This is a genomic window from Streptomyces sp. NPDC092296, from assembly GCF_044755465.1.
Classification (GTDB): domain Bacteria; phylum Actinomycetota; class Actinomycetes; order Streptomycetales; family Streptomycetaceae; genus Peterkaempfera.
In genome coordinates, this window is the sequence record NZ_JBIVRB010000002.1 from 37,094 (window position 1) to 94,764 (window position 57,671).

38 protein-coding genes and 2 pseudogenes (1 of these 40 cut by a window edge) are annotated in these 57,671 nt (G+C 75.5%); 24 read left to right on the plus strand and 16 right to left on the minus strand.

The annotated features are described in order from the left end of the window. The 9 genes from ACIQGZ_RS07995 to ACIQGZ_RS08035 form a co-directional block, all read right to left on the minus strand. A partial coding sequence (locus ACIQGZ_RS07995; RefSeq protein WP_402600047.1) for a beta-ketoacyl synthase N-terminal-like domain-containing protein occupies nt 1–2,918 on the minus strand: 2,918 nt, incomplete at its 3' end. A gap of 69 nt (nt 2,919–2,987) precedes the next feature. After that, nucleotides 2,988–8,873: an SDR family NAD(P)-dependent oxidoreductase gene (locus ACIQGZ_RS08000; protein WP_402600048.1), complete on the minus strand. Its 5,886-nt coding sequence runs from the start codon at nt 8,871–8,873 to the stop codon at nt 2,988–2,990. Between the two features lie 30 nt (nt 8,874–8,903). Continuing rightward, the gene (locus ACIQGZ_RS08005; protein WP_402600049.1) at nt 8,904–10,463 is read right to left on the minus strand and encodes a PfaD family polyunsaturated fatty acid/polyketide biosynthesis protein; all 1,560 of its coding nucleotides are present in this window, start codon (nt 10,461–10,463) and stop codon (nt 8,904–8,906) included. Between the two features lie 45 nt (nt 10,464–10,508). Continuing rightward, nucleotides 10,509–11,519: an NAD-dependent epimerase/dehydratase family protein gene (locus ACIQGZ_RS08010; protein WP_402600050.1), complete on the minus strand. Its 1,011-nt coding sequence runs from the start codon at nt 11,517–11,519 to the stop codon at nt 10,509–10,511. Continuing rightward, complete coding sequence (locus ACIQGZ_RS08015) at nt 11,516–13,171, minus strand: fatty acid CoA ligase family protein (protein ID WP_402600051.1); 1,656 nt, start codon at nt 13,169–13,171, stop codon at nt 11,516–11,518. Before ACIQGZ_RS08015 ends, ACIQGZ_RS08010 begins: the two co-directional genes overlap by 4 nt. 5 nt (nt 13,172–13,176) lie before the next feature. Further along, complete coding sequence (locus ACIQGZ_RS08020) at nt 13,177–14,199, minus strand: 3-oxoacyl-ACP synthase III family protein (RefSeq protein WP_402600052.1); 1,023 nt, start codon at nt 14,197–14,199, stop codon at nt 13,177–13,179. Further along, nucleotides 14,196–14,474 carry an acyl carrier protein gene (locus ACIQGZ_RS08025; protein ID WP_402600053.1) on the minus strand — a complete coding sequence of 93 codons (279 nt, stop codon included), beginning with the start codon at nt 14,472–14,474 and terminating at the stop codon, nt 14,196–14,198. Before ACIQGZ_RS08025 ends, ACIQGZ_RS08020 begins: the two co-directional genes overlap by 4 nt. Then, nucleotides 14,471–16,882, minus strand: coding sequence for a hypothetical protein (locus tag ACIQGZ_RS08030; RefSeq protein ID WP_402600054.1), 2,412 nt, complete (start codon nt 16,880–16,882; stop codon nt 14,471–14,473). Before ACIQGZ_RS08030 ends, ACIQGZ_RS08025 begins: the two co-directional genes overlap by 4 nt. Continuing rightward, nucleotides 16,876–17,847 carry an alpha/beta fold hydrolase gene (locus ACIQGZ_RS08035; RefSeq protein ID WP_402600055.1) on the minus strand — a complete coding sequence of 324 codons (972 nt, stop codon included), beginning with the start codon at nt 17,845–17,847 and terminating at the stop codon, nt 16,876–16,878. The genes ACIQGZ_RS08030 and ACIQGZ_RS08035 overlap by 7 nt, the downstream gene beginning before the upstream one ends. 293 nt (nt 17,848–18,140) lie before the next feature. Between ACIQGZ_RS08035 and ACIQGZ_RS08040 the strand changes: the two genes are divergently transcribed. The 5 genes from ACIQGZ_RS08040 to ACIQGZ_RS08060 all read left to right on the plus strand — a co-directional run bounded on the left by ACIQGZ_RS08040 (nt 18,141) and on the right by ACIQGZ_RS08060 (nt 25,363). Continuing rightward, a complete protein-coding gene (locus ACIQGZ_RS08040; protein ID WP_402600056.1) occupies nt 18,141–20,018 on the plus strand; it encodes a methylmalonyl-CoA mutase family protein in 1,878 nt (625 codons plus the stop codon). Next, nucleotides 20,018–22,303 carry a methylmalonyl-CoA mutase gene (scpA, locus tag ACIQGZ_RS08045; RefSeq protein ID WP_402600057.1) on the plus strand — a complete coding sequence of 762 codons (2,286 nt, stop codon included), beginning with the start codon at nt 20,018–20,020 and terminating at the stop codon, nt 22,301–22,303. The genes ACIQGZ_RS08040 and scpA overlap by 1 nt, the downstream gene beginning before the upstream one ends. Before the next feature lie 4 nt (nt 22,304–22,307). Further along, nucleotides 22,308–23,306, plus strand: a complete 999-nt coding sequence (meaB, locus tag ACIQGZ_RS08050; RefSeq protein ID WP_402600058.1) for a methylmalonyl Co-A mutase-associated GTPase MeaB — start codon at nt 22,308–22,310, stop codon at nt 23,304–23,306. Between the two features lie 190 nt (nt 23,307–23,496). Continuing rightward, complete coding sequence (locus ACIQGZ_RS08055) at nt 23,497–23,820, plus strand: hypothetical protein (protein ID WP_402600059.1); 324 nt, start codon at nt 23,497–23,499, stop codon at nt 23,818–23,820. A 229-nt stretch (nt 23,821–24,049) separates the two neighbouring features. Continuing rightward, entirely contained in the window at nt 24,050–25,363 is a 1,314-nt protein-coding gene (locus ACIQGZ_RS08060) for a PP2C family protein-serine/threonine phosphatase (protein ID WP_402600060.1), read from the plus strand. A gap of 30 nt (nt 25,364–25,393) precedes the next feature. On the opposite strand, the gene ACIQGZ_RS08065 is transcribed toward ACIQGZ_RS08060, so the two are convergent. Further along, complete coding sequence (locus ACIQGZ_RS08065; RefSeq protein ID WP_402600061.1) at nt 25,394–25,816, minus strand: YchJ family protein; 423 nt, start codon at nt 25,814–25,816, stop codon at nt 25,394–25,396. A 330-nt stretch (nt 25,817–26,146) separates the two neighbouring features. Between ACIQGZ_RS08065 and ACIQGZ_RS08070 the strand changes: the two genes are divergently transcribed. The 4 genes from ACIQGZ_RS08070 to ACIQGZ_RS08085 are packed head-to-tail and all read left to right on the plus strand — an operon-like array spanning nt 26,147 to nt 29,278. Then, nucleotides 26,147–27,193: an acyl-CoA dehydrogenase gene (locus ACIQGZ_RS08070; RefSeq protein WP_402600062.1), complete on the plus strand. Its 1,047-nt coding sequence runs from the start codon at nt 26,147–26,149 to the stop codon at nt 27,191–27,193. Beyond that, nucleotides 27,190–27,957, plus strand: a complete 768-nt coding sequence (locus ACIQGZ_RS08075; protein ID WP_402600063.1) for a PIG-L deacetylase family protein — start codon at nt 27,190–27,192, stop codon at nt 27,955–27,957. Before ACIQGZ_RS08070 ends, ACIQGZ_RS08075 begins: the two co-directional genes overlap by 4 nt. Continuing rightward, nucleotides 27,954–28,580, plus strand: a complete 627-nt coding sequence (locus ACIQGZ_RS08080) for a class I SAM-dependent methyltransferase (protein WP_402600064.1) — start codon at nt 27,954–27,956, stop codon at nt 28,578–28,580. Before ACIQGZ_RS08075 ends, ACIQGZ_RS08080 begins: the two co-directional genes overlap by 4 nt. After that, entirely contained in the window at nt 28,577–29,278 is a 702-nt protein-coding gene (locus ACIQGZ_RS08085; RefSeq protein ID WP_402600065.1) for a glycosyltransferase, read from the plus strand. Before ACIQGZ_RS08080 ends, ACIQGZ_RS08085 begins: the two co-directional genes overlap by 4 nt. Before the next feature lie 109 nt (nt 29,279–29,387). Here ACIQGZ_RS08085 and ACIQGZ_RS08090 read toward each other — a convergent pair whose 3' ends face one another. Together ACIQGZ_RS08090 and ACIQGZ_RS08095 are read right to left on the minus strand one after the other, a co-directional pair. Then, a complete protein-coding gene (locus ACIQGZ_RS08090; RefSeq protein ID WP_402600066.1) occupies nt 29,388–29,972 on the minus strand; it encodes a GNAT family N-acetyltransferase in 585 nt (194 codons plus the stop codon). Between the two features lie 153 nt (nt 29,973–30,125). Then, nucleotides 30,126–31,016 (minus strand): Rieske 2Fe-2S domain-containing protein, encoded by an 891-nt coding sequence (locus ACIQGZ_RS08095; protein WP_402600067.1) that lies wholly within the window; start codon nt 31,014–31,016, stop codon nt 30,126–30,128. An 890-nt stretch (nt 31,017–31,906) separates the two neighbouring features. Here ACIQGZ_RS08095 and ACIQGZ_RS08100 point away from each other — a divergent pair. Together ACIQGZ_RS08100 and ACIQGZ_RS08105 are read left to right on the plus strand one after the other, a co-directional pair. Then, nucleotides 31,907–33,343 carry a ricin-type beta-trefoil lectin domain protein gene (locus ACIQGZ_RS08100; RefSeq protein ID WP_402600068.1) on the plus strand — a complete coding sequence of 479 codons (1,437 nt, stop codon included), beginning with the start codon at nt 31,907–31,909 and terminating at the stop codon, nt 33,341–33,343. A gap of 243 nt (nt 33,344–33,586) precedes the next feature. Beyond that, the gene (locus tag ACIQGZ_RS08105) at nt 33,587–35,743 is read left to right on the plus strand and encodes an RICIN domain-containing protein (protein WP_402600718.1); all 2,157 of its coding nucleotides are present in this window, start codon (nt 33,587–33,589) and stop codon (nt 35,741–35,743) included. Between the two features lie 79 nt (nt 35,744–35,822). On the opposite strand, the gene ACIQGZ_RS08110 is transcribed toward ACIQGZ_RS08105, so the two are convergent. Together ACIQGZ_RS08110 and ACIQGZ_RS08115 are read right to left on the minus strand one after the other, a co-directional pair. Continuing rightward, complete coding sequence (locus ACIQGZ_RS08110) at nt 35,823–37,610, minus strand: ABC transporter ATP-binding protein (protein WP_402600069.1); 1,788 nt, start codon at nt 37,608–37,610, stop codon at nt 35,823–35,825. Further along, nucleotides 37,607–39,442, minus strand: coding sequence for an ABC transporter transmembrane domain-containing protein (locus tag ACIQGZ_RS08115; protein WP_402600070.1), 1,836 nt, complete (start codon nt 39,440–39,442; stop codon nt 37,607–37,609). Before ACIQGZ_RS08115 ends, ACIQGZ_RS08110 begins: the two co-directional genes overlap by 4 nt. 169 nt (nt 39,443–39,611) lie before the next feature. On the opposite strand from ACIQGZ_RS08115, the gene ACIQGZ_RS08120 reads away from it, so the two are divergent. Then, nucleotides 39,612–40,382 (plus strand): AraC family transcriptional regulator, encoded by a 771-nt coding sequence (locus ACIQGZ_RS08120; RefSeq protein ID WP_402600071.1) that lies wholly within the window; start codon nt 39,612–39,614, stop codon nt 40,380–40,382. 143 nt (nt 40,383–40,525) lie between these two features. On the opposite strand, the gene ACIQGZ_RS08125 is transcribed toward ACIQGZ_RS08120, so the two are convergent. Continuing rightward, the gene (locus ACIQGZ_RS08125) at nt 40,526–41,560 is read right to left on the minus strand and encodes an ABC transporter substrate-binding protein (protein WP_402600072.1); all 1,035 of its coding nucleotides are present in this window, start codon (nt 41,558–41,560) and stop codon (nt 40,526–40,528) included. A 431-nt stretch (nt 41,561–41,991) separates the two neighbouring features. Between ACIQGZ_RS08125 and ACIQGZ_RS08130 the strand changes: the two genes are divergently transcribed. The 4 genes from ACIQGZ_RS08130 to ACIQGZ_RS08145 are packed head-to-tail and all read left to right on the plus strand — an operon-like array spanning nt 41,992 to nt 46,151. Then, entirely contained in the window at nt 41,992–43,095 is a 1,104-nt protein-coding gene (locus tag ACIQGZ_RS08130; RefSeq protein ID WP_402600073.1) for a FecCD family ABC transporter permease, read from the plus strand. After that, nucleotides 43,092–44,165 (plus strand): FecCD family ABC transporter permease, encoded by a 1,074-nt coding sequence (locus ACIQGZ_RS08135; protein WP_402600074.1) that lies wholly within the window; start codon nt 43,092–43,094, stop codon nt 44,163–44,165. The genes ACIQGZ_RS08130 and ACIQGZ_RS08135 overlap by 4 nt, the downstream gene beginning before the upstream one ends. An 8-nt stretch (nt 44,166–44,173) precedes the next feature. Beyond that, on the plus strand, nt 44,174–45,061 hold the full coding sequence (locus ACIQGZ_RS08140; protein WP_402600075.1) for an ABC transporter ATP-binding protein: 888 nt from the start codon (nt 44,174–44,176) through the stop codon (nt 45,059–45,061). 40 nt (nt 45,062–45,101) lie between these two features. Then, nucleotides 45,102–46,151: an ABC transporter substrate-binding protein gene (locus ACIQGZ_RS08145; protein WP_402600076.1), complete on the plus strand. Its 1,050-nt coding sequence runs from the start codon at nt 45,102–45,104 to the stop codon at nt 46,149–46,151. 23 nt (nt 46,152–46,174) lie between these two features. Here ACIQGZ_RS08145 and ACIQGZ_RS08150 read toward each other — a convergent pair whose 3' ends face one another. Beyond that, entirely contained in the window at nt 46,175–47,272 is a 1,098-nt protein-coding gene (locus ACIQGZ_RS08150) for a calcium:proton antiporter (protein ID WP_402600077.1), read from the minus strand. A gap of 207 nt (nt 47,273–47,479) precedes the next feature. On the opposite strand from ACIQGZ_RS08150, the gene ACIQGZ_RS08155 reads away from it, so the two are divergent. The 8 genes and pseudogenes from ACIQGZ_RS08155 to ACIQGZ_RS08190 form a co-directional block, all read left to right on the plus strand. After that, complete coding sequence (locus tag ACIQGZ_RS08155) at nt 47,480–48,565, plus strand: LLM class flavin-dependent oxidoreductase (protein WP_402600719.1); 1,086 nt, start codon at nt 47,480–47,482, stop codon at nt 48,563–48,565. A 21-nt stretch (nt 48,566–48,586) separates the two neighbouring features. After that, nucleotides 48,587–49,207, plus strand: coding sequence for an FMN reductase (locus ACIQGZ_RS08160; protein WP_402600078.1), 621 nt, complete (start codon nt 48,587–48,589; stop codon nt 49,205–49,207). Between the two features lie 187 nt (nt 49,208–49,394). Continuing rightward, complete coding sequence (locus tag ACIQGZ_RS08165; RefSeq protein WP_402600079.1) at nt 49,395–51,812, plus strand: FUSC family protein; 2,418 nt, start codon at nt 49,395–49,397, stop codon at nt 51,810–51,812. Between the two features lie 170 nt (nt 51,813–51,982). Further along, nucleotides 51,983–52,459: pseudogene (locus tag ACIQGZ_RS08170) on the plus strand (discoidin domain-containing protein); the annotation flags it as partial. 75 nt (nt 52,460–52,534) lie between these two features. Then, nucleotides 52,535–53,782: pseudogene (locus ACIQGZ_RS08175) on the plus strand (beta-1,3-glucanase family protein); the annotation flags it as partial. 167 nt (nt 53,783–53,949) lie between these two features. Next, on the plus strand, nt 53,950–55,032 hold the full coding sequence (locus ACIQGZ_RS08180) for a Rieske 2Fe-2S domain-containing protein (RefSeq protein ID WP_402600080.1): 1,083 nt from the start codon (nt 53,950–53,952) through the stop codon (nt 55,030–55,032). Between the two features lie 720 nt (nt 55,033–55,752). Then, nucleotides 55,753–56,553, plus strand: coding sequence for an adenosylcobinamide amidohydrolase (locus ACIQGZ_RS08185; protein ID WP_402600081.1), 801 nt, complete (start codon nt 55,753–55,755; stop codon nt 56,551–56,553). A 47-nt stretch (nt 56,554–56,600) separates the two neighbouring features. Continuing rightward, nucleotides 56,601–57,671: the 5' portion of a DUF4032 domain-containing protein gene (locus ACIQGZ_RS08190; RefSeq protein ID WP_402600082.1), read on the plus strand. Its footprint extends 180 nt past the window's final position; only the first 1,071 of its 1,251 coding nucleotides appear in the window; the start codon lies at nt 56,601–56,603; the stop codon falls past the right edge of the window.

Genomic DNA, 57,671 nt, shown 5'->3' on the forward strand with positions numbered 1-57,671 from the left:
GGGTTGTCCGCGTCGCTTGTGGCTGCGTCGTCCTTGATGACCGGCTTTAGTGGTGCTGGGTTTGGGTTGAGCGGTGCGGTTGGGGCGAAGTGCGGGTTGTGCGTGTCGGCGGTGGCGGCGCTGTCTCCGACGGTCAGCTTCGGCGGGGCGGGGTCCGGGTCGAGGTGCGGGTTGTCCGCGTCGCTTGTGGCTGCGTCGTCCTTGATGACCGGCTTTAGTGGTGCTGGGTTTGGGTTGAGCGGTGCGGTTGGGGCGAAGTGCGGGGCGTGTCTGTCGGTGGCGGGTGTGCTGTCTCCGGCGGGCGGCCCTGGTGGGGCGGGGGCCGGGTCGAGTAGTGGGTCCGGGTCGGAGTGTGGGTTGTGCGTGTCGGCGGTGGCTGTGCTGTCGCTGACGACCGGCCCCGGCGGGGCCGGGGCGAGCAGTGCGATCACCGGGTCGCCGTCGCGGCGGGCGTCCGCCAGCCGTTTGAGGACCAGCACCACGGCGGCGTCGCCGGGCGCCCCGGGGGCGTCCAGCTCGGCCAGCGCGCTGCGGTGCACCGGCTCGTCGGCCAGGTCGACGGCCCCCACCAGGGCCGCGTCCACCTCGCCGGTACGCAGCGCGCGGGCCGCCAGCTCCAGGGCGACCAGGCCGGACGCCTGCTCCGCGCAGATCACCAGGCCGGGGCCGCCCAGGTCGAGCTGGGTGCTGATCCGGTGGGCCACCAGACTGGGCATCGTCCCGGTCACCCCCGCGGCGGCCAGCGGTACGGCGAAGGCGTCCCGGGCGGCCGCGACCGTCTCGGCGTCGGCGGTGTCGCCCAGCCAGCTCGCGTCGCAGCGCCACCGGGCGCCGTAGCGGGCGGCCTGCGGGTCGTTGCCCGCGCCGATCAGTACGGCGGTGCGCTCGCGGGGCAGTACGACTTCGGCGGCGGCCTCCACTGCGGCGGCCAGCGCCAGCAACTGCCGGGGCTGCGCGGCCGCCAGGTCGGCCGGGGGGAAGCACAGCCCCTCGGCCGGCAGCTCCACCACCGCCGCCCCGGCCACCGGCGGCTCACCGGTCAGCAGCGGCTCACCGGTCAGCAGCGCCCGCCGCAGGCTCTCGGCTCCGTCACCGCCGCCGACCCGGGCACCGATGGACACGATCGCCACCGCTTGTCCGCCATGGCCCGCCTGGCCGCTGTCGCTGTCCGCTTGGCCGTTGCTGCTCGTCTGGCTGCCGCTGGCCGTCTGGCCGTCACCGCTCGCTTGTCCGTCGCCGCCCGCCTCGCCGTCGCCGCCCGCCTCGCCGTCGCCGTCCGCCTGGCTGTCACCACTCGCCTGGCTGTCACCACTCGCTTCGCCGTCGCTGCTCGGCTGGCCGATGCCGTCCACGTGGCTGTCGCTGCCCGCGTGGCCGATGCCGTTTACCTGGCCGCTGCCGCTGCCCGCCTCGCCGTCACTACCTGCTTGGGCGTCGCTGCCCGTCTGGCCGCTGTCGCCGCCCGCCTCGCCGCCATCCCCCACCCGGTCGGGGCGCGACGAATCGGCGTCGCCCGTGGATCGGGGTCCGGCCCGGTCGGGCTCGGTGGCGCCGGATGCCGGGGACATGGGCCGGGTGTCGGCGCCCGTCGCGGCGGTGCCGGGCCGGGGGGTGAGGGCGGCCGGGGTCGGGTGGGCCGGGGCGTCGGTGGGGGTGGGCCAGGCGTCGAGGAGGAGGTGGGCGTTGGCGCCGCCGAAGCCGAAGGCGTCGACGGCGGCCCGGCGCGGGCCGGGCCAGTCCTCGGCCTGGTCCAGCAGCCGCAGCGGTGTGCCGCGCAGTTCCGGGATCGGCTCGGCGGCCTCCGGCGCCGCCGGCCGCACCCCGGCCCGCATTGCCCCGAGCACCTTGAGCAGCCCGGCCATCCCGGCGGCGGCCAGCGGATGCCCGAGCTGCGACTTGACCGACCCCACCGGCACCCCGGGGCTGCCCGCGAACACCTCGGCCAGCGCCCTGGCCTCCACCGCGTCGCCCACCGGGGTGCCGGTGGCGTGCGCCTCGATCAGCGAGACCGTGTCCGGGTCGATGCCCGCCAGCGCGTACGCCCCCCGTACCGCCCGCTGCTGCCCGCGCCGGTCCGGCACCAGCAGCCCGGCACCGCGCCCGTCGCTGGACAGCCCCACCGCCCGGATCACCCCGAGCACCGGTATCCCGCCGGCCAGCGCGTCGGCCAGCCGCGTCAGCGCCACGAACCCGGCGCCCTCGGCCGGGACCAGCCCGTCCGCCTCCCGGTGGAACGGGCGGCTGCGGCCGGAGCGGCTGACCGCCGCCAGGGCGTGGAAGCCCCGGTGCAGGAACAGGTTGTCGGCCCGGTTGACGGCCCCGGCCACCATCAGCCGGGCCGAGCCGTCGTGCAGCCGGTCGCAGGCGGACTTGACCGCGTACAGGCCCGAGGCGCAGGCCGCGTCCAGCGCGAACCCGCCCTTGCCGAGGCCCAGCGCCCGCGCCGCGAGGTGGGCGGGCAGCGCGGCGCCGAACCAGTTGCGGGCGTCCGGCCGGGGCCGCCCCGCGCCCAGCCAGACCTGTTCGGCGTACCGGGCGGCGGACTCATTGGGGTAGCAGAGGTTGCCCAGCACCAGCCCGGCGTCCGGCAGCGGCCCCGGCTGCTGGTGCCCGGCCTCGCGCAGCGCCTGCCGTACGCCGTACAGCACCCAGTGGAACAGCGGGTCCAGCCCGGCGATCCGCGCGGCGTCGACCGCGAAGCCCGCCGGGTCGAACACCCCCTCGAAGCCCTGCACATAGCCGCCCACCGTGGACGGGAGCGGTTCGCCCGCCGGCCGCCGGGGCAGTCGCCAGCGGTCCCCGGGCACGGCCGACAGGCTGGACCGGCCCGCCACCACATTGGCCCAGAGCCGGTCGGGGTCCAGCGCGCCGGGCAGCACACAGCCCCGGCCGACGATGGCGATGGGTTCGAACCGCATGGTGGCGCTCCGTTCGTCGACGGTGTGGCGGGTCGGACCGGTGGCGGGTCCGGCCGGTACGGGCGGCGGTCACCCCGGGCGGCGTACCATCTCGATGCCGGTCAGCCGGAGCCGTACGGCGCCGCCCCGCTCGGTCACCACGGCGTCGCAGCGGGCGCTGTCACCGCTCACCCGGCCGCCCAGCACCACGCAGCCGGCCGGGCCGGTCAGCGGCCCCGCGCCGAACAGCCGGCACTCCTCGACCGCCATCGGCAGCGTCGCGCCGCCGAGCGTCCGCAGCCCCCACAGCAGGGCCAGCTGGAGGGCGCCGTCCAGCGCCGCCGGGTCGCCGCGCCAGTGCCCGCCCGGCCAGCCCAGCTCACGCAGGCCGACCAGCTCACCGGTCGCCCCGGCCGGGCCGACGGCCGTCAGCGAGCGCACGGCCTGGAAGCGCGGGCCGTGGAACTGGATGTCGCCGTCGTACAGCGGCAGCCCCTCCGGCGGCAGCAGCCCGCCCGGCTCGGCCAGGACCGGCAGGTCGGGCGCCGCCGCATCGGGCAGCAGCGCCCGGTAGTGCACCACCCCGCCGTCGCCCAGCAGCTCCAGCGTCAGCCCGCCGCCGCCGGGGGCGACCCGGCCGCGCACCCCCAGCAGCTGCCCGCCGGCCAGGTCGGGCAGCGTGACCTTGCGCAGCACCCGCAGCTCGCGCAGGACCAGCGGATCGTCCTCGGGCCGCCGCACCGCCGCCACCCGGGCGAACCACTCGGCGGCCAGCGCCAGCGGCAGCACCGGCACCCCGTGGAGCGCATGGTCGGCCAGGTACGGATGGCAGGCGGCGGTGACCCGCAGCTGCGCCCCGGCCGGGGCCCGGTCGGCGCCCCCCAACGGGCCCGGCCCGCCGTCCATCGCGAGGCAGACCCGGGCCTCCCCGGCCGCCGCGCCGCCCAGCTCGGCGGTGAAGGCCGCCGCCCCGGCCGCGACCGGGACCAGCTCCACCCCCGCGCCGGTCAGCAGCCCGGCCAGCGACGGCGTGACCATCCCGCCCTGCCAGGGCCCCCAGGCCAGGGACCGCACCAGGCAGCCGGGCCGCCGGACCCGCTCCACCGAGGCCACCTGGGCGAGCACCTCGTTGGCCGTCGCGTAGTCGCTCTGGCCGGGGTTGCCGAACAGCCCGGCCACCGACGAGAACAGGCAGATCAGCTGGAGCGGGTCGTCGGCGGTCGCGTCCAGCAGCGCCCGCAGCCCGCCGACCTTGGTGTCCAGCACCCGGTCCGCCTGCTCGTCGGTCTTCTCGGCGAGCAGGCCGTCGGCCAGTACGCCCGCGCCGTGCACCAGCCCGGTGACCGGACCCCAGTCGGCCCGCACCGCGTCCAGCGCCGCCCGCAGCGCCGCGCCGTCGCGGACGTCCACCGGCAGGTACCGCACCGGTGAGCCGGCCCGCTCGACCGCCGCCAGGGTCTGCCGGATCTCGCGCACCGCGAGGATGCGGCGGGCCCGCGCGGTCAGCGCCGCCGGTGTCCCGGCCGCGCCGGGCCGCCCGGCCAGCGCGCGGGTCAGCGACGGCTCGTCGGTGCGGTCCGCCAGCCCCGGGGGCTCCGGCTCCAGCGGGGTGCGGCCCAGCAGCACCAGCCGGGGCCGGTGCTCGCGCGCCAGGGCGCACAGCGCGGCGGCGGTCACCCCGCGCGCCCCGCCGGTCGCCACGATCACCGACTGCGGGCCGACCCGGGCGGGGGCGGCTGCGGTCACCGGCAGCTCGGCGGGCACCGTCCGCAGGGTGCGCCGGGTGCCGTCGGCGGCCAGCGCGACATCCAGCTCCCCGCCGCCGTGCAGCAGCTCCTGGACCAGGGCCGCCGCGACGGCCTGCGGCTCCCGGCCGCCGCGCTCGCAGTCGACCGCCTTGACCGCCGCGTCCGGCCACTCCCGGGCGGCGGTCCTGGCCAGCGCGGCGAGGCCGCCGAGCCAGGCCCGGTCGCCCTGCCGGCCGCCGAGGCCGAAGTCGCCGCCGGTGTCCTGCACGGTGACGAACAGCCCGCCCCGGACGGCCGGCCGCCGGGCCGCCGCAGCCGCCCGCCGGAACGCCTCCCGCTGCACCGCCACCGCCCGGTCGGCGCTGTCGACCGCCGCCAGCCCGTCCAGCAGCACCACCCCGGTCGCGTCATCGGGCACGCGCTGCACCACGGTGGCGGAGCAGCCGTGCGAGCGCAGCAGTCCGGCGACGCACTCCGCGATCCCCGTACCGTCGTCGGTCACCGCGATCGGACCGTCGTACAGCCCGGCCATCGCCAGCCCGCTGGGCGGCGCGGGGACGGCCCGCACCTCCGCGCGGACCAGCCTGCCGGGAACGGATGGTGACGGAACATCAGGTGGCACCGGCTCGGTACCGGTCGGGGCGGCGCCGGACCGGTCGCGGACCCGGTCGACCACCTCGCGCAGCGTACGGGCGGTGCCCAGCTCGGTGACGGCGGTCTGCGGCAGGTCGCCCAGGTCGCCGGAGAACGCGGAGAGGATCTCCACCCGCTTGATCGAGTCGATACCGAGGTCCGCCGCCAGCTCCATGTCCAGATTGAGGATGTCCACCGGGTAGCCGGTCCGCTCCGCCACCACGGCGAGGATGCGCTGCTCCAGGTCGACCGGCGCGGCCACCGGCGGCCCGGCCACCGCGACGGGCGCCACCGGCGCGGCGGGCGCGGGCGCGGGCAGGGCGGGCGCGGGGGCGGGGGCGGCGACGCCGGGCGCCGGAGCCATCACCACGGCCGGGGCGGGCGCCGCTGCGGCCGGCCGGGGCACGGGCGGCGCTTGCAGCGGCGTCGGCAGCGGCACCGGCAGCGGCGCCGGTATCGCGCCCGGCGGCTGCGCCGGGGCCGGTACGGCCGGGCTGCCCAGCAGCGCGGCCAGCGACGTCTCCGACATCCGCAGATAGGCGAGGTGGCTCTCGGTCACCTGCCGCTGGTAGTCGGCGTACGCCTCGGCCGTCTGCCGCTGGTAGTCGGCATGCGCCTGGGCGGTCTGCCGCTGGGTCTCCTCGATGAGCGCCACCAGCCCCGGGTCCACCGCCACCGGCCCGGCCGAAGCCGCCCGGAGGGCATCCCCGGCCGGTACGGCAGCGGGCGCGGCCGGAGCCGGATTCGGCGCGGGCAGCGCCGCCGCGCCACCCGGCGGGGGATAGGGCCGGCCGTAGTTGCCACCGTCGATCTGCACCGTCATCCGCCCCGGCTCCTTCCTGGTCCGCTTCGCTTCGGGGGCGTACTCCTCCCAGAGCACGCCGTAGTCGAGTTCCGCACCGGCGACGGCCAGCGCCGCCAGCGCCTCGTGCAGCCCGGTGACGCCGTCCTGCCCGGCCCGCTCGCAGCCCACCGCCAGGTGCTCCCGGCCGTCGAGGACCCGCCCCACCAGGCCGGTGAGCGTGCTGCCCGCCCCCACCTCGACGAAGGTTCGCACCCCCGCCGCGTACATCGCCTCCACCTCCGCCTGGAACAGCACCGGCGCCGCCAGGTGCCCGCTGATCCGCCGCCGCACCTCCGCCGGGTCGGCCGGATAGCGGTCGGCGGCGGCGTTCCCGTACACCGGGAGCGCGGGCGGCCCCACCGGCAGCTCCCGGACGAAGTCCGCCAGCGGCTCGGTGGCCGCCGCCACCAGCGGACTGTGGAACGCCGCGGCCGTCTCCAGCCGCCGGGTGGCGATGCCCGCGCCGGCGAACCGCTCGGCCGCCGCCTCCACCGCCTCCACCAGGCCGGACAGCACCACCTGCTCCGGCGCGTTGAGGTTGGCCGGCCACACGCCGGGCAGATCCGCGAGCACCGAGGCGACCCGCTCGGCGGTGGCGGAGACGGCCAGCATCGCGCCCGGCGCCCGCCGCGCCGCGTCCCGCATCAGCTCGCCCCGGCGCCGCGCCAGGCCCAGCAGCGCATCGGCGTCCAGCGCCCCGGCGGCATGCAGGGCGACCAGCTCACCGAAGCTGTGCCCGGCGACGCAGTCGGGCCGCAGCCCCAGCCGCTCCAGCACCGCGAGCAGCGCCAGGCTGTGCACCGCCAGCGCGGGCTGTGCCCAGGCCGTCGCGGTCAGCTCGGCCTGCTGCGCCGCCCGCTCGGCGTCGCCGAAGGCGGGCGGCGGGAAGACCACCCGGTGCAGCGGGCGGCCGTCGAACTCCCGGGTGCCCAGGCGGTCCCAGACCCGCTGCGCGACCGGCAGCCCCATGGCCAGATCCGCGCCCATGCCGGTGAACTGCGCGCCCTGGCCGGGGAAGAGGAACGCGATCCGGCCGGGCGCCGCCGCCCCCGCCGCGTACCGGACGCCCGGCGCGGCGAACGGCTGCTCCGGCCGCCGCCCGACCACGGCGGCGGCCCGGCCGACCCGGTCCAGCAGCTCGGCGGTGTCGGCGGCGACCACCGCCAGCCGCGCCGCGCCCGCCGCCCGGAACCGCTGCTGGCTCTCCCGGGCGAGCGCGGCCAGCGGCTGCTCCGGGTCGGCGGCGCGGGCCGCCGCCAGCAGCTCCTGTGGGGAGTCGGCGGCGAAGAGCACCAGCTCGCTCGGCATGCAGCGGACCCGCGCGGGCCGCTCGCCCCAGCCGGCCGGGTCCGGTCGGTACTCCTCCACCGCCACATGGAAGTTGGAGCCGCCGAAGCCGAAGCTGGAGACCGAGGCGCGCCTCGGCCGGTCCGCCGGGTGCACCCACGGCCGGGCCCGGGTGTTGAGGTAGAACGGGCTGTGCGCGATGTCCAGCCCCGGTTCGGGACGCGCCACCTTGATCGTCGGCGGCAGCACCCGGTGATGCAGCGCCAGCACCGCCTTCAGCAGCCCGGCCGCGCCCGCCGCGCACTTGGTGTGCCCGATCTGCGACTTGACCGACCCCAGCGCGCAGTACTGCTCACGCGGGTCGTCCGGGTCGGCGAAGACCTCGCGCAGCGCCGCGAACTCCGCCGCGTCCCCCGCCCTGGTCCCGGTGCCGTGCGCCTCGACCAGCTCCACCGTCTGCGGGCGGTAGCCGGCCTCCCGGTACGCCCGGCGCAGCGCCCGCGCCTGCCCCGCCGCCACCGGTGCGTACACGGCGGTGCCGCCGCCGTCCGAGGAGCTGCCGACGCCCCGGATCACCGCGTACACCCGGTCGCCGTCCCGCTCCGCGTCGGCCAGCCGCTTCAGCGCGAACATCACCAGCCCCTCACCGAGCATGGTGCCGTCCGCGTCGGCCGAGAACGGCCGGCAGTCGCCGGTCCTGGACAGGGCCGGGGTCTTGGAGAAGCAGAGGAACATGCCGATGTCGTTGGCCGCGTCGACCCCGCCGGTGAGCATCAGGTCCGCCCGGCCGAGGGTCAGCTCACCGATCGCGGCGGACAGCGCCGCGAAGGAGCTGGCGCAGGCCGCGTCGGTGGTGTGGTTGAGCCCGTGCAGGTCGAAGCGGTTGGCGATCCGCCCGGCCACCACATTGGTCAGCAGCCCGGGGAAGGTGGCCTCGCCCCACTCCGGGGACTGCGCGGTGATCCGGTCGCAGACCGCCTGCGCCGTCGGCTCCGGTATGCCGCTCTCCCGCAGCGCCCGCAGATACTGCGGCCGGTTCAGCCTGCCGTTCATCTGCGGCAGCAGCGGCAGCGCCGACGCGCCGAGGACCACGCCGATCCGGTCGCGGTCCGGAGCGGCCGCGCCCGCGCCGGCCGCCGCACCGAGGACCTGTTCGGCCACCAGCAGGGCCAGCAGCTGCGTGGTGTCGGTCGCGGACAGGCTGCTGGGCAGCACCCCGTAGGCCATCGGGTCGAAGTCGACGGGGGACAGGAAGGCGCCGCGCCGGGCGTAGGTCTTGTCGGGCGCCGCCGGATCGGGGTCGTAGTGGTCCTCGACCAGCCAGTGGTGCGCCGGCACGTCGGTGATCAGGTCGCGCCCCCGTACCACCGCCCGCCAGAAGCCCGGCACGTCGGCCGCGCCCGGCAGCAGCGCACCGAGGGCGACCACGGCGATCGGCACCGGGCGCAACTGTCGGTCGAACATGGGTCCTCCTCAGGTCGGCGGGCGGCTCGGTCAGCACAGCGGCCGGGGCCGGAAGGCGAAGGCCGCCGCCGGGACCGGTACGCCGTAGGTGCGCAGCTGGTGGGCCCGGGTCAGCACCGCGGCGCCCTCCAGCAGGTTGAGCGCGATCTGCACCACCGACCGCTCACCGGTCCGGGCCAGGAAGCTCCCCGCCGCCCACCGGTTGAACGCGCCCATCGCCGGGCCGCACCACAGCTGGTAGTCGGTCCGGCGCGCGGTCTCCCCGCTGATCGCCCAGCGGCTGGAACAGCCCAGGTACCAGCGGAAGACCAGCGCCATCCGGTGCTTGGCGTCGCGCTCGGCCCGGACCAGCTGCGCCGGGTCGCGCCGCTCCCAGAACCGCCGGGTCTCCGCCCACACCTCCGCGACCGGGCGGCCCAGCACCTCCCGCTCGATCCGGGCCAGCGCCGCCGCCGGGATGGCCTCCAGCGAGTCATGGTCCCGGTACGCCTCGTACAGCCGGCCGGCGCGGGCGGCGAACAGCGTGCCGCGCCGCAGCACCTGGAGCCGTACGCCCAGCTCGAACATGTCGGCGGCGGGCGCCATGGCGACATCGGAGACGTCCGCCGCCGCCAGCAGCTCGCGGGCGTCCGGGGAGACGCCGGACTCCTCCGCGATCTGGTTGACCGAGCCGGTGAGGACGTACGACGCGCCGAGCGCGAAGGCGGCGGCGACCGCGCCCGGGGTGCCGAGGCCGCCCGCCGCGCCGATTCTCACCGGCTCCGGGTGGCCGTACCGCTCGGCCAGCCGGTCGCGCAGCGCCAGCACGGCGGGCAGCAGCGCCGCCAGCGGGCGGTTGTCGGTGTGGCCGCCGCTGTCGGCCTCCACCGTGATGTCCTGCGCCACCGGGACGCAGCCGGCCAGCTCGGCCTCCCCGGCGGTGAGCTGCCCGCGCTCCACCAGGGCGCGCAGCAGCGGCTCGGGCGCGGGGGACAGGAACTCCGCGGCCACCTCCGGGCGGGACACCTTGGCCAGCAGCCCGGTCCGGCGGACGATCCGGCCGTCCGGGGCGCGGTGCAGCCCGGCGGCGGCGCAGCGGACCACCGCCGGGGTCAGCGTCATGAAGGCGGAGGCGGAGATCCGGGGGACCGCGCGGCGCAGCAGCAGCTCCGCGACGGCCTCCTCCAGGGCCGGTTCGGCGGGGCAGTGGATGAGGTTGACGCCCCAGTTGGCCCGGCCGGGCAGCGCGCGCCCCAGCTCGTCCACCGCCCGCTCCACGGCGGGCAGGCCCAGCCCGGCGGCGCCGAAGAAGCCGAGCATCCCGGCCCCGGTCATGGCGGCCACCATGCGGGTGCTGGCGATGCCGCCTGCCATCTCCCCGGCCACATAGGGGAACCGCACCCCGTGCGCCTCGCCGAAGGACCGGTCGCCCAGCCACTCCGGGTACAGCGGCGGCAGGGTGCCCACCACCTCCGCCCCCGGCGGCCCTGCGGCGGCCACCCCGAGCCCGCCGTCCGGGCCGCGCACCACCGCCAGCGGCTGCCGGACCTGCCGCACCGCCTCGACCAGGGCCGCCCCCGCCCCGAGGCCGTCACCGGTTCGTACGGTCATCGCTGCCCCTTCCGCTCGGCACACGCCCTCCTCGGCACGGCTGCCTCACCGCCCCTCGGCCGGCGCGGGACCGGCCGCCAGGTACGCCGCCAGCCGGCGCAGCCCCTCCTCGGTGGAGACCCGTGGCCGGTAGCCCAGGTCGCGCCGCGCGGCGGAGATGTCGAACCAGTGCGAGGTGCCCAGCTGGGCGGCCACCAGCCGGGTCAGCGGCGGTTCGGCCCGCACCCGGGCCGCCCGGTAGGCGGTCTCCAGCACGGCGGCGGCGGCCCGCGCCGCCAGCGGCGGTATCCGCCGGGTCTCCGGCGGCAGCCCGGCCGCCGCCAGCAGCGCGTTGAGCAGTTCGCCGGGGGAGCGCGGGTCGCCCTGGCTGAGGAAGTACGCCCGGCCGCAGATCGGCGCGGCGGGCTCCAGCCGGTCCAGCGCGAGCACATGCGCCTCGGCCGCGTTGTCCAGGTAGATGGTGTCCACCCGCTTGCCCTCGCCGCCGACCAGCCGCAGCCGCCCGGCCCGCGCGGCGGCCAGCACGCGGGGCAGGAAGTGCGGGTCGCCGGGGCCCCAGATCAGGTGCGGCCGCAGCACGACGGTGGCCAGCCGGGGCGAGTCGGCCGCCAGCACCAGCCGCTCCGCCACCGCCTTGGTCCGGGGGTACGCGGCGGGGAAGCGCCGCGCGTACGGCACCGACTCGTCCACGCCCTCCAGATCCCGGCCCGCGTGCACCACGCTCGGGCTGGAGGTGAAGACCAGCCGCCGGACGCCGTTGTCCAGGCAGCCCCGGATCACATGCTCGGTGCCGCGCACGTTCACGGCCCGGAACTCCGCGTCCGGACCCCAGGCACCGGCCTTGGCGGCGCAGTGCACCACCGCCTCGCAGCCGGTGATGGCGTCCGCGACCGCCTGCCGGTCCCGCAGGTCCACCGACCGCTGCCGCACACCGAGCGCGGCCAGCTCCGGATGCCTGCTGCGGCTGAGCGACCGGACCTGGTGCCCGGCCGCCACCAGCCGTGCGCAGACGGCCCGGCCCAGGAAGCCCCCGCCGCCGGTCACCAGCACCCTCATCGGACCCTCCCGGCGGCCCAGCGCGCCAGCCGCTCCCGGCCGATCTTCGCGTTGTGCCGGATGTCGACCGGAAACCCGGGGTGGAACAGCACCTGCCGGACGGCCCGTGCGTGCGGATACCCGGCGAGCAGCGCCAGCACCTCGGCGGCCACCCGCCGCCGCGCGGACCGCCCCACCCCCCGCTCGGCCTCCACACAGAGCACCGGGCGCTGGGCACCGGGCGCCCCCACGCCGACCAGCGCGCTGCGCCGCACCCCGGCGACGGTGTCCGCGATCGGCTCGACCTGCTCGGTGCAGAGGTCTCCGGCGGCGGTGCGCACCCGCTGCGACTTGCGGCCGTGGAACCAGAGCCGCCCCTGCTCGTCCACCCGGCCCAGGTCGCCGGTGCGGTGCACGATCCGCTCGCCGTCGCGGATCTTGGCGAGCGCGGTCTCGTACGGGCGGCCGAAGTACCACTCGCTGACGCTCGGTCCGGTGACGGTGATCTCACCGACCGCGCCCGGCGCGGCCAGCAGCTCATCGCTCCAGACCGGGATGGGGGCGTCCGAGACGGCGATCACCCGGACGGTGTTCGCCGCCAGCGGGCGGCCCACGCAGCTGCCCTCGCCGCGCTCGGTCGCCCGCCGGGCCTCGCCCAGCAGCTCCCGGCTCTCGATCACGCTCAGCGGCAGGCACTCGGTGGCCCCGTACGCCGAGTAGAGCAGCGCGTCCTCGGGCAGGCAGCCGCGCAGCCGCTCGGCGGTGGCCGGGGCGAGCGAGACACCGGCCGAGGTGACGACCCGCAGGGTGTCCAGCACCAGGCCGCGCCCGGTGCAGTACCGGGCCAGATTGTCCAGCAGCGACGGCGAACCGAACATGCCGGTCACCCCGAACCGGGTGATCTCGGCGGCCAGCGCCGCCGGATCGGCGGCGGCCGGGCGGACCGGGTCCAGCCCCGGGACGACCAGGCTCAGCCCGAGCACCGGCCCGGCCAGCGCGAACGGCGGGAAAGTCGACATACCGACCGTGCCCGGCTCCAGCGGGAACGCCTCGCGGGCCAGCCGCAGCTGCGCGGTGAGCTGCCGCCCCCGGTAGGCGACGGCCTTGGGCACGCCGGTCGACCCGGAGGTGAAGGCGATCCCGGCCAGGTCGTCGGGCGAGGCCACCGCGCGGGGCGGCGCAGCGTCCCCGGCGGCGGCGCACAGCCCGGCCAGCGTCGGGCCGCGCCAGAACCAGCGCCGCCCCACGGTGACCGGCACCCGGACGGTCCGCCGCCCCCAGCCCAGCACCACCCGGGCCGCGTGCGCCCGGGACACCCCGATGAACGCCTCCGGCGCCGCCTCGTCCAGGCAGGCACGCACCGCCGACCGGGCGATGCCCGGGTCGATCAGCACCGGGACCACCCCGAGCCGGGCCAGCGCCAGGAACAGCGCGGTCAGGTCGGGCCCCGGCGGCACCAGCAGGCAGGTCCGCATCCCCTGCCGCAGCCCGGCGCGGGCCAGCGCCCCGGCGTACCGCTCGCACCGCGCGGCCAGCTCCGCGTAGCTGAGCGCCGCGTACCGACCGCCGCCCACCGGGTACCGCAGCGCGACCGCGTCCGGCCGCTCGGCGGCCAGCCGCTCGAACTGGGCCGGCAAGCCGCCGGCCGCGTCCGGCTGCGGAAGCCCGGTCATCCCGGTCACCACCTCAGCACCGCGACGCCGAGGCTCAGCCCGCTGGCCAGCCCGATCAGCAGGACGTGCTCCCCCCGGCGCAGCCGCCCGCTCTCCACCGCCGTGACCAGTTGCAGCGGCAGACTGGCCGCCGCCACATTGCCGTGGTCCGCGATGGTGACCACGGTGCGGTCCTGCGGGATGCCCGCCCGCGCGCAGAACTCCGCCAGATACGGCAGCGCCGCCTGGTGCACGCAGACCACCGCGAAGTCCGCCATGGTCATCCCCAGCTCGGCCACGGTGTCCAGCAGCGGCGAGAGGTCGGCGCGGTCCAGCGCCGCCAGCAGCTCCAGCGACCTGACCTGGAACCGGCCCACCGTCACCGCGCCGGTCTCCGGATCGCGGCTGAACGGCAGCGCGGTGGTCGGCCAGGCGCTGGAGTCGGCCGTGAAGCGGTGCGCCAGTACGCCGGGGCTGTCACTGGCCTCCAGCAGCAGGGCGGCGCCGGCGTCGGAGACGGTGTGCGAGCTGCCCATGGCGATGAAGTCGTCCAGCCCCGCCAGCCGCCACTGCGCCGCCGGGGAGACATGCTCCCCGCAGGCGATCAGGACGCGGTCGTAGTGCCCGGCGCAGATCAGCGCGTCGGCCACCTCGATGGAGTTGATGACGCTGTTGCAGGCGTTGGACAGGTCGAAGACCGGACAGCGGGCGCCCAGCTTGTCCGCGACGATGTGGGCGGTGGCCGGCTCGACGGTGTCCGCGCTGGTGGCGGCGAAGATCACCAGGTCGATGTCCGAGATGTCGCGTCCGCACCCGGCCAGCAGCTTCCGTACGGCGGCCACCGCCAGGTCGGAGGCCACCCAGCCCTCGGGCGCCACATGGCGGAAGCCCACCCCGGTGAAGCGCTCGATCAGGCCGGGCGGCGGGACCAGCCCGGGGTTCAGCTCCGCGATCCTGGCCTCGACCTCCGCCGTGGTCATCCCGCCCCCGGGCAGATGGGCGGCCACCTCGGCCACCCGCGAGTGGCGCACGGCCTGCGGCGCCCTCACCGCCGCTGCTCCTCGACGGTGGCGGCGACCAGGGCGGCCAGCTCCGCCACGGTGAGGGTCAGCAGCATCCGGCTCGCGTCCAGGGTGATGCCGTACCGCTTCTCGGTGGCCAGTACGGCTTGGAGCGCCTTGAGCGAGTCGATACCCGGCAGCTCGAACACCCGGGTCGCGGCGCGGATCTGCCCCGGTTCGACGCCCAGCAGCCCGGCGAGCGTCCCGCGCAGGAAGCCGAGGATCTGGTGGTGGGCGACGGCGTCAAGGGGTTCGGACGTCATCGGGCGGGCTCCTTCGCGGTCTGGTCGTCGTCGGCCGGGCGGGCCCCGGCTGCGTGGCCCTTGGCCGGGTGGGTGTCGGCTGGGCGGGCGTCGGTCGTACGCGCGTCGGGGGCGCCCGGGGCCTGGCTGGCGCCGGGCAGGAACGGCGTGAGGTCCAGCGGCAGGCCGTTGCTGACCAGCCGGGCCAGCAGCCGGGCCACGCTGCGGTCGGCCGGTACGCCGCGCCGCTCGACGGCCTCGGCCACCTGGGGCCGCCCGGCCAGGCAGTCCGGTATCCAGCGGGTGCAGTCGCCGCCGGGGCCGACCTCCAGGAAGTAGCGGTACCCGCTCAGATAGGCGGCCCGGACCAGGCGCGGGAAGTCGACGGTCCTCCCCATCACCCCCAGCACCTCCGGGAGCAGCCCCGGATCGTCGTCGGCGGTCAGCGGCCGGTAGCCGTGCGCGCTGAACAGCTCCACCCCCGGCGCGGGGGCGAGCCGCCCGCCGAGCTGTCCGGCCGCCTGCCCGGCCCGGACCAGCGGGGTGTGGAAGAGGTGGCTGTGCGCGGAGGCGATGCTCGGCACGCCCAGCTCCGCCACCAGCGCCGCGCACTGCGCCGGGTCACCGGCGATCACCACCTCGCCGGGGGTGTGGACATGGGTGAGGTGGACCCGGTCGAACCGGCCCAGCCGCGCCCTGACCTCCGCCGGCCCGGCGAAGACCACCCGCGACCCCCACACCTCGCGGTCCGGCACCGTCTCCGGCAGCCCCCACGCGGCCCGCACCACCCGGTGGGCGCCGGCCACCCCGTCCCGGAGGAGCGGGATAGCGGCCAGGCCGTCGAGCGAGCGCCGGTCATGGGTGAGCCGCCCGGTCGCCGTCAGCATGCTGAGCTCACCGAGGCTGTAGCCGAGCGCGCCGTACCGCCGCAGGCCGAGCAGCCGCCGCAGCAGCCGGGTGTGCAGCAGCGCGAACAGCATCCCGAGACCGCCGAGCCCGACGGTGTCGGCCCGCAGCTCCTGCTCCAGGGCGGCGAGTTCGGCGTCGGTGGCGTCCTTGCCCAGCAGGCGGTACGCCAGGTCCGCGTACCGGGTGCCGCCGCGCTCCCACACCGACGGATCGCCGTCGCCCGGCGCCCCGGGGAAGCAGCGCAGCAGTCCGCTCCCCAGCCCCGGGTACGGACCGAACAGGCCGGGGAAGACCAGTGCCACCCCGCCGTCCGGGCCGATCGGCCGGGCGGCGCAGTGGCTGCCGGCCGGGGTGCTCCAGTCCCGGCCCGCCGCCAGGGTGGGCGGCAGGGAGGAGAGCGCGAGCCCCAGCTCCCGCGCCGCCGACCGCGGGGTGACGCAGAACACCGCGCGCAGCGCCGCCCCCGGCAGCTCCCGGACGGCCCGGTCGGCCAGCGCCCGCAGGTCGGCGCCGCCGGCTGCCGCCTCCCGGGTACGGGCGACGGCGCGCAGCAGGTCGTCGGCGTCCCGGCCGCACACCGGCAGCAACGCCAGCTCGGTCACCCGCGCCCAGTCGGTGTGGACCAGGGCGCCCCGCTCGTCGGCGCCGGACAGCAGCAGGTGTTCGCGGCGGTCGCCGGTCGCGGCGGTCACCGCCGCCCGGCGCGGCCCGGCGGCGGTCCGCAGCCATGGGTGGCTGCCGCCGGGCAGGTAGCACCCGGGGCCCGCTCGCAGCCCGGCGCCCGGGGCGGCCGGCAGATAGCAGTGGTGCAGGCAGAGGACGGCCCGCAGTACGGCGGTGAGCAGGCCGCACGGGCCGGCGCCCCCGGTCGGGGCGAGCGCGGCGTGCCGTAACCCCACCGCCTCCGCCGACCACACCCGGGACAGCTCGACCGCGACCGCCTGCCGCTGCGGGGCGTCCGAGCCGTGCACCCCGACGTACTCGACCGACCCGGGGTCGCTGTCCGCGCCGGGCGGCCCGGCCGCCACCGCGTCCAGCAGCGCGTAGACCGGGCGGTGGCCGCGCTCGGCGGCGGTGAGCAGCAGGGCCACCGCGCCGCCCGGGTCGGCGGCGCAGAGCAGCACGCGTTCGGCGCGGCGCAGCAGCCGCCGGACCCGGCCCAGCCCGTCGACCAGGCCCGTGCCGCGCTCCACCCGGACGGGCCCGGTCAGCCCCAGCCGCCCGGCGGCGCTGCGGACCCGCTGCGGGTCCGCCCCGGCCCCGGCCAGCACGACGGCCGCGGTCCCGCCCCCGTACCCCTGCCCGCCCCCGTACCCCTGCCCGCCGCGCAGCGCCTGCCCGGCCGCCGCCACCAGCGAGGCGCCGTCGTCGGCCCCGGCCGGGAGGTCCGTCCCCGCCGGGTCGTCGGCCCGGCCCGCGAAGAGGGCGCGCTCCAGGGCGTCCACGGTGCCGAACGGCCCGGTGTGGCAGCCCAGGCCGACCACGGCCAGGCGCGGCGGCCGGGCCGCCGCCGTCACCACCGCCGCTCCTGGGTGCCCTCGGCCGGCAGCCCCGGGCCGCCACCGTCCAGGAAGGCGCGGATCTGTGCCACCAGGTCGTCCGCCCGGTCCTCCAGGACGTAGTGGCCCGCGTTGCGGTAGAGCCGGCCCGCCGCGTGCGGGAAGCGCCGCCGCCACTCGGCGAGGAAGGCGCGCCGGAAGACCGGGTCGCGGCCGCCCCAGCCGATGAACACCGGCCGGTCGGCGAGCAGTTCGGTGGCGCGCTCGGCGGCCCGCAGTCCGGCCCAGGCCGGGTCGGCGGGGGAGAGCGGGATGTCCTGGACGAACCGCAGGATCGCCAGCCGGTCCTCGGGCACGGCGTACGGCGCCAGGTACGCCTCCCTGGTCCGGCGGTCCATCCGGCGGGTCACCCCGAACCGGGCCGCGCCCCGGGCGAAGGCGTTGCGGTGCAGCACCAGATCCCGGGCGGTGGCGGTGTTCCTGACCGCCCAGAGCGCCAGGCGCAGCGTCGGCGGCAGCCGCCGGCCGAACGGGCTGGGGAAGGCCGCCGTGTTGAGCACCACCAGCCGGGCGACCAGGTGCGGGCGGCGGGCCGCCCAGGCCATGCCGATCGGCCCGCCCCAGTCGTGCATCACCAGCGTCCAGCCGGTGGTCGGCGCGCCCCGGCGGGCGATCAGGTACGAGGTGAGCGCGTCCAGGTCGTCGACCCGCGAGTCGAGGGTGTACGTGTAGTCGCCCTCGGCGGGCCGTGATGAGAGCCCCATGCCGACGTGGTCGGGGACGATGCACCGGTAGGAGTCGCGCAGCCCGGTGACCAGCCGCCGCCAGTGGTAGCTCCAGCTCGGATTGCCGTGCAGCATCAGCACCGGGGGCCCGCCGCCCTCGTCCAGGTAGTGCTGGCGGTAGGGGGCGCGGTCGAACCAGTGCGAAGCGAATGCGTAATCCGCCGATTCCTCCGTCGATATCGGTTCTCCGGGTCCGGCCATGCGCAATCGCCATCCGTTCCGGCGTCGTCGGCATCTGCGCGGACACCATGGCACGCACGCCCGGTTGGACTACAGAGGCAGGTAATCCGTAAGAGTGGAAGATGGCCGCTTTGTTCACCCTCAGGGGTAGATCATCCGAATAGCGCTGCGGAATCGGCTAAAGGCGCGCTAAAGCGCTGACGCGCCAGGTCCGCTGCGGTGCAGCCCGCCGGGCCTTTTCGCGGCGAAACGAGTGCAAGGTCACAGCCGCGCCCCCTGCTGATGCCGCGACCCTTTCCCCTAGCCTTCCCCTCATGACGGTCCAGCCCGAAGGGCTCTCCCTGGCCGCCGAGTTCCCGCATGCGTCCCGGGAGCAGTGGCAGCGCCTTGTCGAAGGCGTGCTGCGCAAATCCGGGACGGATGCCCAGGGGGCCGCGGCCGAGGACGCGCTTGCCACCACCCTCCAGGACGGTATTCGTACCCGTCCCCTCTACACCGCGCAGGACGCGCCGCCCGACGCCGGCTACCCCGGGTTCCCGCCGTTCGTGCGCGGCGCCCGGCCGGAGGGCAGCGCGGTGGCCGGCTGGGACGTCCGGCAGCGGCACGCCCACCCGGACGCCCGGCGGACCGCCGAGGCGGTCCTCGCCGACCTGGAGAACGGGGTCACCTCGCTCTGGCTCGCAGTCGGCGGCCCCGAACTGCCCGTCGCCGCACTGCCCGACGCCCTCCAGGGCGTCTACCTCGACCTGGCGCCGGTGGTGCTCGACGCCGGCAGCGAGTTCGAGGCGGCGGCCGAACAGCTGCTGCGGCTGTACGCTGACCGCGAGGTGCCGCCCGGCGCCGTCGCCGGCAACCTGGGCGCCGACCCGCTGGGGCTGGCCGCCCGCACCGGCGAGTACGCCGAGTTGGACCGGCAGCTGGCCGCCGCCGCCGCACTGGCCGGGCGCTGCGTCCGGGAGTACCCGGCGCTGCGCGCGATCACGGTCGACGCCCTGCCGTACCACGAGGCGGGTGCCTCGCCCGCCCAGGAGCTCGGCTGCTCGCTCGCCGCCGGGGTCGGCTACCTGCGGGAGCTGACCGCCGCCGGGCTCTCCGTCGAGCAGGCCTGCGACCGGTTGGAGTTCCGCTACGCCGCCACGGCGGACCAGTTCCTGACCATCGCCACCCTGCGCGCCGCCCGGCGGCTGTGGGCCCGCGTCGCGCAGGCCTGCGGCGCGCCCGCCGCCGGGGCGCAGCGCCAGCACGCGGTGACCTCCCCGGTGATGATGACCCGGCGCGACCCCTGGGTGAACATGCTCCGCACCACCGTGGCCTGCCTGGCCGCCGGGGTCGGCGGCGCCCAGGCGGTGACGGTGCTGCCGTTCGACGCCGCGCTCGGCCGGTCCGACGCCTTCGCCCGGCGGATCGCCCGCAACACCCAGTCGGTGCTGATCGAGGAGTCCCAGCTGTTCCGGGTGGTCGACCCGGCGGGCGGCTCCTGGTACGTCGAGCGGCTCACCGACGAGCTGGCCAGGGCCGCCTGGTCCTGGTTCCAGGAGATCGAGCGGGCCGGCGGCCTGACGGCGGCGCTGCGCTCCGGGCTGGTCGCGGAGCGGCTGGCCGCCACCTGGGAGCAGCGCTCGGCGGAGCTGGCGCACCGCCGTGAGCCGATCACCGGTGTCAGCGAGTTCCCCGCGCTGTCCGAGCAGCCGGTCCGGCGGGAGCCGGCCCCCGCCCCGCTCTCCGGCGGCCTGCCTGTGGTCCGCCGCGACGAGGCGTTCGAGGCGCTGCGGGCCCGCTCCGACGCCCGGCTGGCGGCGACCGGCGCCCGCCCCCGGGCGTTCCTGGCCGCGCTGGGCCCGGCCGCCGCGCACACCGCCCGCGTGACCTTCGCCGCCAACCTGCTCCAGGCGGGCGGAATCGAGCCGGTGCACGACCCGGTGTCGGTCGACGAGACCACCGCCGCCGAGGCGTTCGCCCGCAGCGGCGCCTCGGTGGCCTGCCTCTGCTCCAGCGACGCGCTGTACGCCGAGCGGGGCGAGGCCGTCGCGGCGGCGCTCAAGGAGGCAGGCGCCCGGCGGGTGCTGCTGGCCGGGCGGCCGGGCGAGCGGCGGGAGGATTGGCTGCGAGCCGGGGTGGACGGCTTTGTCTTCGCGGGCTGCGACGCGGTCGGGATTCTCACCTCGACCCTGGACGAGATGGGAGTGGCGTGATGCGGAGCAGCGAGAGCCGGCCGGGGCCGATCCCCGACTTCACCGGGGTGGGCCTCGACCCGGACGGCCCCCCGGCGGCCCAGGACACGGCCGCCCAGGACACGACGGCCCAGGACAACACGACGGCCCAGGTCGACGCCGACCGGTGGCACGCCGCCCTCCGGCAGAGCACCGGCAAGGGCGCCGAGGACCTGGTCTGGGAGACCCCGGAGGGCATCGCCGTCCGGCCGCTGTACACCGGCGCCGACCTGGCCGGGCTGGACTTCCTCGACACCTACCCGGGGATCGCCCCCTATCTGCGCGGGCCGTACCCGACGATGTACGTCAACCAGCCGTGGACGGTCCGCCAGTACGCGGGCTTCTCCACCGCCGAGGAGTCCAACGCCTTCTACCGCCGCAACCTGGCGGCCGGTCAGAAGGGCCTGTCCGTCGCCTTCGACCTGCCCACCCACCGGGGCTATGACAGCGACCACCCCCGGGTGACCGGCGACGTCGGCATGGCGGGCGTGGCCATCGACTCCATCTACGACATGCGGCAGCTCTTCGACGGCATCCCGCTGGACCGGATGACCGTCTCGATGACGATGAACGGCGCGGTGCTGCCGGTGCTGGCGCTGTACATCGTCGCCGCCGAGGAGCAGGGCGTACCGCCGGAGAAGCTGGCCGGGACCATCCAGAACGACATCCTCAAGGAGTTCATGGTCCGCAACACCTACATCTACCCACCGCAGCCGTCGATGCGGATCATCTCCGACATCTTCGCGTACACCTCGCAGCGGATGCCCCGCTACAACTCCATCTCCATCTCCGGCTACCACATCCAGGAGGCCGGGGCCACGGCCGACCTGGAGCTGGCCTACACGCTGGCCGACGGGGTGGAGTACCTGCGGGCCGGTCTGGACGCCGGTCTGGACGTGGACGCCTTCGCGCCCCGGCTGTCGTTCTTCTGGGCGGTCGGCATGAACTTCTTCATGGAGATCGCCAAGCTGCGCGCCGCCCGGCTGCTCTGGGCCAAGCTGGTCAGACGCTTCGAGCCGCAGAACGCCAAGTCGCTGTCGCTGCGCACCCACTGCCAGACCTCCGGCTGGTCGCTGACCGCGCAGGACGTCTTCAACAACGTGGCCCGCACCTGTGTGGAGGCGATGGCGGCCACCCAGGGCCACACCCAGTCGCTGCACACCAACGCGCTGGACGAGGCGCTGGCGCTGCCCACCGACTTCTCGGCCCGGATCGCCCGCAACACCCAGCTGCTGCTCCAGCAGGAGTCGGGCACCGGCCGGGTGATCGACCCGTGGGGCGGCAGCGCGTACGTGGAGCGGCTGACCCACGACCTGGCCCGGCGCGCCTGGCAGCACATCGAGGAGGTCGAGGCGGCCGGCGGCATGGCCAAGGCGATCGACGCGGGCATCCCCAAGCTGCGGGTGGAGGAGGCCGCCGCCCGCACCCAGGCCCGGATCGACTCCGGGCGGCAGCCGGTGATCGGGGTCAACAAGTACCGGGTGGCGGGGGACGAGCAGATCGACGTGCTCAAGGTGGACAACTCCGCCGTCCGCACCCAGCAGATCGAGAAGCTGCGGCGGCTGCGCGCCGAGCGCGACGAGGCGGCCTGCCAGGACGCGCTGTGGGCGCTCACCGCCGCCGCCGAGGCCGGCCACCGCCGCGGCGGCGGCCTGGAGGGCAACCTGCTGGCGCTGGCGGTGGACGCGGCCCGCGCCAAGGCGACCGTCGGGGAGATCTCCGACGCGCTGGAGAAGGTGTACGGACGGCACTCGGGCCGCATCCGTACCATCTCCGGTGTGTACCGCGACGAGGCAGGACCGGCATCCGGGGTGGACCGCACCCGGGCGCTGGTGGCGGAGTTCGAGCGGTCCGAGGGGCGGCGGCCGCGCATCCTGGTCGCCAAGATGGGCCAGGACGGCCACGACCGGGGGCAGAAGGTGATCGCCACCGCCTTCGCCGACCTGGGCTTCGACGTCGACGTGGGCCCGCTGTTCCAGACCCCGGCCGAGGTGGCCCGCCAGGCGGTGGAGGCGGACGTCCACATCGTCGGCGTCTCCTCGCTGGCCGCCGGGCACCTCACCCTGGTGCCCGCGCTGCGTGAGCAGCTGGTCGAGCAGGGCCGGGAGGACATCATGATCGTGGTGGGCGGCGTCATCCCGCCGCAGGACGTCCCGGCGCTGCACGAAGCGGGGGCCGCCGCCGTCTTCCCGCCCGGCACGGTCATCCCGGACGCCGCTTACGAGCTGGTGCGGTCGCTGGCCGCGACGCTCGGCCACGAGATGTGAGGCCATGGCCCCGACCATCGACATCGACGGCTACGCCAAGGGCGTGCTGGCGGGCTCCCGGGCCCATATCGCCCGCGCCATCACCCTGGTGGAGTCCACCAGACCCGACCACCGGGCGCTGGCCCAGCAGCTGCTGATCACGCTGCTGCCGCACTCCGGCCAGGCCCGGCGGGTCGGCGTCAGCGGCGTGCCCGGCGTCGGCAAGTCCACCTTCATCGACGCGCTGGGCACCATGCTCACCGGCCTCGGCCACCGGGTCGCGGTGCTCGCCGTCGACCCGTCCTCCAGCCGCACCGGCGGCTCCATCCTGGGTGACAAGACCCGGATGGAGCGGCTGGCGGTGGACCCCGCCGCCTTCGTCCGGCCGTCGCCCACCGCCGGCACGCTGGGCGGCGTGGCCCGCGCGACCCGGGAGTCGATGGTGGTGATGGAGGCGGCCGGCTATGACGTGGTGCTGGTGGAGACGGTCGGCGTCGGGCAGTCCGAGACCGCCGTCGCGGACATGGTCGACTCCTTCCTGCTGCTCACGCTGGCCCGTACCGGCGACCAGCTCCAGGGCATCAAGAAGGGCGTGCTGGAGCTGGCCGACGTGGTCGCCGTCAACAAGGCCGACGGGCCGCATGAGCGCGACGCCCGCTCGGCCGCCCGCGAGCTGGCCTCGGCGCTGCGGCTGATCCAGGGCCCGGACGCGGCCTGGACCACGCCGGTGCTCACCTGTAGCGCCCACGAGGGCAGCGGTCTGGACACGGTCTGGCAGCGGCTGGAGCAGCACCGGCGGACGCTGGACGCCACCGGGGCGCTGGCCGCCAAGCGCCGTGACCAGCAGGTCGACTGGACCTGGTCGATGGTCCGCGACCAGTTGCTGACCGCGCTGCGCGAGCACCCCGAGGTGCGCCGGGTCGCCCCCGGCCTGGAGGAGCGGGTCAGGGCGGGGACGCTGACCGCCACGCTGGCCGCCGAGCAGCTGCTGCGGGCCTTCCGGGCGTCCGACGGCGGGGGCTGAGCCCTTTTCCCCGGCGGCGGCCACCTTTTGCCTTTTCGGTATGAAATGCACCCTTTTGCTCCGTTGGTCGCCGGGCAGGCTCAACCACTGCGGCCCACTGGCACGCGCCCGCTGAAGCCGCTGGAGGCGGCGGAGGGTTTGCCGGGCACGCACGGGCCGTTCCGCAGATCACGGAAGGAGTGCTGATCCCATGGCAGCGAAGCGTGTGATGCGTTCGTTCGCGGTGGCGGCGGCCGGAGTGATGCTGGCCGGCGGCGCGGCGGTGACCACTGCGGGGGTCGCCTCGGCGGCGCCCCGGACGACGGCCACCACGGCCGCCGTGACCGGCCACCACTACTGCGTCTGGCACCCGGGCTACTGGTACCAGACGTGGTATCCGGGCTACTGGGGCCCGTACGGCGGGTGGCACCCCGGGTACTGGCAGACCCAGTGGCACCCCGGCTACTGGCAGTGCGGCGGCTACGGCCCCGGTAACGGGCCGGGCTCCGGTCCCGGGTACGGCCCCGGGCGCTGACCCGGGCGTTTCGCCGCGCGGCCCCCTGCCGGGGTCGCGCGGTCCCGCGTCGCGGCACCGGCCGCCCGCGTTCCGGACCGGGTGGCATCCGGACTGGGTGGCATCCGGGCTGGATGGCATCCGGATGAGGCTGGGCGGGCCGGTGGGGGATACGGTTGACATAGAGCACAGGTGTGCTGCGACCCGCGGCCGTTGGGGTCCGGGCGGAAACCGGCTGCGGGCGGGTGCGATGGGCGGAGTGGACTTTCCCGCCGGAGTACGACCGGACGGGCTGCCGGAAGCCCTGTCCGACCCGGCGCGGCTGGCCGCGGTGCGGGCGACCGGGCTGCTGGACACGCCGCCGGAGGACGCGTTCGACGACCTGGCCGCGCTGGCGGCGGCCGTCACGGGGGCCGGGCGGGCGTTCGTCACCCTGGTGGACGACCGGCGCTCGTTCTGGAAGGCGTCCGTGGGCGCGGACGCGCAGAGCGCCGCCGAGCGGCAGGTCCCGGTGGCGGAGAGCTTCTGCTACTTCCTGGTCGGCACCGGTGAGCGCCTGGTGGTGGAGGACGCCGCCGCCGACCCCCGTACCCGGCACCACCGCTCGGTCGGGCCGATGAAGATCGGCGCCTGGGCCGGGTACCCCATCCTCGCCCCCGGCGGCGAGGTGCTCGGCAGCTTCTGCGTGGTCGACGAGTACCCCCGCCCCTGGGCGCCGGAGCACCTGACGATGCTGGCCACCCTGGCCCGCGCCGTCGCCGGTGAGATCCACCTGCGCCAGTCGCTGGCCGCCTCCCAGGCCGCGCTGGAAGCCACCGCCGCGCTGGCCCGCACCCTCCAGGACAGCCTGCTGCCCCCGGCGCTGCGCCCGATACCGGGCCTGGAGGCCGCCGCCGACTACCTCCCCGCCTCCGGCGGGGAGACGGTGATCGGTGACTTCTACGACCTCTTCCACGCCAAGGGCCCCTGGTGGTGCATGGTGATGGGCGACGTCTGCGGCCACGGCGTGGAGGCGGCCAAGGTCACCGCGCTGGCCCGCTACACGCTGCGCGCCGAGGCCACCCAGCACATCTCACCGGCCGCCGTGCTGCGGCGGCTGGACGCCGCGCTGTTCGACCAGCGCGGCGCCGAGCGGTTCCTCACCGCCGTGTACGCCACCTTCCGCACCACGGCCGCCGGGGTGTCCGGGCGGCTCTGCACGGCGGGCCACCCGCCGGCCCTGATCCGCAGGGCGGGCGGCCGGGTCCAGCGGGTCGGCCGGACCGGCACCCTGCTCGGCGTGCTGCCCGAGGTCCACCTCACCGATGTGCGCTTCCGGCTGGCGCCGGGCGACGCGCTGCTGCTCTACACCGACGGCGCCACCGAGGCCCGGCCCCGCCGGGGCACCCCGGGTCCCCGCGCCCAGTTCGGGGAGGGCGGCCTCGCCGCCGCCCTGGCCGACTGCCACGACCTGGACGCCGCCGGGATCGTCCGCCACCTGGGCCGGGCGGTCGCCGCCCACACCGGCGGCTGGTCCGGCGACGACACCGCCCTGCTCGCCCTCCGGGTGCCACCCCGCCGCTGACCCCGGGCGGGCCCGGCCGGTCGGAAGTGGTCAGTCGGAAGTGTCGCCGTCGACGTAGAGCCAGCCGCCCTCATGGCGGACGAAGCGGCTGTGCTCGCGCAGTGCGCCCGCCCGGCCGTGCTCGCGGTAGTGGGCGCGGAAGTCGACGGTGCCCTCGTGGTGGAACGGCCCGCCGCCGGTGCAGTCGAGGACCTCCAGCCGCAGCCAGCGCAGCGCCGGGTCGAGCCCGAGGGCGGGCGGCCTGGTCGTGGGGTGCCAGCTGCGGAGCAGATAGCCCTCGTCGCGGACGGCGAACGCGCTGTACCGCGACCGCATCAGCTGCTCCGGGGTCGCCGCCCGGACCTCGCCCCGGTGCAGTCGGCCGCAGCAGTCGTCGTACGCGGCGGGCAGCCCGCAGGGGCAGGCCGCCGGGGTGGCGGGGGTCGGCTGCGGGCGTGGCGTGCGTCGGGACATGGCCCCATTGTGGCGGACGGCCGACCGCACCGGACGGCCGACCGCACCCCGGCCGGAGCCCACCGGCGGGCGATGGGCGACCTGCGGCGGTGGTCAAGCACCTCGCCGTCCTGGACGCCGCCGGGCCGGTGTCCGGCAGCCGGGTCGGCCGCGAGGGTGCGGTACGCCGTACGGCCTGCGGCGCCGGACGCGACCGCGCGGTGGAGGGCGGTGGAGGGCCGCCCTCGCCACCGACCGGGACCGGCGGCCGGCGCACATCGAGCGCACCGCCGGGGCGGCGCCGTTTCCGCCGGGCCGCCCGGGGCAGCCGCGTTCCAGGAGGTCACCACGATGACGGCAGGGCGGCGGAGAGACCCGGTACGCGCGGCGGACCCCGACCTAGAGGTCCACCGGGCGGCCGTGGCGGCGGAGTTCTCCCGGCTGGCGGCGAACGGCGGACTGGACCTGCCGCTGCCGGGGTGCGGCGCGACCCGGCAGCGGTGGTCCGCGCTGACCGCCCTGGCCGAACGCGACCTGGCGCTGGCCCGGCTCGCGGAGGGCCACACCGACGCGCTGGCCATCCTGGCGGAGCTGCGCGCGGCGGGCGTCCCCGACGTCCCCGAGCCGGCCCCCGGTTCGCGCTGGGCGGTCTGGGCCGCCGAGCCGCCCGGTGCCGTCCTGCGCGCCACGCCCGCCCAGGACGGCACCCGGCTGCTCTCCGGCGCCAAGCCGTACTGCTCCGGCGCCCGCGTCTGCACCCACGCCCTGGTGACCGCCCGGGAGGGCGACGCCCGGCGGCTGTACGCGGTCGCGGTGCACCCCGAGCGCGTACGGCCGGTCCCCGGCAGCTGGCCCGCCGCCGGGATGGCCGGCAGCGACACCCTCGACCTCACCTTCGACGCCGCGCCCGCCCTACCGGTCGGCCCGCCCGGCGCCTACCTGGAGCGGCCCGGCTTCCACCACGGCGGCATCGGCGTGGCGGCCTGCTGGTACGGCGGCGCCCGCGCGGTGGCCGCCACCCTGCTGGCCGCCGCCGCGCACCGCGCACCCGAACCGCACACCCTGGCCCACCTGGGCGCCGTGCACGCCCGACTGGAGGCGGCCGACGCGCTGCTGGACCGGGCCGCCGCCGAGACCGACGCCGACCCGGCCGACCGCAAGGGCGGCGCCGCCCGGCGCGCCCTGCTGGTCCGCGCCGCCGTGGAGGACGCCGCCGCCGAGGTGCTGCACCGGGTGGGCCGCGCCCTGGGCGCCGCCCCGCTCGGCCATGACGCCGTACACGCCCGCACCGTCACCGACCTGACCGTCTACCTGCGCCAGCACCACGGCGAGCGCGACCTCGCGGCGCTGGGCGCGGCAGTCGCGCAGACCCGGCGGACCACCCTGGAGGCCGGATGACCCGCCCCGTACGCACCCGCGAGCCCGCCGACCCGATCCAGGCCCCCGGCACCCCCGAGGCCCACTGGGCGGCCTGGCTCGCGTCGGCCGCCCTGCCCGAACTGGACCTCACCGGGCCGCGCGGCGTGCTGCTGGTCGCCGCCCACCCCGACGACGAGGTGCTGGGGCTCGGCGGCACCATTGCCCGGCTCGCCGCCGCCGGGGCCCGGCTGCGGCTGGCCGCCGTCACCGACGGCGAGGCGTCCCACCCGCGGAGCACGGCCCCGGCCGCCCGCGACCTGGCCCGCGTCCGGCGGGCCGAGGCCCGGCGGGCGCTGGACGCGCTGGGCGCGGCGGACACCGAGATCGTTCCGCTGGGCCTGCCGGACACCGGAGTCGCCCGGTACGAGCAGCAGCTCACCGACCGCCTCGCCGGGCTGCTGACCGGCTTCGACCTGTGCGCCGCCCCGTGGAGCGGCGATGTGCACACCGACCACGAGGCCGCCGGCCGCGCCGCCCTGGCCGCCGGTGCCGCCACCGGCGTCCCGGTGCTCCAGTACCCGGTGTGGGCCTGGCACTGGGCCCGCCCCGGCGACCCCCGGGTGCCCTGGCACCGCGCCGCACGGGTGTCGCTGGACGGCGCGGCGGTGGCCCGCAAGCGCGCCGCGCTGGACTGCTTCGCCAGCCAGCTGCTCCCGCTGGGCGACGGCCCGGCGGACGCGCCGGTGCTGCCGCCCGAGGAGGTCGCCCACTTCCTGCGCGACCACGAGGTGGTGCTGCGGTGAACACGCCACCGGAGTACTTCACCGAGATGTACCGGGACGCCGACGACCCGTGGGGCCTGGGGAGCCGCTGGTACGAGCAGCGCAAGTACGCCGTCACCACGGCCTCGCTGCCCCGCCGCCGCTACCGCAGCGCCTTCGAACCGGCCTGCTCGGTGGGCGTCCTCAGCGCCCTGCTGGCCGACCGCTGCGACCGGCTGCTGAGCTGCGACCGCTCCGAGCGGGCCGTCGCCGCCGCCCGCCACCGGCTCGCCGGCCGGCCCGGGGTGCGGGTGGAACGGCTGGTGCTGCCCGCCGACTGGCCGGAGCGGCGGTTCGACCTGATCGTGCTCTCCGAGTTCCTCTACTACTTCGGGGCGGCCGACGCCGACGACCTGCTGCGCCGCGCGGTGGACTCGCTGGAGCCGGGCGGCACGCTGCTGGCCGTGCACTGGCGGCGCCCGGTGGCCGAGCACGCCCAGCAGGGCGAGGCCGTCCACCGGGCGGTACGGGCCGTCCCCGGGCTGGTCCGGATCGCGGGCCACCAGGAGCCGGACTTCCTGCTGGACGTCCTGATCCGGACCGGCTCCCCGGCGGAGGCCGGGCCGGAGTCCCTGTCGGTGGCGGCGGCCGAGGGGCTGGCGTGATCCGCGCGGTGGCCGTCGTGGTACCCGCCCACGACGAGGAGCGGCTGCTCGGCGGCTGCCTGGAGTCGGTACGCCGGGCGGCCGCCCATCCCCGGCTGCGCGGCCTGCCGGTCACGACCGTGGTCGCCGCCGACAGCTGCCGGGACGCCACCGCCGAGGTGGCGCGCGGCCACGGCGCCACCGTGCTGGAGGTCGCCGCCCGCAGGGTGGGGGCGGCCCGGTCGCTGGCCACCGGCCATGTGCTGGCCCGGCTGACCGGGCCGGGCGGGGCGCTGCGGGCGGCGGAGGTCTGGCTGGCGCACACCGATGCCGACTCCCGGGTGCCAGCGGACTGGCTGGCCCACCAGCTGGACCTGGCCGAGGCGGGGTTCCACGCCGTGGTGGGCCTGGTCGAGGTCGCGGACTGGTCGGAGCACCCGGCGGGCGTGGCCGAGCGCTTCCACCGCCGCTACCACGGGTACCCGGGGGAGCAGCCGCACCCGCATGTGCACGGCGCCAACCTGGCGGTCCGGGCCGACGCCTACACGGCGGCGGGCGGCTTCCCGCCGCTGGCGGTGGGGGAGGACCACGCCCTGGTGGCGGCGCTGGAGGCCGCGGGCCGCCGCATCCACCGCACCGAGACCCACCCCGTCCGCACCTCCGCCCGCCGCACTCCCCGCGCCCCCCACGGCTTCGGCGACCTGCTGCTCACCCTCTGACCCCGCACCGGCCCCGCCGTCCGGGCAGCAGCGGCCCGGGACGTCGGCGGACTGCTCGCACCGGCCGCAGTGGTTCCCGCGAACGGGACCGGTCCCGCCCGCCGGAGGATCAGCGGTCGGGCATCCGTCCGCTGTTGGCAGCGGCGGTCACGGCGGAGGGGCCGGGGAAGTCCTCCGGCAGGGCATCCATGATCAATTCGTCGGTGGGCTCCCCGAGCCAGTAGCCGGACTTCCGCAGCCGTCCGGACGGGCGGAACCCGGCCTTCTCATAGGCGGTGATCCCGGCGCGGTTGGGCTTCAGCACCTTCAGCCACACCATGCGCAGTGCGGCCAGGTGGAACGCCCAGTCGAGCGTGAGCCGGGCCGCCTCTGCGGCGTACCCTTTCCCCCGCTCGCCCGGGGCGAGGACGATCACAAACTCGGCCGTGCGCACATAGGTGTCGACCTCCAGGACGGTCATGCCCACGGCTGCCGCGTCCGCCAGCCGCACCACCTCGAACTGCTGGTAGCGATCGTTGCCGCGCTGGCGCTCGTACCCGGCGGCCCGGACCTCCCACGACTGCGCCCACTGCTTGCCGTACCCCAGGACCGTCCGGGGGTCGTTCTCCCACTTGTGGTACTCGGGCAGCATGTCCTGGCGGGGCATGCCAAGGGCGAGCCTTTCGCCCGTCAGGAGAATATGCGGGTCGCTCATGTCTTACTCCCTTGCGGCCCGGGTCGGCCCGGGTCCGTCTGGCGTGTGGGTGGCAGGGCTCTCGCCCGCCGCAAACCGGTCCCTCGTACGGGCGCGCTCCAGCGCGGAGCCGGGGACCGAAACCCCTTGTGTGTCAGCGAGTCCCGGGCCACCTCACCCCGCCCCGGGCAGCCGCACCTCCACCGTCCCGTCGGGCGTCACCCGGCTGTCGAAGGCCGGCTGCGGCGCCGTCGCCGGGCCCCGGACGACCGCGCCGTCCGCCAGGCGGAAGACGCTCCCGTGCCAGGGGCACTCCACGCACCCGTCCTCGACCGTCCCCGCCGAGAGCGGCCCGGAGAAGTGGCTGCACCGGTCCGCCAGCGCCTGTACCTGGCCGCCCGGCTGACGCACCACCAGCACCGGCACCTCCCCGACCGCCCGCCGCACCGCCTCCCCGGCCGGGAAGTCCTCCATCCGCCCGATCGGATGCCACCCCGGCTCCACCAGGTGCGGCACCGGCTCCGCCTTGTTGGCGCCCGCCGCCTGCCGGTACGAGAGGTGGCCGCCGAGCAGGCCGCCCGCGCCCGCCGCCGCCAGCCCGGCGAACCCCAGCGCGCGGCCGAGTCCGCTGCGCCCCCGGGAGCGGGCCGCCCAGGAGCCCGCGTACAGGCCGAGGGCGAGCGTGTTGGAGGCGGCGTGCACCAGACCGGTACGCAGTTGCTGCTCGTGCTGCTCCGCCCAGTCGGCCAGCCCGGCGAGCGCGGTGGGCAGCGCCGCGACGACGCCCACCGCCACCAGCACCTTCGCCTCGCGCGCCGAGCCGGGCAGCAGGTCCAGGACGGCGGCGGACACCCAGGCTCCCAGCGGGACCTGGACCAGCGCCGGGTGCAGGGGGTGGCCGAGCCAGGTGCCGTGCAGTACGTCGCGGAACCGGCCCAGCGGCATGGCCCGTACCGCGTCCCGCACCGGTTCAACATAGCGGTCGAGCGTTTCGGCCTCGCCGAGCGCGTCCATCGCCCGCAGGGTGGTGGCCGGCAGTCCGGAGGTCGCCTTCATGAGCCGCATATCCGGCAGATTACCGTAAATCAGACAGGGAAACCCGCCTTGCGCCGGGAGGGCCCGTGTCCGCTCCCGATGGACGGAGTCGCCGCAACCGGCGGAAACCGCCCGGGAGGTGACGGAGGTGACGGAGGTGACGGCGGCGCGGAGACCGTGCGCCGGGCACGCCTGGTGCACGACGGGGGCGGCCGGTCCCGGCTCCGCAACCGAAACCCGGGCACGGTGCTCGGGGCGGACGGGGAGTCGACTGCCGACAGCGCGTGCGGGCGCGGGTGTGCTGACAGTGGCCCCGCCGGCCACCGGTCGCGGCTCGCCCCGCCGCCCATGCGACCGGCCGGGGTCCGGGGACCGCGCTGCTCAGCGCGGAACTTCCGCACTCTTGAGCGCATGCGTCGCGTTCAGAAGGTGAAGCTAGCGGCCGAAGGTGAACATGTCAACCATTCCCTGGGTCGCCGCCCCCGCACGGATGTTTCAGGGGGGAACTGGCGGCGGCGCAGTGACGGTTGAGGATGGGTCTGGATTTGCTTCCTGGACGTGAGGTCTTGACGTGCCCGCTGAAGGGCCCTAACTTCACGACTCAGAAAAAGGTGTAGACCACAGTCCCCTCCCCACCCCCTCCCAACCCGGCGGGCCGGGTGCATCGCAGATCAGCGCCGTGACGGCGGCCGGTCGGCGGTCCCCCGACGCACCCGGACCCGCCGCCGCGCACCGCCGACCGCGCTGACCGGCCTGCCGCAGTGACCGGCAGGCCGGGCCGCTGCGGCTGCCTGCCCACGTTCACCTTGTGAAGGAATCGCTCAGCCTTTCGGCGGCACCGCGCGACCGACCGCACCCCTCGTCCGGCCCCCTCGTCTGCACCCCACCCCCACCTCGCCCCCACCACGAGGAGAATCGCCATGCCCCGCCAGCCCTCCCGTGCCGTCGCGGCCGCCGCCGCGCTGCCGACCCTGATCGCCGGCCTGCTGCTCGGCAGCGGTTCGCCCGCCGCCGCTGCGGCCGCCGCCGGACCCGGCTTCCCCGCCCACTACGCCGCGCCGTACGTCGAGGTGTGGAACTCGCCGTCGGCCATGGCCAACGCCCGTGCGGCGACCGGCCTGAAGTACTTCACCCTCGCCTTCGTGATCAACGGCGGCGGCAGCTGCAACGCCACCTTCAACGGCGACACCGCCATCACCGACTCCGGCTGGACCAGCGCGATCAACACCCTGCGCGCCGCCGGCGGCGATGTCATCGCCTCCTTCGGCGGCGCCTCGGGCACCGAGCTGGCGAAGGCGTGTACCACCGTCGCCTCGCTGGAGGCGCAGTACAAGAAGGTGATCGACACCCTCAACCTGACCCGGGTCGACCTGGACATCGAGGGCTCGACGCTCGACGACACCACGACCAACGACCGACGCAACCAGGCGCTGGCCGAACTCCAGCAGCAGTACGCGGCATCCGGCAGGCAGCTGGCCGTGGACTACACCCTGCCGGTGAGCCCCAGCGGCCTGGAGTCCAACGCGCTCAGCCTGCTGAACAACGCCAAGAGCCGGGGCCTGAACGTCAACCTGGTCAACATCATGACCATGGACTACGGCTCCCCGATGGACATGGGCCAGGCCGCCGTCAACGCCGCCAACGGCCTGCACACCCAGCTCGGCCAGATCTGGACGTCCAAGTCCTCCGACCAGCTGTGGGCCATGGAGGGCAACACCCCCATGATCGGCGTCAACGACACCACCAGCGAGGTGTTCAGCACCGCCAACGCCACGCAGTTGGAGTCCTTCGCCGCGCAGCACGGCATCCAGCAGCTGTCCTACTGGGCGCTGGGCCGCGACAAGGCGTGCTCCAGCAACGGCACGCTCTCCAGCACGTGCAGCGGCACCTCGCAGAGCGCGTACCAGTTCGCCTCGATCTTCAACCAGCTCACCGGCAGCACCACCCCCGGCGGCGGTGGCGGCTCCGCGCCCACCGGCCGGATCAGCGGGTACGGCGGCAAGTGCGTGGACGTGGCTGCCGCGAGCACCGCCAACGGCACCGCCGTGCAGTTGTACGACTGCAACGGCACCGCCGCGCAGAACTGGACGATGGCCGCCGACGGCTCGGTGCAGGCGCTCGGCAAGTGCATGGACGTCACCTCCGCCGGCACCGCCAACGGCACCAAGGTGCAGCTGTACGACTGCAACGGCACCGGCTCGCAGAAGTGGACGTACACCTCCGGCCACGACCTGGTGAACCCGCAGTCCGGCCGCTGCCTGGACGCCACCGGCCCCAGCTCGGCCAACGGCACCCGGCTCCAGATCTGGGACTGCACCGGCGCCGCCAACCAGAAGTGGACCGTCCCCACCTCCTGACCGGCTCCGCCCGCACCCGACCGCGCACCGCCCGGGGCCGCCCCGCCCGGCCGGCCCCGGGCCCGCGCGGCCACCTCACCAGAGCCGCACCCCCCAGACCCGCAGCTCCCAGAGCCGCAGCCCCCAGACCCGCAGCCCCCGATCCGCCGGTCCCCATCGGCGGCCCAGGAGGAATCCGTGACACCCCACGCGCCGGCCCCCACCCGCCGCAGAAACCGCCCCCGGCAGCGCACCGCCCCGCTGCTGGCCGCCCTCACCCTGTGCGCCCCGCTCGGCGCCGCCGTCGCGCTGGCCCCCGCCGCCCAGGCCGCGACGCTGCCCGCCGGCTGGACCACGGTGGTCAGCAGCAACAGCGGCAAGTGCGTGGACGCGGCAGCCGCCGCCACCGCCAACGGCACCGCCGTCCAGCAGTACGCCTGCAACGGCACCGCCGCCCAGCAGTGGCAGTTCCAGCCCACCGACAGCGGCTATGTCCGGGTCGCCAACCGCAATGACGCCGCCCAGGTCTGGGACGTCACCGACGTCTCCACCGCCGACAGCGCCAAGGTGCAGCTGTGGACGTACGGCGGCGGCGCCAACCAGCAGTGGCAGCCGGTCGCGGAGTCCGGCGGCAGCTACCACTTCGTCAACCGCAACAGCGGCAAGTGCCTGGACGTGCCCAGCGCCTCCACCGCCGACGGCGCGCGCCTCCAGCAGTACACCTGCAACGGCACCGCCGCCCAGTCCTTCACCCTGGGCAGCACCGACACCCCGCCACCGCCCGGCACCCCGGACTTCGGCCCCAATGTCTCGGTCTTCGACCCGTCGATGTCCACCGCGACCATCCAGAACCGGCTCAACCAGGTCTTCGGCCAGCAGGAGCAGAACCAGTTCGGCTCCGCCCGCTACGCGCTGCTGTTCAAGCCCGGCAGCTACAACGTCGACGCCAACGTCGGCTTCTACACCCAGGTGGCCGGCCTGGGCCTGTCGCCCGACGACGTCACCATCAACGGCGCGGTGCACGCCGAGGCCGACTGGTTCCAGGGCAACGCCACCCAGAACTTCTGGCGGGACGCCGAGAACCTCTCCGTCAACCCCGCCTCCGGCACCGACCGCTGGGCCGTCTCCCAGGCCGCGCCCTACCGCCGGATGCACGTCCGGGGCAACCTCCAACTGGACGACGGCGGCTGGTCCAGCGGCGGCTTCATCGCGGACTCCAAGATCGACGGCCAGGTGCGCTCCGGCTCCCAGCAGCAGTGGCTCTCCCGCAACACCCAGTGGGGCAGCTGGACCGGCTCCAACTGGAACATGGTCTTCGTCGGCGACGTCAACGCCCCCGCCACCAGCTTCCCCAACCCGCCCTACACCACCGTGGCGCAGTCCCCGGTGACCCGGGAGAAGCCGTTCCTGTACGTGGACGGCTCCGGCGCGTACCGGGTCTTCGTACCCGCGCTGCGCAGCAACACCCAGGGCGCCAGCTGGTCGTCCGGCAGCACCGCCGGGACGTCGCTGCCGATCGACCAGTTCTTCATCGTCAAGCCCGGCGCCACCGCGGCCGACATCAACGGCGCGCTGGGCCAGGGCAAGAACCTGCTGTTCACCCCGGGGGTCTACCACCTCAACCAGACCGTCGACATCACCCGCCCGGACACCGTGGTGCTCGGCCTGGGCCTGGCCACCCTGGTCCCGGACAACGGCATCACCGCCATGACGGTCGCGGACGTGGACGGCGTCAAGGTCGCCGGGCTGCTGTTCGACGCGGGGAGCGTCAACTCCCCGGTGCTGATGCAGGTCGGCCAGTCCGGCGCCACCGCCCGGCACACCGCCGACCCGACCTCGCTGCACGACGTGTTCTTCCGGATCGGCGGCGCGGGCGTCGGCAAGGCCACCCAGAGCCTGGTGGTCAACAGCTCCGACGTGATCGGCGACCACATGTGGCTGTGGCGCGCCGACCACGGCAGCGGCGTCGGCTGGACCAGCAACACCGCCGCCAACGGCCTGATCGTCAACGGCTCCAATGTCACCATGTACGGCCTGTTCGTGGAGCACTACCAGCAGAGCCAGGTGATCTGGAACGGCAACGGCGGCCGCACCTACTTCTTCCAGAACGAGATGCCCTACGACCCGCCGAACCAGTCCGCCTGGATGAACGGAGCCACCAAGGGCTACCCGGCCTACAAGGTGGCGGACTCCGTCACCAGCCACGAGGCGTGGGGCCTGGGCAGCTACTGCTACTTCAGCAGCAACCCGGCCGTGGTCGCGGAGCACGCCTTCGAGGTGCCGAACGCCTCCGGGGTGCGGTTCCACGACATGGTGACCGTCTCGCTGGGCGGCACCGGCACCATCAACCACGTGATCAACAGCACCGGAGCGGCCGTCAACACCTCCCACCAGGTGACCGACCTGGTCGCCTTCCCGTAGAGCCCCCCCGACCGGGGGAAACCCCGGCCGACCGCGCGAGCCTGGTCGCGCGGCCGGCCGGGGCCTCGCTGCGTCTGCGTCACCCCCCGGCCGCCCCCGGCCCGTGCGCCCGGCCGGACCAGGCCGACCACAGGGCCGCGTACCGGCCGCCCGCCGCGAGCAGCGCGTCATGCGGGCCGTCCTCCACCACCCGGCCCGCCTCCAGCACCACCACCCGGTCGGCGGTGGCCGCCTGGGCCAGCCGGTGCGCGACCACCAGCGCGGTACGGCCGCGCAGGATCTCCCGGGCCGCCGCCTCCAGCACCCGGGCCCCCTCGCTGCCCGCCTCGGCCGCCGCCTCGTCCAGCACCGCCACCGGCGGATCGGCCAGCGCCAGCCGGGCCAGCGCCAACTGCTGCGCCTGCACCGGCGTCAGCCGGACCCCGCCCGCGCCGACCACCGTGTCCAGCCCCTGCGGCAGCGCCGCCGCCCACGCCAGGGCACCGGCCCGCTCCAGGGCGGCCCGCAGCTCGGCCTCGGCCGCGTCCGGGCGGGCCAGCCGCAGATCCTCCGCCAGCGGCCCGGCGAAGACATGGGTGTCCTGGTCCAGCAGGAACACGGCGGGCCGGCCGGTGCCGTCCCGGGCGTCCGGCGGAGCGCCGCCCACCTCGACCCGGCCGCCGGTCGGCGGATGCGTCCCCGCGACGATCCTGGCCAGGGTGGACTTGCCCGCGCCGCTGGCGCCGACCAGGGTGACCTGCTCGCCGGGGGCGAGGTCCAGGTCGATGCCGTCCAGCACCGGGCGGCCCGCCCGGTAGGCATGGCTGACCCCGCGCACCCGCACCCGGGGCGCCGCCGTACGGGCGGTGACCTGCGGCGGCTCCGGCTGCCCGTCCGGCGGCAGCTCGGCCGCGCCCACCAGCCTGGCCAGCGCCGCACCCGCCTCCTGCACCGAGGAGACCAGGGCCAGCAGCGCGTTCACCGGGTCGAACAGCCGGATGAACAGCAGCGCGGCCGAGGTCGCCGCGCCCAGCCCCACCCCGCCCGAGTGCACCAGCCAGAACCCGGTGGCCAGGATCATCCCCAGCCCGGTGAACTCCGCCGCGTTGAGCCGCCCGTAGAACCGCGACCGCAGCGTGGTGGCCCGGACCGCCAGGTCCATCGCCTGCGCCGACCGCTCCGCCACCCGCCGGGTGTGCTCCTCGCCCAGCCGGAACACCCGGACGGTGGCCGCACCCCCGATCGACTCCAGCAGCTGCTGGGCGCGCTCGCCCCCGGCCACCCGCTGCGCCGCGTACAGCGGGCCCGACCGGCGCAGGTACCAGCGGAGCGTCGCCGCCTGGATCGGCAGCGCGCACAGCCCGGCCACCGCGAACCGCCAGTCCAGCACGGCCAGCCCCAGCGCGGTGAAGCCGATGGTCAGCGCGGCGCCCGCGAAGTCCGGCAGCGAGCCGCGCACCGCGGCGGCGACCACGGACACATCGTCACCGACCCGCGCCGCCAGGTCCCCCGAACCGGCCTGCTCGATCCGCCGCGAGGGCAGCGCCAGGACCCGCCCGACCACCCGCTCCCGCAACCGGGCGAGCGCGCTCTCCCCGACCTGCGCGACCAGGGTGCGCCCGGCCGTGGCCAGCGCCGCCTGCGCCGCCGCCGCGCCCAGCAGCACGGCCGCCGCCGGGACCAGCCGCCCGGCGCCGCCGCCGTGCTGCACCGCGTCCACGATCCGGCCCAGCGCCAGCGGCCCGGCGAGCCCGACGGCGGCCTCGGCGAGCACGGCCAGTACGGCTGCCAGCGCCGGCCGCAGCCGCGGGCGGAGCAGTTCGGCGGCGACCTGCCGGGTACGGGCGGGAGTGGCGACGGGCAGCAGGGTCCGCCCCGTCCCGCTCATGCGAGCACCACGCCCCGGTAGCGGGCGTCCGCCACGGCCAGCACGGCGTGCGGCGCGTCGGCGGCCACCGTGCCGTCCGCGAGCAGCACCACCCGGTCGCAGCCCGCCAGCAGCATCGGGCTGGAGGTCACCAGCACGGTGCTGCGGTCCGCGCGCAGCGCCCGTACGCCGTCGGCTATGCGGGCCTCGGTCACCGTGTCCACGGCGGTGGTGGGTTCATGCAGCACCAGCACCGGGGGGTCGGCCCGCAGCGCGCGGGCCAGCGCGATCCGCTGGCGCTGGCCGCCGGAGAGGAAGGCGCCGCGCTCACCGATCCGGGTCAGCGGCCCCTCGGGCAGCGCCGCCACGAACTCGTCGGCGGCAGCGGCGGCCAGCGCCCGTTCGTCCGCGACCTGTCCATCGGGGGCGCGGTCCTCGTCGCCGGTGCGGAGGTTGTCCAGGACGGTCCCGTCGAAGAGGCACGGGTCGTGCGGCGCGACCAGCAGGGCCGCCCGCGCCGCACCGGGGAGCAGCGTGCCCAGCGGCGCGCCGTCCAGCCGGACCGTGCCGGCGGATGGCACCGCGTCACCGGACAGGCAGGCGAGCAGGTCGGCCGCCTCGGCCGGGTCGGGGGCGACGACGCCCAGGTGCTCGCCCGGGGCCAGGTCGAGGCTGAGGCCGCGCAGCCGCCCGCAGTCGACCCCGTCCAGCCGCAGCGCCCCGGCGACCGGCTGCGGCAGCGCCGCCGTGCCGCCGCTCGCCGCCGGGCGGGCGTCCAGCACCGTGGCGACCCGGCGGGCGGAGGCGCGGGCGCGGGCCAGGCTCGGGCCCACCGACAGCAGGGTCTGCGCCGGACCGATCAGGAACTGGCACAGGCCGACACAGGCGATCAGCTCGCCCAGCCCGATCCGCCCGGCCATCGCCAGCCGCCCGGCCACCAGCGCGACCGTGGCCACCAGCGCCCCGGCCAGCAGCAGCGCGCCGCCGTCCAGCAGCGCCTCCGAGCGGGCCGCCGCGACGGTGGCCCGCAGGCTGGTCCGGCTGGCCCGCCGGTAGCGGTCGTACGCGGGCCGCTCCGCGCCCAGGCCCTTGAGCACCCGCAGGCCGCCGACGAAGTCCACCGCCGTGCCCGCCGCGCCGGCCGCCGCCGCCTGCTCGGCCGCGCCGCGCCGCTCCAGCGGGCGGCCCAGCCGGTCGACGGCGGCCAGCAGCAGCGGCGTACCGACCAGCACGATCAGCCCGAGCAGCACCGAGGTGCGCAGCAGCAGCACCGCGCCCAGGCCCAGCGCGGCCAGTGCCCCGGCGGTGGCGGCGACCACCGCGTTGAACCGGCCGACCTGCTGCGCGTCGGAGGTGGCCACGCCCAGCAGTTCGCCGGGCAGCCGGTCGCGGTCGGCGCCGCCGCGCGGGTCCAGCAGCCGGGCGGCCAGCGACACCCGCAGGGTGTGGGCGGCGCCCTCCGCAGCGCGGGTGACCGCGCGGGAGCCGAAGCGGAAGCAGAGCGAGAGCGCCGCGAAGTCCAGTGCCAGCACGCCGAGCCAGAGCAGCAGCGAGCCGCCGGAGCCGCCGTCGACCGCCCGGTCCACCACGGCGCCGACCAGCACGGCCACCATGGCCTCGCCCGCCTGGTGGCCACAGCTGAGCAGCACTCCGGCGGTCAGCGCGCGGGCCTGGCCGCGTGCGGCGGCGGCCAGCAGCGCGTTCGGCCCGCGCGGCGGGTCGGCGGGCTCCCCGGCGGGCCCCCCGGCGGCTGGTTCGGCTGCGACCCGTACGGCTTCGCCGGGCTGCGGCGTACCGGTCGGTGCGCGGTCGGTGCCCTGGCTCCCGGCGGCGCCGGGGGCGGTGTGCGGCATGGACGGTGGTCCCTTCGGTCAGTCGCGGATCGGTCGCGGATCGGTCGCGGATCGGTCGCGCTGTGGCTCTGCGTGGGCTCCGCGTGGGCTCTGCATGGGCTCTGCATGGGCTCTGCTTGGGAGGCTAGGGGGCCGACAGAGTGACGGGAATGCGATACGGTGCCGTGCCATGTCGCCCAACGGACAGACTGCGGCCACCGCCCCCACCCCCGACAGTGCGATCTGCGTACGGAACTTCGACATGTACCGGGGCCAGCGGTTCGGGCTGCACGACCACGACACCCACCAACTGGCCTGGGCGCCGATCGGCGTGCTGACCGTGGACATAGGGGACCGCTCCTGGGTGCTGCCCCCGACGCTGGCGCTCTGGATACCGGCGGGAGTCCGGCACAGCACCACGGCCGGCCGCCCCGCGCTGATGCGCAGCGTCTACCTGCCGCCCGCCCGCTGCCCCGTCGCCTGGACCGAGCCCACCGTGGTCGCGGTCGGCCCGCTGCTGCGCGAGCTGATCGTGCACCTGGCGGACCCCGCCCCGCCGTCCGCCGCCCGGAGCCGCGCCGAGGCGGTCCTGTTCGACCTGCTGCGGCCGGTCGGGGTGACCACCATCGATGTGCCGATGCCGGTCGACGAGCGGGCCCGCCGGGTGGCGCAGGCACTGCTCGCCCACCCCGCCGACCCGAGGGGGCTGGAGGACTGGGGGCGCGAGGTCGGCGCCAGCGCCCGGACGCTGGCCCGGCTGTTCTCGGCCGAGACCGGCATGCCGTTCGGCCGCTGGCGCACCCGGGCCCGGCTGAAGGCCGCGCTGGAGTACCTGGCGGTGAACCGGCCGCTGGTGGCGGTGGCCCGGCAGGTCGGGTACAGCACGCCCAGCTCGTTCGTGGCTGCCTTCCGGGCGGAGACCGGGCGGACCCCCGGCGCGTACTTCGCCGCCACGCCCTGAGCCGTGACCCGCCGAGCTGTGCCCCGCCCAGCCGTGACCCGCCCAGCCGTGACCCGCCCAGCCGCGCCCTTCCGGTCCCCGGCCCGGCCCCGGGCCGTCCGCTGCTCCGGCCGCACCCGGCGGCCGGAGCACGCGCGGGATGGTCACAGCTGCTTGAGGGCGCTCTCGAAGTCGTCCAGCGCCATCAGCGCCTCGCTGTACCCGGCGGGCAGGAAGGCCACACTGCCGAACAGGCGGTGCTCCCGGGCGGCGGGCAGCCGCTGGAAGGACTTCTGCGCGAACAGCTTGGGGCCCAGGTTGGCGGGCTGCCCGTCATTGGTCGTGTAGTAGAAGATCGCGTCGGCGTCGGCCAGCCGGCTGCCCACCAGCTCATAGGAGACCGACTCCTGGACGATGCCCCGGCCGCTGGCGGTCGCGAACCGCGCCCCGGCGTCGGCCAGGATGCCGCCGATCGGGGACCCGGTCCCGTACAGCCACCACTGCCCCTCGTCGAAGCCGCCCTGGAGCAGGTCCCAGCGGTAGCGGGCCAGCTGCTCGGCGTACTGCTGCTTGATGCCGGCGGTCCGCTCGCTGTAGCGCTTCTTCAGCGCGTCGAGCGCCGTCGGGACGCCGAGCACCTCGGCGGTGGCGTCGGCCATGTCGCGCCACGGGGCCTTGGACTTGCTGAACGGCAGCACCACCGTCGGGGCCAGCTTGGTCAGCTGCGCGTACGGCAGGTCGGACTGAGCGTCGATGGCCAGGATCAGGTCCGGCTCCAGGGCGGCGACCTTCTCCACCTGGATGGCGCCGCCGACCCCGTCGGAGACCTTGGCGATGGGCCGCCACCGGTCCAGGTACGGCTTGGCGACGTACTGCTCGCCCGCGTTGAAGACACCGATCGGGGTGATCCCGAGATCGAACATCGCGCCCATCGGGAAGTCGTTGAGGGCCACCACGCGCTTGGGCTGGTCCGGCACCCGGATCTTCCCCTTGGTGCTGTCGACCAGCCGGGTGGCGGCGCCGGAGCTCTTGGCCGACGCGGCGGCACCGCCTGAGGAGCCGCCCGAGGAGCCGCCGGAGCCGCAGGCGGCCAGCCCGAACAGCGCGGCGGTGCCCGCCGCCGCGCCGAGCAGGCCGCGTCGGGACAGGCCGCCGGACGGCAGGGGGCGGGGGCGCGGCGGGGTGGGGGGCTGGTGCACGGGATTCCTCCAGAGGGGGCGCGGCGGGGTACTCCCACCACGGCGGAGCATGGCCGATGGGCTACTTAGGCTTGCCTAACTATGGCTAGCCTAAGTGCCCTCCGCCGGAGAAAAATCCGCAGCCGGACACCGCATCGCCCGATCCGGCCACGCGGCCGGGTCGGCCGCCGTCGCGGATTGGCCGTCAACTCCCGCGTCCGACCGGGCGACTTGGGGAATCCCCGGCCGCTGCGGGCGGTCGGCACTCATGCGGCGGACCGGGGTGCGGCTGTCCGTCTCGCGACATGACTTGGCCGCCGCAGGGCGCCGCAGGGTCGCCGGCCGGGCTGTCCGGGGTGCCCGGCTGGCGAAGGCGGGCTTGCGGTTAGGTTAGCCTCCCCTTATTCAGTCTCGGATGAACCCCGCCCGGGGGAGTCCGCCGAGGAGCACCTGTGGACCTTCTGCCAGCCCGCGCGGGCACCGCACCCCAGCGGCCCCGACCACCCGCCGCACCCCGGCGGCAGGCGCCGCCGCGCCCCACCGCGCCGCGCGTCGGCGCCCCCACCCTCGGGCTGGGCCTGGTGGTACTCACGGCGCTACTGGTGCTGGCACTGGTGGCCAGCCTCGCCGTCGGCGCCAAGAGCGTACCGGCGGGCACCGTGCTGGACGCCGTCTTCCACCACGACCCGGACAACGCGGACCAGCTGATCGTGACCTCGCTGCGCCTGCCGCGCACCGTGATCGGCCTGCTGGCCGGTGCGGCGCTGGGCCTGGCCGGGACGGTGATGCAGGGTCTGGCCCGCAATCCGCTCGCCGACCCGGGCATCCTCGGCGTCAACTCCGGCGCCGCGCTGGCGGTGGTGGTCGGGATCTCGGTCTTCAAGATCACCTCCTTCACCGGCTATGTGTGGTTCGCCTTCGTGGGCGCGGCCGCCGCCGCCGTCCTGGTCTACTGGATCGCCTCGCTGGGCCGGGAGGGCGCCACCCCGGTCAAGCTGGCCCTCGCGGGCGGCGTGTGCAGCGCCGCGCTCACCTCGCTGACCACCGCCGTGCTGCTGACCGACACCGCCACCTTCGACCGGTTCCGGTTCTGGGAGGTCGGCGCGCTGGCCGGCCGCGACCTGTCGGTGGCCGCCCAGGCCGCGCCGTTCATCGCGGTGGGGGTGCTGCTGGCCCTGGGCTCCGGACGGATACTCAACACCCTCGGCCTCGGTGAGGACACCGCGCGCGGCCTGGGTCAGAACGTGGTCGCGGCCCGGCTGTACTGCGCCGTCGCGGTGGTGCTGCTCTGCGGCGCGGCCACCGCGATGGCCGGGCCGATCGGCTTCGTCGGGCTCACCGTCCCGCACGCCGTACGCCTGGTCACCGGCCCGGACCACCGCTGGATACTGCCGTACTCGATGCTGCTCGCCCCGGTGCTGCTGCTGGCCTCCGACGTGCTCGGCCGGGTGGTGGCCCGGCCCGGTGAGATCCAGGTCGGCATCGTCACCGCCGTCGTCGGAGCCCCCGTGTTCGTCGCCCTCGTCCGCCGCCGCAAGAGTCCAGAGCTGTCATGACGACCCCACCGATATCCGCCGCCCGCCGCCCGGTGCCGGCCGCCGCGATCCGGACCGTCACCCTCGCCCGCACCGGCCCCCGGCTGCGCACCCTGGCGGTCGCCGGGGCGGTCGTCGGCGTCGGCGTCGTGCTGCTCTGCGTGGCGCTGTCGATCGGCAGCTACCCGGTGCCGCTGCCCGAGGTGCTGCGGGCGCTGGCCGGCCGCGGCAGCGCCGGGGCCGACTTCATCGTCAACGGCGTCCGGCTGCCGCGCGCGGTCACCGCGCTGGCCACCGGAGCGGCCTTCGGCCTGTCCGGGGCGATCTTCCAGACCCTGATCCGCAACCCGCTGGCCAGCCCCGATGTCATCGGCATCACCTCGGGCGCCAGCGCGGCGGCGGTGATCGCGATCGTGGTGTTCGGCCTCGGCGGGGCGGCCGTCTCGATCAGCGCCGTCGCCGGGGCGCTGGCCACCGCCGTACTGATCTACCTGCTGGCCTGGCGGCGCGGGGTCCACGGCTACCGGCTGGTGCTGGTCGGCATCGGCGTCTCCGCCGCGCTCTCCGGCGTCGTCTCCTATCTGATGACCCGGGCCGAGGTCTACACCGCCGAGCAGGCGATGGTCTGGCTCACCGGCAGCCTGGCGGGCAGCGACTGGTCACGGGTCCGCCCGCTGCTGGGCTGCCTGGCGGTGCTCGTCCCGGCCGCCGCGCTGGCCGCCCGTACGCTGCCCGCGCTCACCCTGGGCGACGACTTCGCCAAGGGCCTGGGCGTACGGGTGGAGCGCGGCCGGCTGGCGCTGATCCTCACCGGGGTGGCCCTGGCGGCGGTGGCGACCGCCGCCGCCGGACCGGTGGCGTTCGTCGCCTTCCTGTCCGGGCCGCTGGCCCGGCTGCTGATCCACGGCCGCAGCCCGGGGCTGGCACTGTCCTCGCTGATCGGCGGGGTGCTGATGCTGGGCTGCGATGTGGCGGGACAGCACCTGTTCGGGGCGACCGAGTTCCCGGTCGGAGTGATCACCGGAGTGCTGGGTGCCCCGTGCCTGCTGTGGCTGCTGGCCCGAGCCAACCGGGTCGGTACGGGGGGATGACGCAAACCATGACGAGCGCGACAAGGACGGCAGCGGTGGCAGAGGCAGAGCTGACCGGTACGGCGGCGGGACCGGAGGCGGACGGGGCGCGGGCGGCCCTGTCGGCCGGTGGCCTGCGGCTGGGCTACGACCAGCGGGAGGTGGTCGGCGGCGTCACCCTGGACATCCCGCCCGGCCGGGTCACCATGATCGTCGGCCCCAACGCCTGCGGGAAGTCCACCCTGCTGCGCGGCCTCGCCAGGCTGCTGCCGCCCCGCTCCGGCGAGGTGCTGCTCGACGGCCGGGACATCCACCGGATGCCCACCAAGGAGGTCGCCGCGCGGCTCGGCATCCTGCCGCAGACACCCGTCGCCCCCGACGGCATCCGGGTCAGCGACCTGGTCGGCCGGGGCCGCTATCCGCACCAGGGCTGGTTCCGCCGCTGGACCGCCGAGGACGACGAGATCGTGGCCGAGGCGCTGACCGCCACCGACACGCTGGACCTCGCCGCCCGTACCGTCGACGAGCTCTCCGGCGGCCAGCGGCAGCGCGTCTGGATCGCCGTCGCCCTGGCCCAGCGCACCGAACTGCTGCTGCTGGACGAGCCCACCACCTACCTCGACCTGCCGCACCAGGTCGAGGTGCTGGACCTGCTCACCGACCTCAACCGGGACCGGGGCACCACCGTGGTCACCGTGCTGCACGACCTCAACCTGGCCTGCCGCTACGGCGACCACCTGATCGCCATGAAGGACGGCCGGATCGCCGCCGAGGGCCTGCCCGCCGAGGTGGTCACCGAGGAGTCCGTACGGGAGATCTTCGGCATGGACTGCCGGGTCGTCACCGACGAGGTCTCCGGCACCCCGCTGGTCCTCCCGATCGGCCGCCACCACGCCCGGCCCACCGCCGCCGTCTGACCCGGCCGCCCCCTCCACACGTACGAAAGGCACCCGCAGCATGCACAGCACCAAGGCCGCCCCCCTCACCGGCCCCGCCCTGGACGCCCGCTTCGCCGAGATCGTGGCCTCGCTCGGCCGACGCGGACTGCTGGCCGGAGCCGGCGGACTGGCCCTGGCCGCGCTGACCGGCTGCGGCGAGGGCAGCCCCGCCGCCCCGGTCGGCAGCGAGTCGGCCACCCGCACCCTGCGCGGCGCGGACGGTGAGGTCACCGTCCCCACCCATCCGCGCCGGGTGGTGTGCCTGGACTACTTCACCGCCATCTTCCTGGTCGAGCTGGGCCTGCCGCCGGTCGGCGGCATCGACTTCAGCTGGGTCGACGACACCTCGATGTACCCCGCGTACGTGGCGCCGCTGCGGGCCGTCAAGCCGATCGGGGAGATCACCAAGACGGACATCGAGCGGGTCGCCGCGCTCCGCCCCGACCTGGTGCTCGGCCCCAAGCCGGGCAGCCGCTACGACAACTCGCCCGGCGCCATGAAGAAGGCCGCCGCGCTCGCCCCGGTCTTCGCCGTCGACTTCGGCAACACCGGCGACTGGCGCGGGCCGCTGGCCGACACCGCCCGCGCGGTCAACCGCACCGCCGAGCACGACCGGCTCAAGGCCGCCTACCAGGCCGACATCCAGCGGGTCCGGGCCGCCCACGGCGACCTGCTGGCGCGGACCAGGGTCGGCGTGCTCAGCTACGCCCAGGACGGTACGTACGCGCTGGACCTGCCGGACGCCGGCGACGGGGTGATCCTGCGTGACCTCGGCCTGGCCTGGGGGCGGGCCTCCGCCGCCAACGGCAGCAACAACCGGGAGCTGTCGCTGGAGGAGCTGGGGCGGCTGGACGACTGCGACCTGCTGCTGTACCGGGCCGACAGCAAGGGTGTGCCGGGCAACGGCCTGGACGCGGTGACCAGGCTTCCGGCGTGGCGGCGGCTGCCGGCGGTGCGGGCCGGGCACGCGTACCCGATCGGCTGGAACGACGTGTGCGGCTACCGGTGGGCGCAGCAGGCGGTCGCTGACTTCGAGGGGGCGATGAAGAAGTACACGGGCGGTGTGTGACGCGGCCCCTGCCGGGGCCGGGCTCAGGGGCTGACGGCGAGGACCAGGTAGGCGGCCAGGATGGTGAGGTGGACGCCGCCCTGCAACGGGGTGGCCCGGCCGGGGATGACGGTGAGGGTGCCCACCGCGACGGTGAGGGCCAGCAGCACCAGATGGGTCGCGCCCAGGCCGAGGATCAGCGGGCCGTTGAGCCAGACCGAGGCCACCGCCACCGCCGGGATGGTCAGCCCGATGCTGGCCATGGCCGAGCCGAGCGCCAGGTTGAGGCTGGTCTGCACCCGGTCCCGGTTGGCGGCGCGCACCGCCGCGATGGTCTCCGGGAGCAGCACCAGCATCGCGATCACCACGCCGACCACCGAGGCGGGCAGTCCGGCGGCGGCCACCCCGGACTCGATCGTCGGGGACTCCACCTTGGCCAGCCCGACCACCCCGACCAGCGCCGGGAGCAGCAGCACCAGGCTGAGCAGCGCGGTGCGGGCCGACGGCGGGTCGGCGTGGCCGTCGGCGTCGATCACCTCGCCGTGCGCGGTCACCGGGAGGAAGTAGTCCCGGTGCCGGATGGTCTGGGTGGTCACGAACAGCCCGTACAGGACCACCGCGGCCGCCGCCGCGAAGACCAGCTGGGTGGGGGAGAACTGCGGCCCCGGCCGCTGGGTGAAGGTCGGCAGCGCCAGGCTCAGCGTGGCCACGGTGGCGACGGTGGCCAGCGCCGCGCCGGTGCCCTCCGGGTTGAAGACCGCCACCCGCCGCCGCAGCGCCCCCACCAGCAGGCAGACCCCCACGATGCCATTGCAGGTGATCATCACCGCCGCGAACACGGTGTCCCGGGCCAGCGTCTCGGCCTTGTCGCCGCCGTCCGCCATCAGGGTGACGATCAGCGCCACCTCGATGATCGTCACCGCCACGGCCAGCAGCAGCGACCCGAACGGCTCGCCCACCCGGTGCGCCACCACCTCCGCGTGGTGCACGGCGGCCAGTACCGAGCCGACCAGGAAGCAGCCCACCAGCGCGATCAGGACGATGGGCAGTGAGCGGCCCCAGGTGAACGCCAGCAGCACGACCGCGAGCACCGGCACGACGACCGTCCAGTGCAGGGCGCGCGGACGCAGGTGAACGACCATGGACCGGAGCTTGGCAGATCACTCCGGGGCCTTTGTGGAGACACTTCCGGAATGTCCGGTACTGCACCGAGGTGCATCAACGGCTGACCGCTGGCCTTCCCGGCCCGTGGCCTGCCCGGCCGGGGTGCGGGAGTGTCGGGGAATAGGGGCGGCCGGCGTGTTGCTGCATTCGTTGAACAGTCAACTAGAGAGGCGACGATGAACGCGATGCAGTTCGGGATCTTCACCGTCGGTGATGTCACCCCCGATCCGACCACCGGCCGCACGCCCACCGAGCATGAGCGGATCAAGGCCATGACGGCCATCGCGCTCAAGGCCGAGGAGGTCGGCCTGGACGTCTTCGCCACCGGCGAGCACCACAACCCGCCGTTCGTCCCGTCCTCCCCGACCACCATGCTCGGCTGGATCGCCGCCCGCACCGAGCGGCTCATCCTCTCCACCGCCACCACGCTGATCACCACCAGCGACCCGGTGAAGATCGCCGAGGACTTCGCCATGCTCCAGCACCTGGCGGACGGCCGCGTCGACCTGATGCTCGGCCGTGGCAACACCGGCCCGGTCTACCCGTGGTTCGGCAAGGACATCCGGCAGGGCATCCCGCTGGCGATCGAGAACTACGCCCTGCTGCACCGGCTGTGGCGCGAGGACGTGGTGGACTGGCAGGGCCGCTTCCGCACCCCGCTCCAGGGCTTCACCGCCACCCCGCGCCCGCTGGACGGCACCCCGCCGTTCGTCTGGCACGGCTCCATCCGCAGCCCCGAGATCGCCGAACAGGCCGCCTACTACGGCGACGGCTTCTTCGCCAACAACATCTTCTGGCCCAAGGAGCACTTCAAGCGGCTGATCGGCCTCTACCGGGAGCGCTACGCCCACTACGGCCACGGCACCCCCGAGCAGGCCGTCGTCGGGCTCGGCGGCCAGGTCTTCATGCGGCCCAACTCCCAGGACGCGGTCCGCGAATTCCGCCCGTACTTCGACAACGCGCCCGTGTACGGACACGGCCCGTCGTTGGAGGAGTTCGCTGAAGCGACCCCGCTCACCGTGGGCAGCCCGCAGCAGGTCATCGAGAAGACGCTGGCCTTCCGCGAGACCTTCGGTGACTACCAGCGCCAGCTGTTCCTGATGGACCACGCCGGGCTGCCGCTGAAGACCGTACTGGAGCAGCTGGACATCCTCGGTGAGCAGGTCGTGCCGGTCCTGCGCAAGGAGTTCGCCGCCGGCCGCCCCGCCGGTACGGCCGATGCCCCCACCCACGCCGCGCTGGTCGCCCGCCGCGACGCCGCCGCAGTCTGACCCCCCTCCGGAGGAGAGCCCATGCAGCCCCTGAAGCTCGTCGCCGTCTCGGCCGGCCTCAGCCGGCCGTCGTCCACCCGGCTGCTGGCCGACCGGCTGGCCGAGTCGGCCCGCCGGCAGCTGGCCGGCACCGGCCGCCCGGTCGAGGTCCGGGTCGTCGAGCTGCGGGAACTGGCCACCGAGATCGCCCACAACCTGGTGACCGGCTTCCCCGGCGCCGCCCTGGGCGCCGCGGTGCGGGCCGTCACCGAGGCGGACGGCCTGATCGCGGTCACGCCGATCTTCACCGCCTCGTACAGCGGGCTGTTCAAGTCCTTCTTCGACGTCATCGACAACACCGCACTGGTCGGCAAGCCGGTGCTGATCGCGGCCACCGGCGGCACCGCCCGGCACTCCCTGGCGCTGGAGCACGCGCTGCGTCCGCTCTTCGCCTATCTGCGGGCGGTGGTGGTGCCCACCGCCGTCTACGCCGCCTCCGAGGACTGGGGCAGCGGCGGCGGCGCCGGGCAGGACCTGGCCGCCCGGGTCGACCGGGGTGCCGCCGAACTGGCCGCCCTGCTGGCCGCCCGCCCGGCCGCCGCCGAGCAGCCCGAGTCCGTCGTCCCCTTCGCACAGCAGCTCGCCGCCCTCCGCGTCGACTGACCGCCCGCCGCCCGGCCGCCCGCGCATGGTGCCGCCGGGCGGCTGGCTGCGGGCCCCGCCCGCCGTTGCGCCGTTCCGCCGGACGGGCCGCCGGCCCGACCGATCTCGGCCGCCCCGGGTGAGAATGGCTGGCAGAGGACGGGACAGGTGACAGGTGGCATCGGACTCGGGGAGCGCGGTCGGCGGTATGGGACGGGTACGGCAGGCGGGGGCGGATCTCTGGGACCGCTTCGTCGCCGCCGACCCCGGCCTGATCCGGCTGCTGGCCGCGGCCAACACGGTCGGTGCGATCGTCTGCACCCTGGCGGTGCTCGCCGCCCTGCACACGGCCGTGCCGCTGCTGGTGGTCGGCGCCGTGACCACCATGGCGTCCTCCTTCGCCCTCACCGAGCCCCGGCTGCGCGACCAGGCGGTGACCCTGGCGTTCGGACTGCCGACCGCGCTGTCCTCGGTGGCCCTGGCCTCCGTCCTGTCCCGCTACCGGGCCGCCGCCGACCTGACCTTCGTCCTGCTGATCTTCGGCGCGGTGTACGTCCGCCGGTTCGGGCCGCGCGGCACCGGGCTGGGCCTGATCGCCTTCCAGCTCTTCTTCGTCGCGCAGTTCGTCCAGGCCGGGCCGGCCATGCTGCCGCAGCTCTGCGGGGTGGTGGCGGTCTCCTTCGCCAGCTCGGCCCTGGTCCGGTTCGGCATCGTACGGGCCACCCCCGAGCGCACCCTCGGGCGGTTGCAGCAGGCCTTCCGGGTACGGCTGGGACGGGTGCTCGCCAGCCTGACCGAGGTGGCCGCGCCGGACCGGCGGCAACCGCTGGCCGACCGCACGGTCACCGACCTGCACCGCGCCACCGCCCGGCTGCACGAGTGCGCGCTGATGATCCAGAGCCGGCTGGAGTCCGGCACCGCCAGCGCCGCCACCGCCACCCTGGTCCAGCGCCGGGTGGCCGAGGCCGAGATCGCCGCCGAACGGCTGGGCATCCTGCTGATGCGGGCCGTGGAGCAGGGCGGCGACATCGCCGACTACACCCTCACCCTGCACCTGCCCGGCCACCTGCCGAACACGGGCACGGTCACCCCGGCCGCCGAGGAGCCCGACGCCGCCGCGCTGCGCAAGCTGGAGCGGGAGCTGCGCGCGCTCGGCCTGCTGGTCGGCGGTACGGCGGCGGCGCGCCGGGGGACCGGCTACGCCGTGGTCCGCAACCGGCTGCTGGGCTACCGCGACGACCGGCGGCTGCCGGACGCCTCACCGGCGGTGCAGGAGGCCTTCCGGGCGGTCGGTGAGCTGGCCCGCGCCCTGCTCGGCCTCTACCTGGCGCTGGACGAGGAGGCGGACAGCACCGACGACAGCCCGGAGACCCAGCGCTCCCGCGAGGAGCTGGAGGCGGAGGACGTCAGCCTCTCCTCCGCCGAGCAGGAGAGCGGCGCCGCCCCCGCCACCGGCCTGGCCCGCCCCTCCACCCGGACCGCCTGCCAGGTCGCGGTGGGCTCCGCGCTGGCCATCCTCGGCGGTGAGCTGCTCTCCCCGCAGCGCTGGTACTGGGCCGTCCTGACCTGCTGGGTGGTCTTCGTCAACACCGCGTCCACCGGCGAGGTGATGATCAAGGGCTCCCGGCGGCTGGTCGGCACCGTGGTCGGCGTCGTCGCCGGGCTCGGCCTGGCCACGCTGGTCGGCGGTGACCCCTGGCTGGCCTTCGTACTGGTGATCGTCTGCATCTTCGGCATGTCGTTCACCGCGCCGCTGTCGTACACGCTGATGTCCTTCTTCATCACCATGATGCTGGGCCTGCTCTACACCCTGCTGCACACCTTCAGCCCGGCCGTCCTGGTGCTGCGGATCGAGGAGACGGCGCTCGGCGCCACCTGCGGGCTGATCGCCGCCGTCCTGGTGCTGCCGATCGGCACCGGCCGGCGGACGGACGAGCAGCTGGGCCAGGTGCTGCAACGGCTGCGCGAGGTGCTCGCCCAGTCCGTCGCCCAGCTCAGCGGCGCCCCGGCCGCCGACCTGCTGGACCGGGCCCGCGACCTGGACACCGCGCTCGACGGCCTGCGCCGCTCGGTCAAACCGCTCACCCACCCGGTCAGCCCGCTGCGGGCCCGGCGGCGCAACGCCCGCTATGTGATGGGCCTGCTGGAGACCTGCGCCTACCACGGCCGCAGTCTGGCGGCCACCGCCGAACTGGTCCCGGAGAGCCTGCGCATCGGCGCCGACCCCCGGCTGGCTCGGGCCACCGGCCGGGTGGACCGCAATCTGCGGCTGCTGGCCGGCTACATCACCGGGGGCGGCGAGGAGCGGCCGGTCCTGGAGAGCGGGCCCAATGTCGCCGTGCTGCTCCGGGACGCCGCCGGGGGCAGCGAGGCCGGAGCGGGCAGTGTCTCGCTGCGGGTGCTGCGGCATCTGCAACGGCTGGACGAGGCCGTGCTCGGGCTGGCCCGCCCGCTCGGCCTCAGGACCACCGACACCGACCGCCCCGACCCGGAAGGCGAACGCCCCGACCGGGAAGGCGACCGCCCTGAATCGGAAGGCGACCGCCCCGACCCGGAAGGCTCGGGCCGGAAAAGCCCTGACCGCGACCGCCGCGACCCCAAGGGGAGTTCCACGGCCGCGGAATGAAAGCGGGGCGCGGGGCCGGATATCACGCCGACGATTCTTGACATGTACCTTGACGCCGCAGAACCGGGGTTGTAGACATCACCTCAGAGAGCGCTCTCAAAGGTGATTCCACCCCTCACCGAGGATGATCCCCACCCGGTTCAGGAGACCTCATGTCAGGCAACAGTCCCATGCTGCTGCACAGGCCCTTAAGGCGTGGCGGGCCACGGCCCTACTACGTCGTCGCTCTGCTGACCGCGCTGCTGGCGAGCCTGGTGCTCGTCGTCGCGCAGTCGCCGGCCCACGCGGCCGGCACCCTGCTCTCCCAGGGCAAGACGGCCACCGCGTCCTCCGCCGAGAACGCCGACACCTCCGCGTCGGCCGCCGTCGACGGCAATGCCGCCACCCGCTGGTCCAGCGCGTTCGCCGACCCGCAGTGGCTCCAGGTCGACCTCGGCGCCAGTGCGTCGATCAGTCAGGTCGGGCTCAACTGGGAGGCGGCGTACGCGACCGCGTTCCAGATCCAGGTGTCCGACACCGGTACCGGCAACTGGACCACGGTCTACTCGACCACCACCGGCACCGGCGGCAACCAGACGCTGAACGTCTCCGGCACCGGCCGCTATGTGCGGGTGTACGGCACCCAGCGGGCCACCCCGTACGGCTACTCGCTGTACGAGTTCCAGGTCTACGGCTCGTTCACGGCGGGCGGCGGCTGCGGCACCGGCAACGCGGCGCTGAACCGCCCGGCGACCACCTCCTCCACCGAGAACGCCGGCACCCCCGCGTCGGCCGCCGTCGACGGCAACACCGGCACCCGCTGGTCCAGCGCGGCCGGCGACCCGCAGTGGCTCCAGGTCGACCTGGGCAGCTCCCAGCAGATCTGCCAGGTGGCGCTGAACTGGGAGGCGGCGTACGCGACCGCGTTCCAGATCCAGGTGTCCGACACCGGTACCGGCAACTGGACCACGGTCTACTCGACCACCACCGGCACCGGCGGCAACCAGACGCTGAACGTCTCCGGCACCGGCCGCTATGTGCGGGTCTACGGCACCCAGCGGGCCACCGTGTACGGCTACTCGCTCTGGGAGTTCGTCGTGCACACGGGCACGCCGAGCACCAACCCGCCGACCACTCCGCCGACCACCCCGCCCACCACGCCGAGTGACCCGGGTTCGTTCTGGGGCGACACCAGCAGCATCCCCGCCGCCAAGAACGTCGTCATGCTCAAGATCCTCAACCGGACGAACGGCAAGTACCCGGACAGCCAGGTCTACTGGAGCTACAACGGGCAGGTCCACTCGATCGCGGACCAGCCGTACTTCGACATGCCCGTCAACTCCGCCGGGCGGATGTACTTCTACCTCGGCTCCCCGAACAGCCAGTACTACGACTTCATCGAGTTCACCGTCGGGGCGAACGTCTTCAACGGCAACACCACCCGGGTCGACGCGTTCGGTCTGAAGCTCGCGATGCGGCTGCACTCCCGCGACGGCAACGACGTCTCGGTGGGTGAGGACCAGGCGACCTTCGCCGAGGACCGGTCGGCCACCTTCCAGAAGTTCATCAACGAGGTGCCGTCGCAGTTCAAGGTGCTGGCGCAGACCCAGGCCCCCTACCGGATCATCGCACCCGGCAGCGACCCGAGTTTCCGGACCGGCGGCGTGAATGCGAACTACTTCACCGCTTATGCGAACTCGGTCGGCGTGAATGCCCCCACGTCGGACATCTTCGGCTGCGCCGGAACGCTTTCCGAGAATCCCGGAATGTGCTCCGCGCTCAACCGGCACGTGGCCACCCTGCCGCAGTCCCAGTGGTCCGACCCGAACCAGTACTACCAGACCGGGCCGGCGAACTACTACGCCAAGTTCTGGCACGACCACAGCATCAACAAGCTGGCGTACGGATTCCCGTACGACGACTACGCCGGCCAGTCCTCCTTCATCTCGCACAACGACCCGCAGTACCTGCTGATCGCGGTCGGCTGGTAGTCGGGCCCCACCCTGTCCCGCCCCACCCGTGTCACGGCGGCCGTCATCGACGGCCGCCGTGACTTCGGGCGTCCTGGAGCGTTCTCTATGCGTCCGGCCGATCCGTGGTCCGGACGGCGGCGGGGCGGCTCGGGCCGACTGCGCCGCGACCGGCCGGGGAGGGTCGTGTGGGACTTTCGCGCAGCTACGGACGCACCATCAGCCAGGGGCCGACCCCGGCCGACCTGGCACGGGCACCCGGCCTGCCCTACCCGAGCGGCTGGTCGGCGCTGGCCTTCTCCGACGAGCTGAAGCCCGGCGCCGTCCTCACCCGGCCGCTGGCGGGCGAGGACGTGGTGCTCTACCGGACGCGCACCGGTGCGATCCGGGCCGTGCGCCCCTACTGCCCGCACCTCGGCGCCCATCTGGGCCTGTCCGAGGTCGACGGCGACGACCTGGTCTGCCCGTTCCACTTCTTCGCCTTCGGCCCCGACGGCTCCTGCGTCCGTACGGGGTACGGCACGCCGCCGCCGAAGGCGTCGCTGACCGGGCTGCCGGTGCACGAGGTCAACGGCGCGGTCTTCGTCTGGCGGCACCACGACGGGCGGCAGCCGGACTGGGAGATCCCCACCTGGCACCGGATCGGCCACCTGCCCGCTCGGCACGTCACCTGGGAGCTGGCGGGCAACGCCCAGGAGGTCATCGAGAACTCGGTGGACATCGGGCACTTCGCCACCCTGCACGGCTGGGCCAGGGCCGACCTGGGCGCCCCGGTCTCCTACGGCGACACCGCGTTCCATGTGTCGATGCGGGTACGGGAGACCGCGCCGGTGATCGGTGAGTTCGGGGTGGAGGTGGAGGTCGACGGGTACGGCCTCGGCTGCCTGCACGCCGATATGTACACGCCCCGGTTCGGCATCCGGATGTGCACCATGGTGATGCCGACCGCCATCGCGCCCAACCGGATGCAGTTCCGGCAGTCCAACCGCATCGCCCTGGCCGAGCCCGCCCGACTGCCCGCACCCCTCGCGCGTGCGCTCAGCCGCACCGCCGCCCGGCTGCTGGCCCGGCCGCTGTTCCGGTCCAGCTGCGACTTCACGGCTGCGGACTTCCCGATCTGGAACCACAAGAGCTACCAGCACCCCCCACGGCTCGCCCCCGGCGACGGCCCGATCGGCCCCTTCCGCCGCTGGGCCCACCAGTTCTACCCCACCACCCCCCTCCCGGCACCCCTGCCCCCCGACCCCGCCGAGCAACCCGCACCCTCCTGACGAACGCCCCCCCACCAGGTGCGCGAACAACCCGCCCCCACGAAAACCCCAAGCGGACGTCAACCACACCCCACCTGGTCCTTACCCGGGCGCCGCGTCCGGGGTGCCCCCGCCAGGGGCGCGGGGAACTGCGCGAGCAACCCGCCGCCTCCGAGACCCGTAAGCGAACGTCAACCACACCCCACCTGGGCTTTACCCGGGCGCCGCGTCCGGGGTGCCCCCGCCAGGGGCGCGGGGAACTGCGCGAGCAACCCGCCGCCCCGGGAAAGCCGCGAGCGAACGGCAACCACACCCCACCTGGTCCTTACCCGAGCCCCGCGCCCGGGGGCGCCCCCGCCAGGGGCGCGGGGAACTGCGCGAACAACCCGCCACCCCCGAGACCCGTAAGCGAACGTCAACCACACCCCACCTGGGCTTTACCCGGGCCCCGCGTCCGGGGTGCCCCCGCCAGGGGCGCGGGGAACTGCGCGAGCAACCCGCCGCCCTGGGAAAGCCGCGAGCGGACGTCAACCACACCCCACCTGGTCCTTACCCGGGCCCCGCGTCCGGGGGTTCCCCCGCCAGGGGCGCGGGGAACTGCGCGAGCAACCCGCCGCCCCGGGAAAGCCGCGAGCGAACGTCAACCACACCCCACCTGGGCCTCACGCCCGTACCCGAGAGCGACGCCCCCGTGGTATCCGTTGTCGCGGACCCGTACCCCGCACTCCGGAAGGCCCCCGCATGCCCACCCCCCTGCTGCCCACCGCCCGGTCCGAGCCCTTCACCGGGCTGGAGGCGGTGGAGCGGCTGGCCAGGCTGGAGGACGGGGCGTGCCGGCATCTGCTGGTGTGGCGGGCCGGCCCCGGGTGGCGGATGGTCAGCAGCGCCGTGCTCGGCGGCGGCCTCGGCCCGCGCCGCTGGGTGGTGAACGCGCAGGTCCGCCCCGGGTACGACCGGCTGGACCCCCAGCAGCACCTGGCGGACCTGGCCCGCGCCGCCGCCCTGACCGGCCCCGGAGTCGGGCTGATGACGGCCGCGCCGGTGGACGCCTGCACCCGGGCCGTGGACGGCGGGGTGGCGGCGCTGGTGACCACGGGCATCGGCGTGGCGGCGTGGGCGGCGTCCCCGGCGGCGGGCGACCCCGCACCGCAGCCGCCCGGCACCATCAACATCATCGTCGCGGTCCCCGCCCCGCTCTCCGATGCGGCCCTGGTCAACGCGCTGGCCACCGCCACCGAGGCCAAGGTGCAGGCGCTGCTCGACGCCGGGTACGACTGCTCCGGCACCCCCTCCGACGCCGTCTGTGTCGCCGCCCGGGAGCCCGCCCCCGGCGAGCCGGAGCTGCCGTTCGGCGGCCCCCGGTCGCTGTGGGGCGCCCGGCTGGCCCGCGCGGTGCACGCCGCCGTACGCGAGGGGGCGGAGCGGGACGCGGTCCGCCGCGCGTCGGGCGGCCCGGAGGCCGAGCATCCGGTCACCGGGCCCGGCTGCCTCGTCCCGCCGTCCGCCGGGACGCCGGCCCCGGTGAGCGGCGGTCTCGACTGACGGGCCGGGTGTGCACCGCGCCCGGCCGATGTCGCACACTCGTACCCATGAGCTTCCAGATCACCGCCGCCTCGCCGGAGCACCCGGGCCTGCTGCTGGAACTGCCGTGGCGGGTGCCGTTGGAGGAGTGGCCGGAGGAGCACCTGGTCGCGCTGCCCCGGGGCATCTCCCGCCATGTGGTGCGGTTCGCCCGAGCGGGCGGCGAGGTGCTGGCGGTCAAGGAGGTCGGGGAGTTCAACGCGGTGCGCGAGTACGGGCTGCTGCGTGACCTGCACCGGCTGGGGGTGCCGAGCGTGGAGCCGGTGGCGGTGGTCACCGGGCGGTCCGACCGGGGCGGTGAGGCGCTGGAGCCGGTGCTGATCACCAGCCACCTGGGCGGTTCGATGCCGTACCGGGCGATGTTCGAGACCACGATGCGGCCCAGCACTGTGAGCCGGCTGCTGGACGCCATGGCCGTGCTGCTGGTCCGGCTGCACCTGGTGGGCTTCGCCTGGGGCGACTGCTCGCTCTCCAACACCCTCTTCCGGCGTGACGCGGGTGCCTTCGCCGCCTATCTGGTGGACGCGGAGACCGGGCAGATCCAGCCCCGGCTGACGGACGGTCAGCGCGGCTATGACATCGAGATCGCCCGGGTGAACGTCGCCGGGGAGCTGATGGACCTGGAGGCGGGCGGGTCGCTGCACCCCTCGGTCGACCCGGTCTCCTTCGGTGACGCGCTGGCCGCCCGGTACGGCGACCTGTGGCATGAGCTGACCCGGGCGTCGGTCTACTCCCGCAACTTCCGGCACCGCATCGACGACCGCATCCGGCGGCTGAACGACCTCGGCTTCGACGTCGCCGAGATGCAGATCCAGCACTCCCCGGACGGCGCCAAGGTGACCATCCTGCCCAAGGCGGTCGACGCCGGCCACCACCAGCGGCAGCTGCTCCGGCTGACCGGCCTGGACGCGGAGGAGAACCAGGCCCGCAGTCTGCTCAACGACCTGGAGACCTATATGGCCCACCAGGACGACTACCTCCCCGGCGACCCGCTGAGCGCCAGCCGCGAGGTGGTGGCCCACCGCTGGGTGCGGGAGGTGTTCCGGCCCACGGTGCGGCTGGTCCCCGAGGAGCTGCGC

Bases quoted from the DNA above. Each gene is read 5' to 3' on its own strand.
- ACIQGZ_RS08065 (WP_402600061.1), bottom strand. From the start codon at position 25,816: ATGTCCCGACGCACGCCACGCCCGCAGCCGACCCCCGCCACCCCGGCG.
- ACIQGZ_RS08185 (WP_402600081.1), top strand. From the start codon at position 55,753: ATGCCCACCCCCCTGCTGCCCACCGCCCGGTCCGAGCCCTTCACCGGG.
- ACIQGZ_RS08115 (WP_402600070.1), bottom strand. From the start codon at position 39,442: ATGCCGCACACCGCCCCCGGCGCCGCCGGGAGCCAGGGCACCGACCGC.
- ACIQGZ_RS08010 (WP_402600050.1), bottom strand. From the start codon at position 11,519: ATGAGGGTGCTGGTGACCGGCGGCGGGGGCTTCCTGGGCCGGGCCGTC.
- ACIQGZ_RS08090 (WP_402600066.1), bottom strand. From the start codon at position 29,972: ATGAGCGACCCGCATATTCTCCTGACGGGCGAAAGGCTCGCCCTTGGC.
- ACIQGZ_RS08015 (WP_402600051.1), bottom strand. From the start codon at position 13,171: ATGACCGGGCTTCCGCAGCCGGACGCGGCCGGCGGCTTGCCGGCCCAG.
- ACIQGZ_RS08155 (WP_402600719.1), top strand. From the start codon at position 47,480: ATGCAGTTCGGGATCTTCACCGTCGGTGATGTCACCCCCGATCCGACC.
- ACIQGZ_RS08070 (WP_402600062.1), top strand. From the start codon at position 26,147: ATGACGGCAGGGCGGCGGAGAGACCCGGTACGCGCGGCGGACCCCGAC.
- ACIQGZ_RS08165 (WP_402600079.1), top strand. From the start codon at position 49,395: ATGGGACGGGTACGGCAGGCGGGGGCGGATCTCTGGGACCGCTTCGTC.
- ACIQGZ_RS08035 (WP_402600055.1), bottom strand. From the start codon at position 17,847: ATGGCCGGACCCGGAGAACCGATATCGACGGAGGAATCGGCGGATTAC.
- ACIQGZ_RS08160 (WP_402600078.1), top strand. From the start codon at position 48,587: ATGCAGCCCCTGAAGCTCGTCGCCGTCTCGGCCGGCCTCAGCCGGCCG.
- ACIQGZ_RS08110 (WP_402600069.1), bottom strand. From the start codon at position 37,610: ATGAGCGGGACGGGGCGGACCCTGCTGCCCGTCGCCACTCCCGCCCGT.
- ACIQGZ_RS08055 (WP_402600059.1), top strand. From the start codon at position 23,497: ATGGCAGCGAAGCGTGTGATGCGTTCGTTCGCGGTGGCGGCGGCCGGA.
- ACIQGZ_RS08025 (WP_402600053.1), bottom strand. From the start codon at position 14,474: ATGACGTCCGAACCCCTTGACGCCGTCGCCCACCACCAGATCCTCGGC.
- ACIQGZ_RS08075 (WP_402600063.1), top strand. From the start codon at position 27,190: ATGACCCGCCCCGTACGCACCCGCGAGCCCGCCGACCCGATCCAGGCC.
- ACIQGZ_RS08150 (WP_402600077.1), bottom strand. From the start codon at position 47,272: ATGGTCGTTCACCTGCGTCCGCGCGCCCTGCACTGGACGGTCGTCGTG.
- ACIQGZ_RS08100 (WP_402600068.1), top strand. From the start codon at position 31,907: ATGCCCCGCCAGCCCTCCCGTGCCGTCGCGGCCGCCGCCGCGCTGCCG.
- ACIQGZ_RS08040 (WP_402600056.1), top strand. From the start codon at position 18,141: ATGACGGTCCAGCCCGAAGGGCTCTCCCTGGCCGCCGAGTTCCCGCAT.
- ACIQGZ_RS08120 (WP_402600071.1), top strand. From the start codon at position 39,612: ATGTCGCCCAACGGACAGACTGCGGCCACCGCCCCCACCCCCGACAGT.
- ACIQGZ_RS08140 (WP_402600075.1), top strand. From the start codon at position 44,174: ATGACGAGCGCGACAAGGACGGCAGCGGTGGCAGAGGCAGAGCTGACC.
- ACIQGZ_RS08000 (WP_402600048.1), bottom strand. From the start codon at position 8,873: ATGTTCGACCGACAGTTGCGCCCGGTGCCGATCGCCGTGGTCGCCCTC.
- scpA (WP_402600057.1), top strand. From the start codon at position 20,018: ATGCGGAGCAGCGAGAGCCGGCCGGGGCCGATCCCCGACTTCACCGGG.
- ACIQGZ_RS08060 (WP_402600060.1), top strand. From the start codon at position 24,050: ATGGGCGGAGTGGACTTTCCCGCCGGAGTACGACCGGACGGGCTGCCG.
- ACIQGZ_RS08135 (WP_402600074.1), top strand. From the start codon at position 43,092: ATGACGACCCCACCGATATCCGCCGCCCGCCGCCCGGTGCCGGCCGCC.
- ACIQGZ_RS08005 (WP_402600049.1), bottom strand. From the start codon at position 10,463: ATGACCGTACGAACCGGTGACGGCCTCGGGGCGGGGGCGGCCCTGGTC.
- ACIQGZ_RS08095 (WP_402600067.1), bottom strand. From the start codon at position 31,016: ATGCGGCTCATGAAGGCGACCTCCGGACTGCCGGCCACCACCCTGCGG.
- ACIQGZ_RS08145 (WP_402600076.1), top strand. From the start codon at position 45,102: ATGCACAGCACCAAGGCCGCCCCCCTCACCGGCCCCGCCCTGGACGCC.
- meaB (WP_402600058.1), top strand. From the start codon at position 22,308: ATGGCCCCGACCATCGACATCGACGGCTACGCCAAGGGCGTGCTGGCG.